We start from the raw sequence: 57,671 nt of genomic DNA, 5'->3' as shown, positions 1-57,671 counted from the left end.
AGCGGTTCCGCCGTGAAATAACTCGCATCCATCAATGGAGCCGTTTGCCATTGCTTAATTTGCTTCTGGCTTGCCGGCGTCTCATTCCCGAGCGCATCTCGGTCGAATGTCGCGTTCTCATCTGTCCACAGCTTCGGTAGCACAACTCTTCTGGATTCGAAAAACGGATATTTTCCGTTTACTTCAATAGCCCGCTCAATCGGAATAATTTTATCCGATGTCGAGTAATAGTCGATATTAATTTGATAGAGCCCATCTTGAGGCGCAGTTACATTCAAATCGATCGCATCTAAGTCATCTGTCCATGAAAACACCGGCTCATCGTAGCCGTTCGAATCCGAAGTCAGTGAAGCCTTGCCGTTCGGCGTTACAAATTGATTAGGATGAATAATGATATCCGTTGCCGCGTCTTTGATCCCTTTGGCCTGCCATGCTTTGAGCACGTCGCTGTAGGCATCCTCTACGACCTTCTTAACAGGGGAGTCTTCTTCCTCGTCGCCTGCCGTGTCCTTTACTTCGTCCTGCTTGCCGGCACCCGAAGAAATTTCGCTGCCGCCACCGCCAAATAAACCATCCAAAATATCGTCATTATCTTGTTTATCTTTGTCAGGCGCAGCAGCCTCATCAGCCTGCGCGATGGAACGACCATCGAAGGAAACAGGTACTGTTGTCGCCAGGAGCGAAACAAATATAATTGCAGCTAATAATGGTTTGAACTTCATGCTTTCACCCCAGTAGAACAATTTTTCCTCCCCTAAGAGGGGAGGAAAAATTGTGATTACTTGCTTTTATTTTGTTGCTTCGGTAATTTTAGCCATCGCGTTGTTGTAGTACTCCATCGATTTCTCTTGAAGCTCTGCAGCTACGTCTTCCGGTCTTGCTTCGCCTTTTTGGAACTTCTCGTTGTACTTGTCTTTCACTTTGGATGTGAAGTCCGCAAAGCCCGGTTGGTATTTGAAAGTTTCAAGCACGCCGGTTGGGATCGATTTAACGATATCTTTAACGCCCGGCGTTACGAAGTCTTGCGCCAACCATGCTTCCCATACAGTTGGATCGTTAACAAGCGGCATGGAAGCTAGAGGAGACTCGTCTTTAATACGTGCCAACCAGCCGTCTTTGGAATAAGTCATCCATTTCAGGAACTCAACAGCTTCTTTCTTATGTTTCGAGCTCTTCGTTACGCCTGCATAGTCCGTTACGAGTCCGGCTTTTTGTTGTTGACCGTCATAGCCCGGAACCGGAAGGATATCCCAGTTGAATTTCAAGTTTTGTTTGTACCAAGTCAAGCTCCAAGTTGCATCGAACACCATACCGACTTTACCGATGTTGAAGCCGCTGATGTCTTTGCCGTACCATTTGTCTTTTTGTTCTTTCTTATAGCTTTGAAGCGACGATTTGTCTTTCATACCGAAGTTCGTTGCCCAGTTAACGGCTTGCGCCCATGCCGGGTTCGTGTAGTTATACTGCGTGCCGTCCCATGTCGAAGCGCCCAGCGTATTATCGATGTTAGGGATCAATACGTCAGCCATGCCCGCTGCACCATCTATACCGAATTGCTGTTCGTTAAAATTCGTAAGCTTCTTGGAAATATCCTCGAGATCAGAAACGGTCCAGTTAGCGCTAGGAATTGGAATATTCGCTTTTGCAAACAAATCTTTGTTAATGTAGACGCCCCATGAGAAGAGTCCGTGCGGCAATGCAAATTGCTTGCCGTTATATTTACCTGTGTCGGCCAAGTTGCCGTAAATTTTATCAGGAGCAAAATCAGGATCTTGTTCCAGGTAAGGAGTCAAATCTTCAAGCCAGCCGCTGCCTACAGCGAGAGGCACGTTAAACAACCAAGTTACGTCGGGAAGTTTGTTAGCCGCTGCTGCAGCTGCCAATTTCTCATCCCAAGGCCAATCCATCGATTTATCGATTTGTACTTTAATGTTCGGGTGAGCGGCTTCGAATGCTTTGATACGTTTCATCTCAGCACCGTTGTCTGCTTTATCGCCCCAAGTTCCGTATGTGATCGTTACAACTTCATCCGTTGCGGCAGGCTCTTCCGCAGCCGGCTCTTCCGCTGGCTCCGTAGTCGTGTTTGTCGCCGTATTATTCGTCTCTGTTGTGTTGCCCGTATTTGTGTTCGTTGCTGTGTTGTTCGCAGTGTTGTTGCTGCTGCCGCAGCCGGCAAGTACAAACGATACAGCCAGTACCATTAGAAGCAACATGCTAATTGACTTTTTCATTCCAATTCTCCCCCAGCTCGTGAATGTAGATTTGGTGATTCTTAGTCGACTTCCCCATTAACACAATCAAGCTTGACTTGCTCCTTTACTGCCCGGTTAACCCTGGTTTCGCCTCCCTTCATGGAATATATAGCTTTCTTCATTCTCATTGTGAGTGCCCTTGAATCCACAGGATTGTCGAATGACCAGCTGTGTGGGAAGCAAGATGGAGTTCTCTTCCTTCTGCACATTGAACACGAGCTGTGTGGCAATCGCTCCCATTTCATATTTAGAATGGCCGATTGTCGTTAACGAAGGTCGAACGAACGGTCCAAAACTAATGTTGTCAAAGCCTACGACGGCAACATCCTCCGGCACTCGAACGCCGCCTTCGCGAAGCGCTCGCATAGCGCCGATCGCCATTTCATCATTCGCTGCGAAGATGGCATCCGGCAGCCGTTTGCATGCCATCATGACCTTCACCGTCTGATAGCCGCCAGCTTCCAAGTAACGCCCTTGCAGGCTGATCTTTGGCGGGACATGCAAGTTATGCTCCGTTAGTGCGCGCTTATAGCCGTCGTAACGTTTGGAATTGTCATATGCTGCGAGCGGCCCGCTGAGGAATTCAATTCTCCGGCGTCCCAATTTAATGAGATGCGTAACCGCATCATAAGCACCTTGTTCGTTCGTGATTAGCACGCTGTGTACGTAATCGCTCTTAAGCTCTCGGTCGAGTACGACGATCGGGAATGACTCAGCCGCTACCTGAAGAATTAAACTGTCCGGTATCGCTGTACCCATAATAATGGCGCCATCCACGAACTTTTCTCTCAGAAACCGATTGGCCGAGCTGTTCTCACCGCCATATGTACTGCAAACAATGAGATTGTAATCATGCGAAGCAACAACTTCCTGTACACCTTCGATGACTTGACTATAGAAAGGTCCGCCCAGATCATTCAGGAACAGTCCGATCGTTTCACTCTTGCGCTTCTTCAAATTTCGTGCCGCGCCGCTTGGCCGATAGCTTAACTCTTCTGCGGCTCGAATTACTTTCTTTCGCGTTTCCTCACTGATCTTCGGTGAGTTATTCAGTGCGTAAGAAACAGTTGATACGGCAACTCCGGCCATTTTCGCAACATCTTTGATCGTAGCAGCCATCATCAATTCCACCTCTGGTTCAGCCTGTTGAAACGTTTCGAAAGAATAAAGTAAAATTCCCCCATATGAAACGCTTACATTACTTATCAGCGCTCAGACTTAAATTCACAGTCATAGAGGGGATATTTATTTAAAGAACTACCCTTTTCACTCGTAGAAACGTTTCACAAACACATAATAGCACAGATTTTTGGAAGTGAAAAGGCTTTCAACAAATAAAATAGATCTTTTTTTTGTTAGAAATTTGTTAGTTCCTGGCTTGAATTCCCAAATGAATATCTAACAGCGTCGAAACGATTCGATAGAAAATGGAAAAACCCCCGAAATATCGGGGGTTTTCCGCAAGATGATTTAAATGACTTCGAATTGCCCTTCCAAACCTTCCGCGCTGCTTGGGCCGATCCAGAGCTTAAACTTCCCTGGCTCTACCACGAATTGATGCTCTTGATTAATAAAACCGAGCTCTTTCTTCGCCAGCTGGAACGAAACGGTCGTGCTTTCGCCGGCTTGCAGCGTAATTCTGCGGAAGCCCTTTAGCTCTTTCACAGGCCTTGTCACGCTTGCTGCCTCATCGCATATATACAGCTGTACGATTTCGACGCCTTCGCGAGTTCCCGTATTTTGCACCTTAGCAGATACGTTCAGCGTTTGGCCCAGCGGAAGCTCGGCTTGCTCGATCTGCAGCTCTTCATAGCTGAAGCTTGTATACGTAAGACCATGGCCGAACGGGTACAACGGTGTGATATCGGCATCGACATAACGTCTCATATGCGGTCTGCCTGTTTTCTTCGCGTTGTAGTAGATCGGCACTTGGCCTGCATGTCTTGGGAACGTGACAGGCAGCTTGCCGCTTGGGCTTGCTGCGCCAAACAAGATATCGGCAATAGCCGGGCCTGCTTGCACGCCGAGCTGCCAAGCTTCAACGATAGCCGGAATATTCGCATCCGCCCACTCCAGCGTAAGCGGACGTCCGTTTGCAAGAACTAAGACAACCGGAACGCCGGTCGCATGAATGGCTTCAAGCAGCTTCTGCTGGCTTGCCGGAATATCAAGCGATACGCGGCTGTTGTTCTCGCCGCTCATATCGGCATTCTCGCCAACTACGAGTATGGCGATATCACTGCTGAGCGCAACCGATACCGCTTGCTCGAGCTCTTCGGCCGTTCCATCAAGCACGCCTGAACCCCGCGCATACACTACTTCGGTTTGATGCTGATGGGCAAGTGCCCGAATGCCCGCCAATACGGTAGTGACATCTTCCGGTCTTCCTTGCCCGCGCCAGCAGCCCAGCTGTGCCTCGCGATCATCGGCAAACGGACCGATAACCGCCAGCTTGCGGACAGACGGCTTGAGCGGAAGCGTGTCGTTCTCGTTCTTAAGCAGCACGATCGATTGACGCGCCATTTCACGCGCGGTTTCCATATGCTCGGCATGCAGCATAAAAGTGCCTGCCAATTTATTGTCTACATAAGGATGCGTGAACAGGCCAAGCTGATGCTTCACGCGCAGAATACGGCGAACGGCATCATCAATCTCGCTCTCGTTAACCTCGCCTTTCTCAATCAACGCAGCCAGATGCTCATGATAGATGAGGGAGTGCATGTCCATGTGCATGCCTGCTTTGATCGCTTGCAAGCCGGCTTGCTCACGGGTTGCGGCATAGCCATGCTGAACAAGCTCATCTACGGATTCCCAGTCGCTGACGACGAAACCTTTAAAGCCCCACTCATCCTGCAGCACGTCCTTGAGCAACCAGCGGTTGCCGGAAGCCGGTACCCCGTTAATTTCATTGAATGCCGCCATAATCGTGCCTGCCCCGGCATCAAGTGCCGCTTGAAACGGCGGGAAGTACGTTTCGCGCATGCGCGTCTCCGACACGTCGACCGTGTTGTAGTCGCGGCCGCCTTCCGCAAGTCCGTATGCGGCAAAATGCTTCGGACAAGCCATTACATGCGGCCGGTCCGTCCAATCATTTCGCTGAATCCCTCTAACGCGAGCTCCGGCAACGGAAGAAGCCAGGTAGGTATCTTCCCCTGCCCCTTCCGCGATTCTTCCCCATCTTGCGTCGCGGGCGATATCCACCATCGGCGCAAGAATCCAGTTGATGCCGTCCGATGAAGCTTCCCGTGCCGCAATCGCTGCCGTTTCTTCCAGCAGCTCCGGATTCCAGCTGGAAACCTCAGCAAGCGGAATCGGGAAAGTCGACCGATAGCCGTGAATGACGTCATCCGCGAACAGCAGCGGAATACCCAGTCTGGACTCTTCAATCGCAATACGCTGCAGCTCATTGACCGTATCCGCTCCGCGAACGCCAAGAATGGAGCCTACCATGCCTTCTTCAATCAGCTCGCCATCGGACTCTTCGTCAAATGTACCCAGCTGCGTCAATTGGCCGATTTTCTCCTGCAGCGTCATCTGCGCAAGCAGCGACTCGATTGCGGCTTCCTTCTCCTCATCCAACAGGAATGGGGTTTTCTTTATGTTGCTATCCATAGTAAGCCGCCTTTCTATTCGAGTTCCGCGATGCAAGACTTCAGATAGGCGATCGACTTGGCAGTCGCTTCTGCGAGAGTACTCTTCGCGCCTGTGCCTTCCTCATGCACCAGCTCGAATGTCAGCCAGCCTTTATAATCGATGTCGGATGCCGCTTGCAGCAGCTCTTTCATGTCGATGTCACCAACAGTGAGATCCTCGCTGTAGATGCGTCCGTTCTGATTACGGAAGTGGAAGGCATAAATGCGATCCGAATACGTCCGAATCATGTCCACGGGGTTCAAACCTGCAACGTGCGCCCAGCCCGTATCTACGCAAAGACCTACTTCTTGGCTTGCGTACTCGATAACGGCACGCAGATCGCCTTCCGCGTTGTGTTTGTCCGAAGCATGGTTGTGCAAGCTGACTTTAAGACCCAGACCGCTGACAGCTGCCGCGATGCGGGACAAATTGTCGCCGATTTGCTTGAATTCTTCTTCCGTCTTCGCCTGCGGAGCATCCCAGCCGCCCTTCGGATCGGCATTAATGACGAGATCCGTTCCGCCTGCTTCCGCTACACGCTTAGCGACAGGTATAACCGTTTCTTCCATGTTCAACGTTTCGAACGGCTCATGCAGCTGCAAACCAACGTATGCACCGGAAATCGCTAAACCGAATTGTTTCGCCAGTGCTGCCAGCTCCGGAGTTGGATCCAGCTCAAGCGCATTCATGCCTGCTTCCGCGCAGTTGCGGAAAATTTCTTCCATGGACGGGTCTTTGCCATCCTTCCAATATTCACACTGGTAGCCATAAAGCCCCGTGGAGAAGCCTTTATTCGTAATCATGCTTATTTCCTCCTCAGTACAACTGCCTGTTGACTTGCAGCAGCATCATAGATCGATTGTAAACACAAGAAATTGAAGACAGCCTGTTCGTTCACTACCGCCGGCGACTGCTGTCCTTTCACTTTCTGATAGAAGAAGTGAATCGGATGGTCCATATAACCGATCTGACCTTCGTACGGAATCGTATTTTCGTTAGTTATAACTTCACCATTCTTGTCCGATTTAACCAGAACTTGGTCGGTCTCGAAGTACGGCGACCATTTGACTGCGCCTTTCGTGCCTTCGATTTCGACCGTGTAATACGGTTCGCCATGCGTACAGGAAGCGCGCTCGTATTGGACCCAGACCGATTTGCCGCTGGCTTGCTGGAATTTCAGCATAGCGCCTACGTGACCTTCGATGTCATACACGACATCCTTCGGATCAATGTCGGTTTCCGGCTTCGCTGTCCAAGCAGAAGCAACCTCAACGCTCACCGGCTGCAGCATATCATTCAGAAGCGTGAAATCGTAAGGACCCCAGTCCATGACGATGCCGCCTGCGGCTTTGGATTTATCCAAGAACCAGCGGCTCTCGGGTTGATGCTCAATACCGGGACGACCGCGTTGACCGCGGAATACGAACGAAATTTTGTACACATCGCCGAGCTCGCCCGAATTCAAAATGCGTTTCACTTCATCCGTCTTCGGTACCTGCAAGAATCGCACACTGCAGCAGCCGAGCATGCGGTTATTCGCTTTGGCGATTTCAAGCAGCGCTTCTGCTTCTTCGCGATTCATCACTAGCGGTTTCTCGCATAGCGTATGACGTCCGGACTCCAGCGCCATTCGCGACAACGGAAAATGGGTAAACGGAGGCGTGCCGACGATTACGATATCGTCTTCACGCGGCTCCTCGTTCAGCATTTCCTTAGCATCGGTAAACGTCGTAACTTGCGGGAAGCGCTCAGCGAAGCTCGCAAGCGCCGCTGGGTTCGGATCCGCAACTTTGATCTCAATGACTTCTTCGCCTTCGATCTTGTAAATCGCTTCGGCGTGGGTCCGGTTAATAACACCGGCCCCAATTAAATAGAATCGCATGATTGAGCGAGTCCCCTTCCTATTCCCAAGGCATTGCTACTGGTTGACCAATGCGGAAGTTACGGTATACTTCTTTTTCTTTCGCAGTCATCGCATCGTAGGTTTCGCGCGGAATTGGAGTATGCGTGCTGGAATTGTACCAATGACGGTTGAAGATCATAGCCAGGTTCGTACGACGATCGTCGGAACGGTTCGGCGTGCCGCGGTGCCACATACGGATATCGCGGATAACGATGGAGCCTGCAGGCATGAACACTTTCTCCGAAAGCATGCCTTCCGCTGCGCGAACGATGTGCAGGTTCGGGTTGATGCTGCCATCAAGCGTATCGTGGTTCGCATTGTCCGGATTCAGGTGTGTACCGCCCGGCCATATTTCAAGCGGACCGTTCACTTCGTTTACATCAACAAGCGGAATGTTCACGACAAGGCTGAACGCCGGAAGCGGAATTGTAAGCTCCGGGAACAACGGCATGATGTCGCAATGTACAGCTTGATAATCGGAACCCGGCATAGGTGTATCGGATGCAAAATACGAACAGTGGAAGCCTCTGCCGAGCACTTTCTCGATAACGCTCATTACAATCGGGTGAGCGATAACTTCGCTGTCATTGAATGGCGCCATGAAAGGCAGGAACATTTGTGCACGGTTGGTACCTGTGTTGTAACCGCGTTTGTCGATAAACTCGTCGAAGATCGGATCGAATGAGTCCCGGATTGTTTTGATTTTCTCGTCGCTAAGTACTTTCTCAAACAAAATATAGCCGTTAACTTTCACTTGCTCTGCTGCTGTCTCCAATGTTTCCGGGTTAAGCTGTCCAGTTGCCAATTCTTGCTCTGTCAATTTGATTCTCATATCCATCGTCTCCTTTAGATGTGTTGTATAAGATCAATGGCGGTTAGCCAACGATTCCAATCCGATAAGTACGGGGGCAAAAGCCGCGGAAGCCACATTATCCCTCGATTAGCATCGACATCCGGAACTGCAGATATGCGGCGCCAACAGAATAGAAGCTTCATTTCTCCGACGAAGCAGCCACTCTCACAACTTCATAACCTGTGAAAGTTGATAAGCTATCATGGACCGTCCCCTATCGGACCTACCATGACGCTGTCAGCTCCCTATGAATAATATACATGTTTTTGGCGACAAGTGAAACGTTTCGACAAATTAATTAAGACAGCCATAATTGACCGCAATTAGCGGGTGTGAGGAAGTCGGTTAGAGCGGCGATTATACTGGTCATTTCACCGATGAGCGGCTACCAACTCCTGAAAGCGTTATCTTACTTCACAAATCAGGATATTGGCAACTGCTGAAATGCAGCGAATGGAGGAGAAAAATGAAGGGTAACGAACCCTACAGCTCTTATTTAATGTAAAAACGCCCAAAAACCCTCGCATAGTGCCGCTGCGATTGGTTAGAGCATTTCATAATCCCCACACATTCTCATTCTGCATTCGCCATTCACCTTTCACGCAGTCAACCTTCCACGCTTCTCTTTCAGCATGTTTCGAAATTCTAATAAATCGTACAGGCCTTATTCGGCCGAAAATCGGGGCTTGGAGATTCTAACGAATCGTACAGGTCTTATTTGGGGAAAAGCACCTCCATTTCATTCAAAAACCCCTAAATAAGGCTTCTACGATTCGTTAGAATTTTTTCGGAGCTAATTCGGCACATATAAGGCTCGTACGATTCGTTAGAACGAATCCACCATGACCTCCTCCATCCACCGGACCTCCGGGAAACAACACAAAAAGACCATCCTCCACTCAGGATGGTCTTCGTCTCGAACTCGATTAGTAGAATTAGTTCTTTAGATCGCTGGCATGACGTTTCCGCCGCAAACGGGAATATAAGCACCGGTAATGAATCCGGCCAGATCGGAAGCCAGATAGGCGACAGTGTTGGCAATATCCTGATCTGTTCCTCTCCGCTTCAACGCAACGCTTTTCTCATAACCTTCACTGCGCTCTGTGCCATTCGCACGGTCGCGGTCGGAAATCGTCCACCCCGGAGCTACTTGGTTAACCGTAATCTGATGTCTGCCAATCTCCTTGGCCAGAATCCGATAAACGCCGTCCATCCCCCGTTTGCCTGCGACATAAGCGGATTGGGTTTCGAAGTTTTGCATCGCACATTCGGTGTTGATGCCGATGAACCGGCCAGCTTGTTTCTCAATCATGGCCGGCGCAAAAGCTTTGGCCAAGTATACGCTTTGCATCACGCAGGATTCAAACTGGCTGCGATAGTCCTCAGGCGCCTGTTCCAGAATCGATGTCCAGCTATATTGAATGACGGCATTCGCGACCACGATATCCACATGGCCCAGCTCTGCGTTCACTTGATCTCTCATGGCAACAATGGCATCCAAATTCGTAATGTCCGCTTGGACAATAGCAGCGCGTCTGCCGGTGGCGATGATTTCTTTCTGCAACTCCAGGGCTTGTCCCTCGTTACTGTTATAATGAATCGCAACATCCGCCCCACATGCGGCTAATGTGCGAACCATAACTCTGCCTAGTTCTCCGGTTGCCCCGGTTACGAGCGCAGTGCGCCCGGTCAGATCGATTCCAATCATGACTGTGCCTCCTCTTCTTCTTCCGGCAAGGTTGCGGCTGCTGCGTCAATCAAGCTGTCAAACAGATCATCATCCTGCTCGATGGCAGCTTCAACTGCATTGATTTGCTCCTCGGAGCCGGGTTCTTTCGCGAATAACAAGCTGTAATCCCATGTCGTACCGCGCAGACTGTTCAGCTGGAGCGTAATTTCGTAGGGATGTTTATGGCCTTCGACCTCGAATTGGACGCTTCCTTTGTACCCATTTTCCTTGTCGTGCGTCATCGCTGCGTGAATAATCGTAATGTTCATCGTTCGTTAACCTCCAAAATGGTGGACATGCTTCCGCCGGTGCGCACCTCAATTTCGCCTCTAATAATGCCTGCCGGTGGAATGACTTGCCTAAATTATACCATGCCTGCTGCAAAATGCGTAAAAACGGGCAGCATCAGCCGCCCGTTAGCATCAATAGCCTCTCTATTCGGTCCGTCCTGTCAGAAGCGGCTCAACTGATTCCCGTGACCAAGGCCCGTCATAGGTAGGCTCATTCGCATAACGAGACATCATAAGGGAGAGGCGAATCGCTGCACCGGGAAGCAATTCTACCTGCAGCCACTTGCTGTTAACCTGTATCGTTTGTCCCGCCTGACCTTCAGTATCCAGCACCGTGGCCGAAATAATGTCATGCTCCCCGAATGTGCCGCCTTGAATGACCACCGTATGCGACTCAAACATCGACGTATTCACCAGATGCAGCGTTGCAGAGTCGTCGCCTAGCTGCTCAACCAAGGCTGCCGTGTCTTGCGGTAGCCCCACTCGTTTGCGATCGCCATCGAAATAGCGGAATCTCCCGTGCTGGAAGCCGCCATGCGAAATATGCATCGGTCCGCCGAGCGTCAGCTGCACGAGACTTTCCATGTAGACCGGACACAGTTCCTGCCAGATATGAATACTGGAGAAATCATCATCGTTGTAGGAGGTTGACCACTGCGCCGGATCACCCATCGGAGAATCCATCCGGTCCAGCTGCTTCATGATCAGCTTGAAATTCGCATCAAGAATGCGATCCGGATAATCCGGCAGCTCACCGTTCATATAGCGGAACCAAGGCTCCGTATTGCTTATAAAATGTTTCGTATCCCGTCCGGTCAGCGCATCCTTGCCGGAAACATTCGGAATTACCACTTCGTCCCAGTTATAGCTCTTCGGAATGCGATTAATCCGCTCGAGATCCTCTGCAGCCATGGAAACCGTCCACAGATAGATCGGATACCGAACACTTGCTTCGCGGAAATCCGCCCAGCCCGCGTCAAAATGCTTATAAGGCACCACTGTTCGGCCATCCTCCGATTGCTTGCGAAGCGACCAGTTCAAATCGATCTGCCTGCGCGCTAAGCCGAGCTGCTCCATGTCACCTGTAAGCAGAACCGCGTTCATCGTCGCATTTGTGATCGGCTCAATAACCGTCATGAAACCGTGCGGCCAGCGATAGCCATAATAGCCGCCCCACCATTTTCCATCGTTATACTCCCCGATTTCATCATTCAAGCCTACGTTATCAGGGATTAATCCTCCGTTGCGTGCGGCGCGCTCAGACCAAGCCGCCAAGTAGTCCAATACCCATTGTTTATACTTGTCATCGGCTGTGTGCATGAACGCATTTGCGACAAGTCCCGTGGCATTTAAGTTCAGCGGTACGTCACCGCGGTTCATCCGTTCATTCATCATCGATAGCAGATGGGCGTAGATCGTATCGTCACTCCACTTGCATTTGCGCGATGCAAAATCCACACCAGGTATATCCTCATAAGGCGCTAAATAGTTATCCAAAATGCCTCGATGCGTAGACCAATCCTCTGCGGATGCGATGAAACGCGGTCCTTTGCTGCCATTGAGCGGAGATCGAATCAGCTTCTTCTCCTTGTCATAGTTCGGCGCTTCCGCGTCATCGCCGGTATACATGTTAGCGAATCGCACGGCTCGCTGCCGATCTTTCAAGAGCGCAGGCCCGGAGAGTCCCAGAAAATAAAAGTATAAATACCCTTCGCCGTGATGCATCCAATCATAATAAGCGTCAAACTCGCGATGAATTTGTCCATATTCCGTCCACTGGAAGGTGATGCCTTCCCAGATTCGGCGGGACGCTTCGTGCAGGAAATCGTCGCCTCCCAAAGCGTGAAGCAGGGCCAAATTCATGAAGCCCTCATAGGGATCGTCAGAGCCGTCCATCCCCGGCCAATCATTTCGCCAAATGAGCGTGCCGTCAGGCCTTGTATATTTCGCAATGAAACGTTTCGCGGATTCATTCAGGAGATCGAATAGTTGCCGTTGTTTCACAGCCCAGCCCGGTGCGGTACCGCGACTCGTTGACTTCAAACCGGTTTGCAGGGGAAGCGGAAGTTGAAGTGGACTCAAACTCACTTGAAACACATCCTTCTGATGAATTTATGTGATTCGTTCTAAAGCGCGGTTCGTTTCAATCCTTGGTGTTCCCTAACGTAAACCCGCCTTCTATCGGGATCAAGGCGCCGTTGACCCAGGATGACTCTTGGCTGACGAGAAATGCGACAGCGCTTGCAATTTGCTCCGGCTTGCCTACGCGGGGATCGTCATAACTCCGATCAGCCGCTTGCTTCGCTGCTTCGGGATCGCCTAGCTTCTGCTGCAGCCATTGCTCTAGGAGCGGAGTTGCGACGCCGGCCGGAAGCAACGCATTAAACCTTACCCCTTCCTTGCGCAGCTCGAAGGCAAGTCCGCGTGTCATATGGTTTAAAGCCGCCTTCATCGTGTCATAGACGAGATTGTCATGCGCATTGATTTCTCCGTTAATCGAGCTTACATTGACGACAGCGCCTTGCGTCTCGCGCAAATAAGGCAGCGCCGCCTGAATCAGAAAGAAACCTGCCTTCACGTTGACCGCAAATAACCGGTCCCAATCTTGATGGGTTACTTCAGCAAGCGGCTTGCTGCACACCAGCGCGGCATTATTCACTACGATATCAAGCCGTCCCCATTGTGAAATCGCAGCCTGCACGAGCTTGCCCGGCACCGATGGATCGCTTAGGTCTGCCTGCACGAACAACGCCTCTCCGCCTTGCCCTATAATCTCCGCCGCTACCTTCGATCCTCGTTCCGGATCCCTGCCTGTCACCAGCACTTTGGCTCCAAGCTCTGCCAGCTTATATGCCGTTGCTTCGCCGATCCCGCTGGTCGACCCGGTTATAATCGCTGTCTTATTATGTAAGCTCTTCATACCTGCGTTTCACCCTGCTTCTTCGGATACTAGATTTCCCCGCCACTGCGAATGATGACATTTAAGATATTTTGCCTGGAGTACGCCAGATGTTTCGTGATCGCTTCCTTCGCTGCTTGAAAGTCTCGCGCCCGCAGCGATTCGTAGATCGATAGATGCTGGCGAAAAGCAAGCAGCATCATCTCGTCCGTCACATGCGGCTCGCCTAGATTCAAGTAACGATAGTGCATCAGCGATTTGTAAATCTCCACATTTTTACGATTGCCGCTCATTCGGACAAGCTCCAAATGAAACATCAGATCGAAATTGGATTGCAATTCGATATTAATGCCCGGTCCCTCAGAAATAGAGGCTGCAGCATGCTCAACAAGCGCATCTAAGGCATCGAATTTGGAAGCAAGCAATTCTTCATCCATGACGCTCAGCTGATCAATGGTCCATAAATCGATCATGAGACGACTGTTCATAATGTCATTGACGTTATCCTCGAGGACGGGATTGACGAAGGTGCCTACCTTGGATACGGTGCGGACGAGCCCTTCCATCTCAAGCCGGTTCAGTGCATCGCGAATCGGAGTACGACTGACGCCAAGCTGTTTAGCCAGCTCAGGAATCAGCAGCTTCTCGTTTGCGCCAAAATGCCGGGCTAGTATTCGCTCCTTAAGCACTTGATAGGTTTGATCCCAAATATTACTGACAACCAATTTCTCTAACGGCTGCGGTGGAAGCTGACTTGAGGACACGATGCTAACCTCCTGCTTTTCTATATGCGAATTGTCATGTTGTATGTTGTATACAACAATATAGTAATGAAGCTGGATAATTCCGTCAATCCTTTTCTTGGCAATGCCAGCACCTTTCAGCAGATAAAGCCCGGGAAGCAGCATGCTGCCTCTCCGGGCTTTCACCATTGTGTGACCGTAACATAAGCGTACTATTCGCTCTCTATCATTTCCCCGGAAATATTCGACTTTTTCTTCCGCTTCAAGCTGTCGAATCAGTCGCTCTAAATGATCGCAATCGTCTTATGCTCTGCTGCACTCTCATAGACGGAGAAAGCCAGACGCAGTGTAATCAAGTTATCCTCGCCGCTGGTTTGGAACGGTTCGCCGTTCGATAAACATGCAATGAAATGCGATTGCAACCGGAAATGACTTTCTTCGTGATCGAGCGTTGTCTCGTCTTTCACGACTCGCTCCGAAGCTCCGTCTTTCGAAACAACGGTGATTTTGCCGTCAGTGTACATTTTCAAGCTGCCGTTGCTGCCGTCAATGACAAACTGTTCCAAGTGCACCGCCTTAACCTGCTCGCCAAGCGGACGGTCAAGCTTCTGCCTGGTCGCCCAGCTCATATCCATGAATCCGTAGAAGCCTTCATGTCCAAGCATGACAATGCCGCTGTCTTCCCCGATAATATGGTCGCTGACCCGCGTCAGCTCTGCCGTTAAGCGCTGCGGTGTCCCGAAGAGAAACCGCCAAGTATCAAACCAATGCACGCCCATTTCGTAGAAAAGCAGCTTGGGCATTGTACGGAAGAACGGCTGCGGCAGCTCCGCTTCCGGCTCCATGCGCGGGGTGTAATAATCCGTATGCATGTATCTTGCAACATGCAGCTTTCCTAATTCGCCGCTGTCGATGACTTCTTTTATCGTTTGGAACGGCTCCAGCCAGCGCCAATTCTCCGTAACCATGAGCCTGACGCCATTTCGCTTTGCGAGCGATACCATCTCTTCCGCTTCTTCCATTGTCGGTGCAAACGGCTTCTGGCACATGATATGCTTGCCCGCCTGCGCTGCTTTTCGAACGAAATCGACATGCGTTTCTGCGCCCGTTACGATATCAATAATGTCTACGTCGGCATGCGCAAGCAAATCGTCGATATGACTATACAATTGATCGGAAGAAATGTTGTATTTTGAAGCAGCCTTCATTAACTTCTCCGGAGAACGGTTGCAAAGTGCCGTTATTTGAACACCCGGAATTCGACTCCATGCCTGCAGATGCTTATCCGACCAGAAGCCGGTACCGATTAGACCAACCTTCCACATGCTTCTATCTCCCTCTCTGTCATGTTGAATTATTTCAGGGCAGGCTTCTCATCCAGATGCAGCATGAGGCGCAGCACTTCATCCAAAGATTCCTTCGTAAACACTTGCTTCCAATCCGGTTTGAAAATCTTATCGTAACCGTAATTGATCGCAATCTTCGCAGCATCGGAGAACGGATTCACATTATTGAAGGCGATGGCGAGCGGTATCTGGATATGACCCAGCATAAACGATCTGGCCGCAGCTTCCGGAACGCCCATGCGGATAACTTCATCCATCGCTTCTTTCATAATACAAGCTGCCGCTGCCGCGACGACTTCCGCCGCTGCAGGCTCCAGCAGCGCCATATGCTCGACTGTAATGCGGTGGCATTGCGTGACCGGCGCAAACATTCGAATGCAAATCTGCTCCGCAATATCGAAGTTTTCCTCGCTGCCTTGCTGAAGCGCTATGACAATATCCTGCTTCGCCGCAATGCCGCCGAACATATCTTTACGTGCTTCCGGCGAATCCTGCTCTTCAAACAATGCCGGGTGACATGGATGCGTAACGACAAACGTGCAATCATCGCGCAGTGCGACTTGCTTCGCATAGGCTGCTGCCGGATCGAGCAAGATGACCGTCGCACCCGGCTTTAGCTGCGATACGATCTTCTCGCTTAGCGGCCCGATTACGGCATCCGGCACGGCGAGGATAATGTAATCAGCTACGGCAAGCGCTTCGTCGTTAGGCGTAATGGACAATCCGCGCTGCGCGATGCGGGCAATACCATTCTCGGCTTGCTCGCACAATAGGAGTCGATAATCCGTTTGCTTCAAATTATCTGTGATCCGGCAGCCCATCTTACCTCCGGCACCAAGCACGGCAATTGTGATTTCATTGGGTTGGTTGCTCATTCATCCTGCTCCTTATTAATAGAATAAGTATTATTGAACCTAGCATAACTGATCGACATTCGACATTCAATACAAAATGTATACAATACATATATATTTATTGCCGTCCTCTAAAATAACTGGTATTCTAAGTTCACAAATGCTAGGGAGGAATTCTGTGTGAGACTTGGACTTAGCTCATTCACTGTAACTTGGTCGATCGGCATTCCCGGCTACGAGCGGCCGGCTGAACCGCTTACGCATGAAGGTCTGATTAAACTTACGCGAAGCTGCGGACTCGATCTGGTGCAAATCGCGGACAACTTGCCGCTCCATCCGCTTTCGTCAGATGAGCTCTTACAGTTGAAGCAAATCGCGGATGAGCAGAACGTCTCCATTGAGGTTGGCACACGGGGAACGGATCCCGCACTGCTGCTGACGTATTTGGATATCGCTCGGACACTGCAATCCCCTATTGTTCGCACGATTATTACAACTCCCGATCTTGCCGCCGCAGAACAACAGCTGCGAGAGGTACTTCCCGCCTTCGAGGAAGAGAACATTGCACTTGCCATCGAAAATCATGGCTTGCATACAACGCTACAACTGGTACAATTATTTGAGAGCTTGAACCATCCGCTTGTAGGCTGCTGCCTCGATACGGTGAATTCTTTTGGCGCGCTGGAGAGTCCGGATGTCGTTATCAAACGGTTAATTCCCTATCTGGTAAACCTGCATATTAAAGATTTTGATATTAAACGGGTTGACCATCAGCTCGGCTTTACGATCCTCGGCGCACCTGCCGGAGCAGGCCGGCTCGATTACGAGCTTCTGCGAGCATCGATTCGGGAACATGACAAAACGTCAGCCACCGCCATACTTGAGTTATGGACACCGTTCACGGAGTCTGTGGAGCGGACGGCTGCACTCGAACAAGCCTGGATGGAGCAATCGATCGCGTATTTGAAATCTATTCATTTTATAGAAGAAAAGGATACTGACTATGGCAACCGTAACGTTGAAAGAGAAAGCGTATGAGCAGCTTCGTGCCTACATTTTAGCAGGAACGATTAATTCCAACGACCAGCTGACGGAAAAATATTTGGTGGAGCTGCTCCAGATGAGCCGCACGCCGATCCGATCCGCTCTTGAGAAGCTGGCTGCCGAAGGCCTGCTTAACATTGCGCCTAATAAAGGGCTGAGTCTTCCCGAATTGTCACTGCAACGGGTCGCGGATTTCTTCGATTTCCGGATTGCGCTGGAAGGTCATATCGTGAAGAAGCTGGCAAATCGTAAGCTCCCACAGGATGAGATCGCTTGGTTCCGCGCTAATTTGCTGATTCAGGAGCAAACTGCCGCGCAGCATGACTATCTGGCATTCACGCATGCGGATTCCGAATTTCATCGTCGCCTGGCACTCGTATATGAGAACACCGAAATGGTGCAGATGATGGATAATTTGCAGGATCGGCTGTTCCAGATGGCACTCAAGGTGCTTCGCAAGGACTCGAACCGTATCGGGATGTCCTACCGCGATCATTTGGAAATTTTCGAGCTCATTCTCGAAGGCAACGCCGAGGAAGCGAGCCGTCGAATGGTCGAGCATTTGGCGTACGGAGCGCGGATATTAGTACTTTAATGAGTTGCTGAGAGGCTGTTTCTGTCATCGCTTCGATGACGGGGCAGCCTTTTTCTGTTGGATACTTTAGAAGAGCGGTACGAGTTACCGTTCTTTGGCGAAAATGGTCCGAATCGAGGTCATGAACGGTACTGGGTACCGCTCATTGGGGAGAAATGTTAGTTTTAGGCTTAAGAGAGGTACTGGATACCTCTCTTGGCGTTAATGTAGTTTCATCGTGGAATCTATTTATCGGCGGGAATTTACGGAAATGAGAGAATGTAGCTCATCCAGAGATCTACGTGATCCAAGCCAGGTTGAACGTTATCTTCATTGACGTTCAGCCTGACTTATTTATGTTGCTTACCACGGACACGCGCCAATACGGGCAGGCTGTATGGTTCATAACATAGACCAGCAGTATGTCGGAAGGAGGCATCGCGGCCATGTTCTGCTGGATCGGAAAAGTCATCATCGTGAAGAACAACGGCACTGTCCTGTTCGGCGATGCCAATATTTTACCGGAGTTCGGTGAGAATCCAGAAGCTGAGGAAGAAGTAGACGAAGATCTGGACGGAGAAGATGTCCTCGTCGATGAAGAAGTTACCGCAAACCGGCGGAAGTCGAAGAAAGGCAAAAAGACCGCTTCTGCCATTGGCAAGAAAAAATCCAAGAAACGTTGAAAGATGATCAGAAAAGAATTGCGATTTGCGGTTGATTCTCTGCAAGTCGCTTATCAATTGGTCCCTTGTCCCGCGATTTCCAGGCATGCCTAGCGTGTCCCACCTTCAAACAAGCGACCAATCAAATATAAAGCCAAGCGAATAGTTACGCTGTTCGGCTAGATCCTCATACACAGCAGCCGCTTCCTTCGGGGAAACGACTTCGTACAAGCCGTCTACCTTCACCTTTCCGGCTGCCAGCCACTGCAGTGCCCCTGCCAGATTCGTGAAAATTCCCGGCTCGACCGAACTTACGGCATGGGTCGGGATATCCCATTCCCAGCCGCTGCGCAGCACCACATAGTTGTAGAAAACATGCTGCAGCAGCTCATGCGCATACGTTTCGGTCTGCTTTCTCCATGGCACGCCGACCATTACGACCTCGCCGTTCTTGCCAACCATCCGGCAGCCGTCGAGTACCGCTTGCTCATGCCCCGAGCATTCCACGACAAGCGCGAATTTCCCCCTCTGAGCAGGATCATCCACCGGCGGCAGATTGGATACCATCGCACCGCTGCCTGCTCCTGCTCCTCGAGCAGCAGCTTCACGCTTCCACGCAACCGGATCGTAAGCCGTAACGGAATAACCACTCGCCGCGAATAGCTGCGCCGCCATATTGCCGACCAGACCCAGCCCGCTTACCATCACCCGCTGCGGCGGCCTCGCCTTTGTCGTCGATAACGTCGACATGCTGACGCTCATCATTCTCGCGAAGACTGCCGCTGCCGGGGACAAGCCCTCCGGAAGCAGCAGCGCTTCCGTCTCCCTTACGCGCTGCACAGAGCGATGCGGTCCCATGCAGAAAGCCAAGTCTCCGGGCTTGAAGGCTAGCACTTCACTGCCAACCTCTTGAACCCGGAAAACCGCGGCATAGCCCGGAATGTTCGTAAAATCAGCCCGTCCAAGATACAACGCGAGCTCGGTACCGGTACTGATTAGCGTAAACAACGTCTCACCTATGATTTCGTTCAACTGCAACAGCTCAGCCCCGCGATCCATCGCTTGAAGTTCGATTTGGCGAATGCCAGCCAGGACAAGTCCTGCATCCTTCCGATGCGTCATCCCAGCAACACCCCAATCGAATCCGCTGTTGCCCGAATATAGTCGGCGGCCAGTCGGTATTCGGAATCGCTGTCCAGATGCTCCAGCATGAGCGGCACGTCACGGTCCAGCTTCGCTAATTGACGCAGATATTGCGCATAATCAAGCTTGCCCTGCCCCGGACGCGTTTCGTCCAAATGAACCACCATCGACGATCCGAGCACGATATCCTTGGCATGGCAGCTGCGAATATACGGGCCAAGCTTGGTGAAACATTCCTCGATCAAAGCACCGTTGCGGTAAAACAGCTGCGGGCTTGTCACAATGTTGACGGGGTCCAAATGGACGGCGAAAGCTTCCCGATCAATCGCCTTAATGAGCTGCAAGTAGCTGTCGACGGTGTCCGGATACATCCACGGCATCATTTCCAGCGTATAATACGTACGCTCGGGTTTCACGTGATCAATGATGCCGCGGACCGTTTCTACAATCAGCTCGAAGGTGTCCGCTGTCAAATTCGCCGGATCATGACCATCCCACTGCTCGCCTAACGAACCGGCAATGTTGACGCAGCAGCGCGCCCCTGCCAGCTCTGCCGTCACGAGCTTCTTCTTGCAGTAGCGGATTGCCTGCTCCCGCACCTCCGGGTCTTGGCTTAGCGGGTTGCTCCACGCCCCCGCTTCTGCAATGACGATGTCCGCCTTAGCCGCAGCGCGTACATAATCCTCGATTCGTGCCGCATCATCCACATCCGGAAAATAAGCTGCCGTATAACCGCGTTCGACATGTGCGGCAATCCAGCGCTCCGGATCAAGCGTTTGCCTGGCCAATATCGGGCCTCCGAGCCTCATGAGGGATCAATCCTCTCTGTATTATTTTTCCTATTGCAAGTATTCCGTCAGTACAGCCCGAAATCCTGCCCCGAGCGCCGCCATTACCGGCAAAAAAACAGCAGAAACGGTCTACGATCACCCGCTCCTGCTGCCTTCTTACACTCTTCTACTTCGCGACATCAATCACGACCATTTGATGGCAGTCGATTCGATCTACGGTATACGTCAGCTTCCCGTCTTCCTGCACGAACGACAAGGCGGTTTGCTGCGGAGCCAAGTAGACGTTCTTAACCTCTTCCTGCAATTGCAAGGAAACCTTCGTAGCATGGACCGGTAAAATATCCTCAATAATTTCAATCCCATTGCCGCGTTTCACCGGTGTCGCATACAGCAAGTGGTTGATGTAACGGCCTTCTGCCGGCTGCTGCTGAAGCGTCACTATGCCTTGCGCCGGCAACGAGGTTTCGATCGTTTTGTTGCCGCCCAGCAATTTATTCAGGGCATAGAGCACCGTTTCGCGCAAGATCAAGCTGCCTTTCGTCCCGTAATCCTCGAAGACATTCCAAGCGATATAGATGCCGTCCGGCCCTTCCACCATGCCGGGTCCACCGTCGCGGCGCGAGCTTGGCGTATGCTGATGCGAGCAGAAGGTGAAGACGTCCCGGTTAAAATAAGGATCCTCCCGCCGACCAAGCGCTGCTCCGCCTGCTCCTTCTTCAAGTTCAATCCGCTGGCCTTTGCCATAGAATATAAATGCGGCCCGGCCGAGATCCTGCACCTCAAACGCCGGACGGAAATAATCCGGCTGAAAGCCGTTCTCGCCCAGCCATCGAGCGCCGAATTCAAGGCCGAACCCGCTCCCGTCTTCCTTCAAACCCGACCGTCCTGTTGCCAGCACCTTACCGCCATTATTCAGATAACGCTTAAGGCTGGCGGCTAACTGACTGCCCAGCAATACTTCGTCAGGCAAAATAATAACTTTGTAGCCGGAGAAATCCGCATCCCTATCGATAACGTCAAACAGTATTTTGCCTTCCAGCAGCATTCGCACCGCACCGGCATCGGAATGCCCGGTGAAATCCACTTGCCCCGTCGTCTTGTGAACCCCGACAGCCTCAAGAGAGAGCAGGGCAACATCGGCTACATTCACGGTATCCGTGCACCAGGCTTCCTTCTGCTCCACCTCGCGATAGGCGCGACCAATCAGCTCATAAGTCGCCTCATCCATGATGCCGTCCGGATGGAGCTGGTCGCCGATTGAGCAGCGAGCCCCATTCGCGATGCTAAGAGCGGTCTCGTAGCGCAGTGCGTTCGGATGCTTATAGCCGCCGAATTCCCCCCATGACGTATGGAACTTGCCGGTCATGCCCAGGTAAGGCATGCCAAGCGTCTGCGAATAACGCGCCGACAATGGGAAGTGATCATACCCCCAGCCGCCGGTAGGCAATGATTCCAGCTCCAGATGCGTGTTCAACTCGGCCAAGTCACGTCGGCCGCGGCGAATATGCCCGCCATTTTGGAAGATAGGCATGCCCGGCTTTAAGCCATGGATCAGCTCCTTCACCGTTTTCCCATAATGAGCGTAAGTGCGTTCGCCCAGCGCCAGCACATCTTCCGCATTGCGCGGGTCTTTGCCTTCGCGGCGCAGATCCGCCACGCAATATTGGCAGTAGCATTGGCGGACGCCAACGATATCAAGGAAGATCCCATCCGCATCATAGCCTCGAACAACCTCTTCGATCTGTTTCAGCAGCATCTCCAGGTAAGGCGTGTTCATGCAGAACTCATGATAACCCGGCTGCATGAAATGTTTGACCCAGCTCGTTCTCTCTTCCTGATCGCGGAACAGCCACTCCGGATGGCGCCTGGCCATCTTCTCATCCAGCCCCGCGGAAATATAGACAGGCGTCATGACGCCGATTTCATGCGCCGCTTCAATCATTGCGCCAAGCAAATCAAACCCCAATCCGGGATGGCGCTCATTGGCTTCGCTCGGGTGGTAAGCCCAGCCATGATGGCATTTGGAGAACACCGTAATGGAATCAACATGGCCTTTGCGCAGCATCTCTTGGAACTGCTCCTTGGAGAACTGACCGCCAATGCCCGGAATGGCCTCTGAGGTATGAAAATCAAGATGAACCTGTCTAAACCGCATGCGCTTCGCCCCTATCCTCGTAGTCAATCTTTCTTCACTATTACATAGACGTTGCACGGGAGGATAGAGATGGAATAGACTTGTTATAGCACAAAATCGACCTATTGGGAGAGAACCCTCCACGATGGAATGTTTACAGCTTCCGATCCCTCCGCTTCCGCAATTCGTAACCGTCGGCCATTCCATATGGCGACCGGGCAACCAGCATTTCAAGCGGAATTTTCCCATGTATGACATGCTGCTCGTTATCAAAGGTACCATCTATATGACGGAGGATGAGCGGCCTTATGCGGTTGGCGCAGGGGATCTGCTGCTTCTGGAGCCCGGCCATACCCATGTCGGTCATCGGCCCTGCGACGAAGATACCGAGATCTATTGGATTCATTTCTATCACCCGATGCCTGCCATCTCTCTGAGCAGCCACCAAATCTCCTGGTCCTCCATTCTTGAACCGGGTACAGATGCCGATTTCCTTCCGCGCAGACAATCGTTGTTTCTGCCGAAATGGGCGAATATCGATCCGAAGCCGCTGCTCCCTATCCTTCGCGAAATGCTGACGATTCAGCAGAAGCTGAATTTGGAGAATGCGGCGCGCCTGCATGGCTTGCTCGTTCGATTGCTGGAGCAGCTGCAGCAGCTAACGATAGAATCGACGAAGCCGTCGCGCTCGCTTACATTAAGCCGCCGGCTGGAGGAGTTCTTGCCTCGCTTCATTAAGGAGCCGTTTCACTCGGCTTTACTGGAAGCACAGTTTCATTTTAACGCCGAATACCTGTCTCGCTGTTTAAAGAAACATACGGGCAAAACAGCTGTCCAATACATTCGTTATTTGAAGATCGAAGAAGCCAAGCTGCTTCTCGCGGCAGGCGAGCTGCCCGTTCCCGTCATAGCAGAAGCCATCGGCGTTGAGGACTATAATTATTTCATCCGAATGTTCAGGGAAACGACCGGTCAGACGCCGGGAGATTACCGCAGTTCGCGACAAGGATTAAGCTGAGGGCAGGACATTTCGCTTGCGAAGGAGAATGTATGTAAGAGTGAGAATTTCAGTGAAATGAGGGATGATGGTGGAAGCGAATTTATTGCTCAATCTGCTGCCGGAACGGACGATGCAGTGGATGAACGAACCGAGTTATACGGAGCGCGGCGAGAACGGTGAACTAATCATTGAAGCTCCGGCGAATGCTGACTTTTATCAGGATCCGGCAGGCAAACACATCGTCAGCTCCGCACCATTCCTGTATAGGCCGGTTACCGGGTCTTTCGTACTGACTACCCGATTAAGCGCCTCCATGACGCACAAATATGACTCGGGCTGTCTGATGCTGATGGTAGACGACCGCAATTGGGCGAAGCTATGTTTCGAATATGACGGCGAATACCCCACCGTCGTGTCTGTTGTCACGAAAGATGGCAGCTCAGACGACTGCAATTCCGAGCGCGTCGATGTAGAGAAGCCGTATTTGCGCATAACGCGAGACGGTAATTGTATCTCCTTCCATTATTCAGCGGATGGCGAGCTGTGGCGGCAAATCCGATATTTCGGCATGAATCTCCCTTCCACTTGCTTAGCTGGCGTAGTCGCGCAATCGCCCCAAGGGACGGGCTGCCTCGTGAAGATAGATGAACTGACTTTAACCGCTTAGCCCCTTCCTAATCGACAGCTGCGATCCACTGACTCCGACCAGTTCTTCCATCCATACCGTCTGCGCCTATTGACTTGCCTATTCCGAAAATGAATCCCTGGAGTGAGCGAATTCATGAATGAGAAGATGAATGAAATCAATCGGTTCTTCGACATGTATCAGAAAGAAATTATACATAACTGGATCAAGCGGCTGGAGCAGAATTATCCGAATCAGTATGACACCACTCAACTTCAAGAACAAGGCGAACGCTACATCATTCTAATATCGGATATCCAGATCCCAATTGAGGAGCATCCCATATTTGCCGAGTATAAAGACTGGTGCGACCTGCTGTTCAATAAAGGGATCCCCATTGATCATATTTTGAAAAGCTCGTTATTTTTCCGGGAAGCGTTTCTCGAGAAAATAGCTGTCATTGAGGTCGAAGTTTCTCAGCTTGCCGCTATTATTTCAACCATCATCACCAGAATCGATGCCTTCCAAGCGACAATTTACACTTACTTCTTCGATCATGCCCGCGGCAAAATGGAGCTGCAGGATAAATTGATCGAGGATATTCATGCGGATAAGCTCAACTTAATCGGCAAAATGGCGTCCAGCATGGCACACGAGATTCGCAATCCTCTGACATCCATCAAAGGTTTTCTCGTCTTAATTCGTAAGTCTCTGCCGCTGGATTCGCTTGGCAGCATCGAGAAATATCTGGACATCATTGACAATGAATTCCGTAATATCGAAATGCAAGTCACCGGATTTCTCAGTTTCTCCCGCAAGCCGATCGCGGATGAGCAGCGCATCCTCATGCCGCTGCATGAGGTCATTGAGAAAACGCTCCTCCTCGTCAACCCGCTGCTGTTGAATGAGAATATCGAGCTTTCCTTGCGGCTGCAGGATGATCTGCAGGTGGAGGTTCAGAACCTTGCCATTATTCAGGTGTTCTCGAATCTGCTGAATAATGCCATTGACGCGCTGCGCGAAACGGACATCCATCATCGCAAAATTACGGTGCTTACCTTCGCTGACGGAGCCCATATCTACATTCGTTTCATCAATACCGGGCCGGAAATTCCGGCAGACATTCAATCGACCTTATTCGATCCGTTCGTCACGAGCAAATCGGACGGTACCGGCCTTGGACTCGCAATTTGCAAGCAAATCGTGGAACGCAATAACGGCACCATCACGTTCGAAACGAACCGCAAGGAAACCACGTTTACGCTGCGGTTTCCGGCACTTGCCGATTAGCTCCCGGTCAGCAAGAAGCCTCCTGCACGCAACCGAAGAGGTTCGCTCAGGAGGCTTTATTATTAATCAGGTTGAGATTTCCGCTTCAAGTTGTGGATGGTCTCCATTCCGATTTCAGCAAACCATAGACCAGATGATCGTGATACTCCCCCTTGTTATACTCCGCTTCTCTGATGATTCCTTCTTGCGCAAATCCAAGCCGCTGCGGGATGGCTTTACTCCTCGCATTATCCACTCTTACTCGAATTTCGATCCGGTTCAGCTCTAATTCCTGAAAGATATACGCAATCATCTTCCTGCAAGCCTCCGTCATGAATCCCTTTCCTTGATGCTCCGCACTCAGCCAATAGCCGATCGACGTCTTTCTGTGTTTCCAGTTAATATCATGGACGCTAATATTCCCTATGTAACGATTCTGATAGAAAATACCGCAGGAGACGCCGTTGTTGCCGGTGAATCTCTTCAGCTCATATTCAATATAGAGCTTCACTTCATCCACGCTTGCCGTCGTAAGCGCCCAAGGCAAGAACTCTCCGAGATACTCTCGATTCTTCTTAATCGCGGCATAGATGTCATCGGCATGATTGATCTGCAAGATTTGCAATTTCAAGTCCGCGTTTATCGGGTAACTGAACAAAGACTCACGCTCCTTCGAAATCGAGATGCGGTAGAACTTATCTTCAATTAGTATATCAGGAACCGGAAAATGAGGGATAACAAAAAAAGATCGAAATGTCCAAACCGACACTTCGATCTCTCGCAGGCTACTGGCTGTTGGTAACAGCGTTGCCTGTGTAATCGCACTCGATATCCAATTCCCGCGCTTCAGCGAAGGACCTTTGCTCGCCGCTCGGCAGCGTGAGCGTAACCGGAATGCCGGCCGGTCCATTCACTTGAATGGTGAAGCGGCTGCCTTCCAGCTGCCAGCCTACTTCAACAAGGCCGTGAGGCGTTGATGCGCTTCCTTTCGCCCAGTTGAGCGGACCGACGACCGGTGCAATACCGATCTGGGCAAATCCGGGTGCCAGCGGTTTGATGCCGAGAATTTCGGCAGGAAATTCATAGAGCGGCAAGGCGCCCCAGGCGTGGCAATCACTGCGCTCAGAAACCGGGTCTTCCACCCAAGCCGTCAGGTGCAGATCGACCTGTCTGCGCCATGAATCCCACAGCTCGAACGTTTGCTCATACTTGCCCGTCATCGCCAGTGCACGGAACAGATAGTACGACATAGCCGTCGAGATTTGTGCCAGATCAGCTCCATCTCCGTCCCCATCCAGCATCCGTGCCGTCAGCGACTTCGCTTCATTCCCTTTTACCGTTCCAGTGAGAACGGCCCACACCTGCGCATGCTGGCTGTAGGCTTCAACCGCCGGCCCGTCGCGGAACAGCTGACGCGATTCCGACCAGCAATGAAGACGAACAGCTTCGAGAACGGATGCTGCCCGCTCGCGGTATTCCGCACCGGTCTCGTTTCGCCCGGTCCACTCATTCATCTCCGCCGCTTTGACCAGCGCATCCGCATACATGAGATTGTAGACCGTTAGCGGCCCGCGGCGTGCCGCATGCGGAGCGCCGGCATTGTCCTTCCATGCCATCGTCCAATCCACGAACGACCAATACGCGGTCGGCATTTGCCCAACAAGTCCGCTCTCCTCGCGGCGATTCTCGAACCAGCCGAGCACCGCATCCATCGTCGGACGATACGCTTTCACAAGGGAAGCATCGCCATAATGTTTGTAGTGATCGTATACCATCATGAGCCAGAACAAGGCAAAGCCCGGAATGACCTGTCTGTCGACGGATGGATAGCGGCTTTGCAGGATGCCGCTTGGCAGCAAGGAGCTGTGGAAGTCGCGAATCGTCTTGCGGCCGAGCTTGTCATCCCCGCTTACGGAATAGGTAAACAACGCTTGCAGCCGGCTGTCCAATTCATACTGCATTTGCTCATAGAACGGGGTGTCTTCATACGTTTCATGCATACAGCCGCGCAGCGTATTTAAGCTGATTTCCCATAACGGCGCGAATGTAGGATCCGATCCGTCAAACGCCGCCAATTCCTCCAGCGGATATCCGCTTTGACGATAATCGATTCCTGCCAGCGTGACGGGTTCATCTGCAGCTTGAAGCGTCAGACGGATAAACCGAAACCCTCTGCGGTGGATAGGCTCGTACGCTTCACTTTCAGCCGTACTCGAATCGCCGACTCCGGCAAGAGAATAGTAATCCTCGAAGCCATACAGCGACTTGCCTTCTTTATCATCACGAACCCCTTTATGGCGAGTTCCGTCCCCCTCCGGCGGAAGCTCATAGGATTCTGCATAAAGCACGGAAGCTTGCGCACCTCTGCCTCCATAGAACTGAACGCGCGGATATCCGCTGGTCATCCGTGAAGCATCCAGCTCTACAATCAGCTTCTCTCCCGGAGCCAGTACCACGCCGAACAACTGCTCCGGCGAGACGCCTTCGCTCCATGTCCGCTCCCCACACGAAGCCTGCATAACGCGGGTGAAAGAACGTGCGGTCTCTCGCATGAACGGAATCGACCGTTCGGTTAACTGCCAACGCGTCAATTGGCCATACATCCCGTCCATAATCTCGCTGACGACAACGGCATTCGTCCATTTGCTATCATCATAATCGACATTCGTGAAACCGATCGGAAGGTCGCTGCCCTTCACGCGTTCTCCGCCGCCGATAAACAATGTAAACGTTTCCCTTTCAAACGTGAACGCACCGGCTCCAAGACGCATGGCCTGCCAGCGTGTATCCGTGCTGACATCCTCCAAGACGTTGCCCGCTCCATCCGCCAATTGACCATCCAGCAGGAAAGCGCCCATATCCGACCGCCATACGGAGGCAGGTCCGGTTCTCCCCGCATAATAAATCACTTGAGCCGCCCAAACATTCTCCCCTTCAAGGAGCTTGTCCGTCACGTCGATCACTTCATAGTAATGGGTATTCATGTCCCCTTTAAGCGGACCGCTTACAAGCGATTCTCCGTTTAGCCAGAGCCGATAACGGCTGTCTGCAGATACGCGCACAGTCAAACGGACATCCGACTTATCCGAAACGTGAAAGCTGCGGCGAAAATAAGCCAGCTGCGGCTCTCTCTCACCTGCAGCCTGCTCGAGACCGTTCCGATTCGGCCAAATCCATTTTGCCTGCCAATTAAGGTTCTCTTCCATGCTTGGTTTCCAACTCCTTCTCATCGCTCAAGTTCGCCAATCTTCTAAGTGAGTTGCCATCAGGCTGTCATCTTTCATTATAAAGAAATTCGCGGATTCCATCAGCAACAATCTCTCTACATCAAGTTCACGAATAAATTAGCCGGATTAGCCAATAAATGGATAGATAGATGTGACTCTCGTACCTATTATTCGTGTATACTCATTCACACGCTGCAGAATCCAATGGTATAATAATCATTAAATATTACGAAATTGTTAACCTTCTTTTATTCGTTTATCTAAAATTCGTACTCGACCGGGAGGATAACATGTCAGCTACAATCAAGGATGTAGCGAAGATGGCGGGCGTTGCCGTTTCGACCGTCTCCTACGCACTGAACAACTCGCCTAAGATCAGTGAAGAGACGCGCCGTAAAGTCGTTCGAGCCGCGGAGGCGCTGAATTTCCGTCCAAGCGGGGCTGCCCGCAATTTGAAGAAACGCAAGAGTGAGACGATCGGACTGTTCCTGAACGATCTTGGCGGTCCTTTCTATAGCCAAGTCATTGAAGGCGTCCAAGAAATTGTAGCCTCGCATGATTACAATTTGATCGTCTGCAGTACCTATGGCGGCGAGAATAGCTCTGCTCATCGTTTCTTAAGAGAGAAGTTCGTAGATGGCGCTATCATCATGGGAACAGCCATCAGCGACAGCCTCATTCTTCAAGTGGCTTCGGACTCCTTCCCTATTGTCGTTCTCGATCGAGAGCTTAGAGGCGATTATGTACATAACGTCCTTATCACCAATGAACAAGGCGGTTATGATGCAGTCGCTCATCTCATTAAGCTGGGGCGGCGCAATATTGAATTTCTGAGCGGACCGTCGGCAGCCTTCGATAACACGCAGCGGTACGAGGGCTACAAACGCGCTCTGCTAGAACACGACCTGCCCGTCCCTAAGCGCATTGCGATGCACGGACGATTCCTCGAAGCCGGCGGCTATCAAGCGGTCAAGCTTCTCATTGCAAGCAAACGGCTGCCGGACGCTATATTCGCAGCGAATGACGAGATGGCAATCGGCGCCATCCGCGCTCTGCACGAAGCCGGCCTGCGCGTGCCTGAGGATATTGCCATCGTCGGCTTCGACAACATTAACCTGGCCCCGCTAATCAGGCCGGCTTTGTCGACGATCGGCCATTCCAAATTTGAGGTTGGCGCCATTGCCACCCAGCTCGTCTTTAATGCACGCAAGGAAGAGGACGTCATCATCCTTCCTACGCAGCTCATTGCCAGGCAGTCCTGCGGGTTCTCCGGCGGCGTAAGCGAACAGGATCATGACAACTTAGTCGCTTCCATTCTTCATGTCGGGGGACGAACGAAACATTAACCTCGATTTCGCGTGATTCAACGTACGGAATTGCTAGGTATGGGACCTGATAGTTAAAGCATTCAAATGCGAATGAAGCCCGCGGAATCCGCGGGCTTCATTCGTAAAATACTTTTGACAATTGAAATCGGCTCCCTCACCATCTGTTCTGCTTATTACCAAACACGAACCCAGCTAATTTTGGATGTACATATAAAACAGACAGCAAGCAGACAGAACGCGCAGCCGTTAACCAGCCGCATGAGTCCGATATGAAAGCCTCCCCATTGCACAATCGCGAATAGCGCCGAGATTGCGAATCCGATGGCAAGGCCCAATACCCGCGAACTGACCATTTTATGCTTAAATCCGTCAGGGAGTCCTTGCAGCTGAACCTCGGCTTTCTCGGAAGACACGCCAAGATTCACCACCGCAAAGCCAAAGCCCGCGCAGGACACCGCAAAGGTGATGACGGATGAGTCGCTGCCGCTCCAAGATAATAGACAAACCGACGCGAACATGCACAGCAACAATCCTATAGGGATGGAAGACCAAGCTGATCGAGCGAGCATATTATCCGGAATGTAGGCTCCAACACATAGCATGATGCCGGTAATGAGATTCAAACCTATCGAAATCGGAGATAGGTTAAAACCCTCCGATAGCGCATACCCGGCAGAAACAAATTGTACCGTACAGAAGAAATGGGAGGCGAAAAGTGCGAATAGAAGCCGGCGATACCGCGGACCATGCTTATTATTAATAGCTGAATGCAGTCGTATAGGCTTCATCTGAGCATCCTCCGTTTATCTTCGAAGATTCCAACCGTCAGCGCCATATTTATCTATCGCAAGCTGGTTGGCCAATTCCGTTTCGAACTCCGTTAAGGTGCCGTTGATGAGTTCGGTTTCCAGCCCTTGAGCAAATCCGATGCGAAAAGCTTCTTCCACATCCGAAATCATTAGCGGAAGTTCTCCTTTCCGGCGCAAACAGGTATTTATCGCAACTGCTTTGCGCTCGAATACTTTTTTCATCCGCCTTTTTTCCGTCTCGTCGTCGAAACGCAAAATACCGTATAACAGATCCGCATCCAGTTCAATCAGGATGGAGCCGTGCTGGAGGATGACTCCTTTGGTTCGCATTTGAGCGCTTCCCGCGATTTTCTTGCCTTCAACGACAAGCTCATACTTGGAAGGAGCATCGAAACAGGCAGCCGACATCAGCTTTCCTCTCGAAGCACTGCACGTGGATTGATTCGCCAATACATCGGCCTCCATGTCTTCCATACCCGACATGTTCGCGGCTATACCTAACTTACGAAAGCCAAACAGGAGTCCCATACTGAGAACGCGATAGGCTTCAGCTACGCTGCTCGGAATGCCGGGATAATTCTCGGAGACGATGAGGCTATAGGTGAGCTCTTGATCGTGAAGCACCGCGCGTCCGCCGGTTGCCCGCCGGACGAAGCCGAGGCCATGCTTGTGCAGTGCGTCAAAGTCGACCTCTTCGGCAGCCTTCTGGAAACAGCCAATGGACAATGTCGCAGGACTCCAGCCGTAGAATCGAACGGTTGGCGGAACAAGTCCCCGTTCATGGGCAACGACGATCGCTTCATCGATGGCCATGTTCTCTGCCGGCGTCCGATTCCCCGTGTGTACGAACCTCCACATCGCCGTCACATCCCCAGAGCCAGGTTGTCGGCCTCGAGCATGGCTTCGCCGATAATTTCGGAGAGCGTCGGGTGCGGATGAATCATTCGGCCGATACGCATCGAGCTTGCCTTCAACAGCTGCGCAAGCGATGCTTCGCCGATGAAGTCCGTCACATGCGGCCCGATCATGTGAACGCCAAGGACATCTCCGGTCTTCTCATCCGCAACAACTTTAACGAAGCCGTCAGAGTCACCTAATACCAGCGCTTTGCCAATCGCCTTGAACGAAAACTTGCCTATTTTGACCGAATGCCCGCTTTCAACCGCAGCCTGCTCAGATAGTCCGACACTGGCAAGCTCGGGACGGCTGTATATGCATTTCGGAACGGAAACAGCCTCTGGCGAATGAGCGTCAAGTCCGCAGATGCTCTCTGCCGCCACTACCCCTTCATGACTAGCAACATGAGCGAGCTGCAGACCGCCGACGACATCGCCGATTGCATAGACATGGGGATCGTTCGTCCGCATTGATCGGTCTACCGCGATGACCCCCTGCTCGATCCGCGCCGCCGTTCGTTCGAGTCCGAAACCTTCAATATTCGCCGCTCGTCCAACAGAAACAAGCATACGATCTGCCATCAGCGTCTCGATCTTGCTACCCCGTGAGACCTGCAAGATCACGCCTCCATCATCAGCCAAAACGCTGTCTGGAAGCAGCATTGCGCTTGTCAACGTTTTGATCTTGCGTTTCGTGAACAGACGCGCCAGTTCGCGGGATAAGTCCTCATCTTCCGTTGGCACGATCCGCTCTGCCGCTTCGACGATTGTTACTTGCGCGCCGAAATCGTTCAACATCGAAGCCCATTCAACGCCAATGACGCCCCCTCCGACGATTACGACAGAATCCGGGACGGATTCCATGGCAAGCGCTTCATCACTGCTCATAATCCGCTCGTTTACCGGCAACCCGGGGATACGACGGGGACGTGATCCCGTAGCCACGATGAGATTACGATAGCCGATGCTTATTGGTGTATCCCTTTCCGCAACGCCGCTGCTCTTTACTTCAATAACGCCATTGCGATCACTTGTACTTGCAGTATTCGCAATCATACCCATGCCTTCATAGACATCGATCTTATTCTTCTTCATCAGGAAGCGTACGCCGCTCTCGAGCCGCTCAACGATAGCATCCTTGCGGGCAAGCACATGACTGTAATCAAGTTCAATCCCGTGAACGCGGATTCCGAAGCTTGAGCTGCGCTTCATGGTCTCGTAGAGCTCCGCGCTGCGCAGCAGCGTTTTGCTGGGAATGCATCCCTTATGCAGACAAGTGCCGCCCAGCTTCTCTTTCTCGACCAACGCAATGCGTTTGCCCAACTGGGCAGCTCGGATGGCGGCTACGTAACCGCCTGGGCCGCCGCCCAAAATAACGATATCATAGTCGTTCATAGTAACACTCCCCCTACAGCACTGGCTGCCTTCGCGCGCTCGACTTGCTCGCGGGCGTGATAGGAACTTCGGACGAGCGGTCCCGCCTCGACATGGGCGAAACCAAGCGCTAGTCCCGCCTGCTTGAGTACTTCGAATTCCGTTGGATGATAATAGCGAACGACATCCATATGCTTGGAAGTAGGCTGCAAATACTGCCCAATCGTCAGAATATCGCATCCGGCTTCTCGCAAATCACGCATGGCTTCGATAAGCTCTTCCTTCTCCTCCCCCAGCCCGACCATCAAGCCGGATTTCGTCGTCTGACTCGGACGGAGTTCCTTGGCCATGCGGAGCACGGACAGCGAACGGACATATTTGGCCTTTGCACGCACTTTGTCCGAAAGCCGGCTCACCGTCTCGAGATTGTGGTTCAGCACATCCGGCTTCGCCTCCAGCACGACAGCGAGCCGATTCGCGTCACCGCCGAAATCCGGGATTAGCACCTCGATGCTCGTTAGCGGGTTTTCCAAGCGCACAGCCGCAATGGTCGCAGCAAACATCGTTGCACCGTGATCATTCAGATCGTCACGGGCGACGGAAGTGATGACGACATGCGCAAGTCCCATCTCGTTGACGGATTGCGCCACATGCCGGGGCTCCTCCAGATCGAGCTCTGTCGGCTGGCCCGAGTTCACGGCGCAGAACCGACAGGCGCGCGTGCACATTTTCCCCAAAATCATGAATGTTGCCGTACGCTGACTCCAACACTCGAATATATTCGGGCATTTCGCCTCCTCGCACACCGTATGCAGCTGGCGGCCGCGCATCATCGATTTGATCTCTTGGTATCCGTTTCCTGTATGAAGCGATATTTTGAGCCACTCCGGCTTGCGTACCCTAGGCTTCGGCATCTTGCGCACCTCCTTATTTGGATGCAACGAACGCCCCGTATCGCTCAGCGCTCCAGAGCGCGGCCACCACTTCCGCCGCTTCGCCTTCCACCTCGACCTCGATAATCCAGCCTTCTCCATACGGGTCTTCGTTCACTTTTTGCGGTTCGTCCAGCAATTCCTCGTTCACTTTCACGACCGTTCCGCTAACAGGGCTGAACAGATCGGATACGGTTTTTACCGACTCGATCGTACCCATCGGCTCGTTCGCCTCAAGCGTTACCCCCACTTCCGGGAATTCCACGAACACAATGTCGCCTAACTGACATTGCGCAAAGTCGGAAATCCCAATCCGAATGATGGCTCCCCGCGCCTCAGCCCATTCATGCTCCTCTGTATAGCCCAATCCTGCTCTCACTTCACTCATGTTCAACTTCCTTTCCTTTATAGGGTAGGTAACTGCGGTTGTCCGACTCTGCCACCCAACTTCTGCAAAACCGGCAGCGTCTAGGCGCTATTGAGGACCATTGCTGCATATACTTTGAAAGAAGGATTTAGCTCCTCGCCGAAGCATACGGCCTTATCCGCGATGATATGCATAAGCGGTTCTTCTTGACTACCGGGAAATACCGAATTTATTCGTCCTGGATCCTCCTGTCATGCCGGGGAAGCAATAAAAAAGACAGAGAACCGGCTATGCGCCAAGTTCTCTGTCCCGGGTACCTGAGAGTTTAAACGGTTCAAGACCCGCTCTTACCCCTTTGGTGGCTATTCGCTCTCTCCAGAGTTGCGTCGAATGGCGGTACGTTTACCTGAGAGATTAATCTTCAGCCGGCCGGCCGTCGACTTGCTCCTTCGGTGCCTCCGGAGCGGTTCGCTCCTTCAGTCTCTCCCTGCCATCGTCATCCGCTTATTCGGTTGTTGATGGGTTTAGCTTAAAACAGAATGATTATTTATGTCAACATATCTAACAAAATATTAACATCATATTTATTTTATTGACACAACCTGTAATTTACATGTAAGAATAGACTATACCAACTAAATAAGCGGATGATGATAAAGGGAGAGATCGCCAACAAGCAAGATTTCGGCGGCGCCGAAGGAGTAAACCTTACATAGGTGAATCTCTCAGGCAAAAGGACCTTTATCGGACGCACCTCTGGAGAGCATCCCGTTCGCGGGATCACCCACGGGGAAACTTATGTTCCATCTTTTCATCCGGACATAGGGTAACTCTCAGGTACAAAGGACAGAGCAAAAAGGAAACGCAGTCAGCTTCGGCTGAGAATGCGCTGCCTTTTTGTTGCTGTCCTTCTTTGCGTTACGATCACGAATTCGAGGAGGAGAGTTAAGAATGGCCGATTTGAAAAGAACCCCCTTGTACCCGCTCTATGCCGCTCATCCGGAGGTCCGCTGCATCGATTTCGGCGGATGGGAGCTGCCCGTCCAGTTCTCTGGCATCCAGAAAGAACACGACGCCGTTCGGCAGCGCGCCGGTCTGTTCGATGTCTCCCATATGGGAGAATTCAAGGTGACCGGCCTATTCGCAGAGCGCTTCCTGCAGCTGTTGACGACCAATGACGTCGCGAAGCTCGCCGACGGCCAAGCACAATACTCACTGATGTGTTATTCGGATGGAGGCGTCGTCGACGACTTGCTTGTCTATCGAATCACGGCCGATCAGTTCATGGTCGTCGTGAACGCTTCGAACATCGATAAGGATTACGAATGGATGCGCAGTCATTTAATCGGGGACGTCCTGCTCGAGAATATCTCTGATAAGCTGGCCCTGCTCGCCTTGCAGGGACCATCAGCCGCTGCCGTCATGGCTGCCGCCGGCGCCGGTACGGACGTCCTCGAACTCCCTCCTTTCCGGTTCGCGCCAAGCACCTCACTCGCGGGAGTGGATGCGTTAGTTTCGCGAACCGGCTACACGGGCGAGGATGGCTTCGAAATCTATGTTCAGGCAGACCGAGCCGGCGACGTCTGGAAAAGGCTGCTCACAGCCGGCGAACCGCTCGGCTTAATCCCTTCCGGACTCGGCGCTCGTGACACCTTGCGCTTTGAGGCGCGATTGCCGCTATACGGTCAAGAGCTCTCGAACACCATCACACCTCTGGAAGCCGGAGTCGGCTTCTTCGTCAAGCTCGACAAAGAGGTCTTTATCGGCCGAGAAGCGCTGGTCAAGCAGAAGGAAGATGGGCTGTCACGCAAGCTTGTCGGCATCGAGCTGATTGACCGCGGCATCCCCCGCTCGCATTACCCTGTCTATGCAAACGGCACATTAATCGGAACCGTCACGACAGGCACACAATCGCCGACGCTGAAGCGTAACCTCGGTCTCGCTTTGATCGATGCGAACTATGCCGCTCTCGGCACCGAACTGACCGTTGAAATTCGCGGTAAACAGTTAAAGGCCAAAGTCATAAAGACCCCATTTTATAAAAGACTTCCCAAGGAGTGAAATTCATGGCTAATTTGCACCGCTACATCCCCATAACCGATCAAGACCAAGCCGATATGCTCGCAACGATCGGCGCGGCATCGATCGAAGAGCTGTTCCGAGACATTCCGGAATCCATCCGTTACCGCGGTACGATGCCGATGTCCTCCGCGCTTGACGAATTCTCCCTGCTTGAGCATATGAAGGAGCTTGCCGGACGCAACGCCGACACCGACCGTTACAAAAGCTTTCTTGGTGCGGGAATCTATGATCACCACTTGCCTGTCGTTATCAATCACATGATCTCTCGCTCTGAATTCTATACGGCTTATACGCCTTACCAGCCGGAGATCAGCCAAGGCGAGCTTCAAGCCATCTTCGAGTTCCAATCGTACATTTGCGAGCTGACTGGCATGGCTGTCGCAAACGCGAGTATGTATGACGGCGTTACCGCTTTAGCCGAAGCAGGCGCCTTGGCCGCGGGAGCGACGAAACGAAACCGGATCGTCATCTCGCGTACCGTCCATCCGGAAGCCCGTGAGATGGTCCGCACGATGGCTCGCGGCCTAAACCTGGATATCGTCGAAGTAGGCTTCTCGAACGGCGTTACAGATCTGAACGCCCTACAGGCAGCCGTAGACACCAAGACCGCTGCCGTGCTCGTGCAATCGCCGAATTTCTTCGGCGCAATCGAGGATCTAGCCGCCATCGAGCCTATCATTCACCATGTTAAAGGACTGCTTGTTGTCAGCAGCAATCCCATGTCGCTCGGTTTGCTGGAGACACCGGGTAAGCTCGGAGGCGACATTGTCGTCGGCGATGCGCAGCCGCTTGGCATCTCGCAATCGCTCGGAGGACCGACCTGCGGGTTCTTCGCCGTCACTGAGCCGCTGATGCGGCGAATGCCGGGCAGGATTGTCGGCCAGACCACGGATATCGACGGAAAGCGCGGCTTTGTTCTGACGCTGCAAGCTCGGGAGCAGCATATAAGGCGGGAGAAAGCGACTTCCAACATCTGCTCGAATCAAGCATTGCTTGCTCTATGTGCTTCGATCTACTTGTCGACGATGGGCAAAGAAGGCTTGCGCGAGGCCGCTAACTTGAATTTACAGAAAGCCCATTACGCAGCCGATCTGTTTACAAAGCGCGGCTTCGAACTCCCCTTCTCCGCTCCGTTCTTTAATGAATTTGTCGTGAAGCTGCCGACCAACGTTTCCGTAAAGGAAGCGAATCTGAAGCTGCTTGCCGCCGGCTTCCTCGGTGGCTGCGACCTTGAGTTTACCTACCCGGAGCTGCAAGGACATATGTTAATTGCCGTGACGGAGAAGCGTACGCGCGCGGAAATCGATAATTTTGTCACGAGACTGGAGGAAATGGCATGACTACACATTTAAATGAGGGTGATTCTACCATTGTTCTACAGAACGATAAGAGGAATATGTCTTTGAAACCGGCCAAATCGCTGATATTCGAGCTCAGCAAACCAGGGCGCGTCGCTTATTCCCTCCCGCCTTGCGATGTACCCGAATCGGATCCTTCTGCCTTCATTCCTGCCGAAATGCTAAGACAAACGCCTGCACAGCTTCCCGAGGTATACGAAGTCGACGTAATCCGTCACTACACCGAGCTGTCACGTCGCAATTTCGGCGTCGATAACGGCTTCTACCCGCTCGGCTCTTGTACGATGAAGTATAATCCGAAAATCAACGAAGACACCGCTCGTTTCGCGGGCTTCGCCAAGATTCACCCCTATCAGCCGGAAGAGAGCATCCAAGGCGCACTCGAGCTGATGTATGTGCTTCAGAACGACCTGGCTGCACTGACCGGCATGGATCAGGTTACGCTTCAGCCGGCTGCAGGCGCCCATGGCGAATGGACCGGGCTGATGATGATTCGCGCTTACCATGAAAGCCGCGGCGATGTACGCACCAAAGTGATCGTTCCGGACTCCTCGCACGGAACAAATCCTGCCAGTGCTACCGTCGCAGGCTTCGAAACCATCACCATCAAATCGAATGAGCACGGCATGGTTGACCTAGGCGCGCTGCGCTCGGCTGTCGGCAAGGATACCGCAGCGCTCATGCTCACAAATCCGAGTACCCTCGGCCTGTTCGAGGAACAGATAGTTGAGATCGCAGCTATTATCCATGAGGCCGGAGGCCTGCTCTATTACGACGGAGCGAATTCGAATGCGATCATGGGCATCACGAGACCCGGCGACATGGGGTTTGACGTTGTCCACCTTAATTTGCACAAGACGATGAGCACGCCGCACGGCGGCGGCGGCCCGGGAGCCGGTCCTGTCGGCGTGAAGAGCACGCTCATACCGTTTCTGCCCAAACCTCTTGCCGCCAGACGCGATGACGGCACCTATTTCTTTGACTACGACCGTCCTGAGTCAATCGGCCGGGTCAAAGCGTTCTACGGCAACTTCGGCATTCTTGTACGGGCATATACGTATATTCGGACCTATGGACCGGAAGGACTGCGCCGCGTCTCGGAATGTGCGGTTCTAAATGCCAACTACATGATGCACCGGCTCGCTCCTCATTTCGAGCTTCCCTACCCCGGCGTCTGTAAGCATGAGTTCGTGATGTCGGGTCGCGGCTTGAAGGAGTACGGCGTCCGCACGTTAGACGTAGCCAAGCGGCTGCTCGACTTCGGTTACCATCCGCCAACCATCTATTTTCCGCTCAACGTCGAGGAATGTATCATGATCGAACCGACCGAAACAGAAAGTAAAGAGACACTTGACGGGTTTATTGATACCATGATCCAAATTGCCGAAGAAGCGCGCACGAATCCAGCCATTATACTAGGGGCACCTTATGGTACCGTCGTACGCCGACTGGACGAGACGACAGCCGCCCGCAAACCGGTCCTCAACTGTGCGTGCAGCTAATCGGTCGCTCATAGGACAAATCCGATGCATGTAAGGCTAAGGCAATAACGAAAAAAAAGCTTAATCCGATCTCCTCTGCGAGATTGGATTAAGCTTTTTTTTCTATTTCAAGTTGGTTTTTGTCGATCCTTCTCGACGCGCGCCGATAGTGAAGACTGAACGATAACGAATGAGTAAATATACAAGCAGAGCGGCTTGCGGAATGACCGTTTCAAGTGTCGGGTAGATGCCCAGCACATTCACGGAGATGCTTCTTGGCAGCGAATGAGCCGGTACCCAGGCGGCCACTTGAAGCGAATGAAGGCTTTCGCCGATGAAACGAAACACCAGCAAGTAGATGAATGCCGAGGCCGTCAGGAAGAACGGACGAAGCGGCAGCTTCACGCTGTACTTGATCATCGATACGGCCAGAATCCCAAGCAGCACCAGCGCCGCCGCGATCCCGAGCAGCATCTGCATCGGATCAATCGACGGGGCCATGCCGACATAGAATATAGCCGTTTCTGCGCCTTCGCGGAAGATGGAGAGCCCCGATACGACAAACAAGGACCATAAGCTGCCCCGTGCCAAGGCTCCTCCGACCTGCTTATCAATGAAGGCATTCCAAGCGAGAATGTTGGACTTCTTATGGAGCCAATTTCCCACCAGCAGCATGAAGAGTACGGCCGCCAGCCCGCTTAAGCCTTCAATCTTCTCGCGCATGTTGCCTGACATCGCCTGCGAAACCGCATAGGTCAGCACAACCGCCATAATGGCGCTCAGCAGCAGCCCGGTGCCTGCACCGCCCCAGATCCATTTGCGCTTATCCGCATGCCCGGCTTTGTTCAAATAGGAGATGAGTGCCGCCAGAACCAGAATCGCCTCAAACCCTTCTCGGAGCAAAATCGCGCCTGCATCAAAAGCGTTATAGCTCGCATCCTCCAGCATTGGTGCCAACTGTTCCTTCATTTCCGCTATCGTTGTACTTGCTATATCCGTCTCAGGCGGATCGGATAACAGATAACCCGCGGCTTCCGTCATGCGATTCTCGATATCGCGATATACCGTGGCCGAACGCAGCTGAACTTCTCCTTCTACGCTTGGCCACATGCGAATGAAGGTTTGCATCTGACCGTTCGCTTCTGCAGCATGACCCGCATTCGCATCAGCCTCCGCTTGATTCAGCACCTCGAATGCATCTGCAAGCGTTAGACCGGTATCTGCTGCTGCATGAGCAATCTTACCGGATGCATAATCCTTAACCTGTTGCAGCAAGGCAGCGGTTTCCGACTCGGCTTGAGCTGCACGCGGAGGATCCGTGCGAAGGGCGATTCGGATCATGCTCATACTCGTCTCAAGCGAGGCGTATACCGTGGCATTATCGCCCCGAATCGGCTGCTCAATCTTCTTCCAGCCGCTGTCGATCTGTCTGTAATCCGCATTCGCTGCAGACCAAGACGCGTCCTTGATATGCGCACCCAGCTGTTCCAGCAGCGGAATCAGCGTCGCCGCTGCATCAGGTCCGGACATCTGCGTCTTGCTGCTGGCCGCCTTCGAGTAAGCATTGACCGCTTTCGCGGCGGCTGCCAATGCTTTCTTCGCCGCAGCGGGATCGCGCTTCGCTTCAGCTACCGCTTTAACGGCGTGAGCAAGCGCGGAATTCACATTCGCAGTCAAGTCCGAATCCTTGGCTTGGACATCCTCCCACAGCCGGCTCGCCTCCGTTAACGATTGCTGCGCATCCGTAAACTTCTCTTGCCCGATATCGACAAGGGCATCGCCGATCAGAGGAAGGATTCGCTCCATGGACGATTGCTCTCCTGCCGCCAATACTACACTGCCCACAGGCAGCCATAACATCAGCGCTATAAACACAATGGGGAGCAATCTTGCTCCCCGTCTGATCCATTGCTTCGATGTATGCCATTTATCCGTCATGTATCTATTCCCCTTCTTGCTCACAGCAGCGTATCCCCAATGTAGCCGCCTTTGCGGACACCCGGAAAACAAGCGAATACCGCGCTGCCATGATGAAGAATGTATTCGTTCAGCTTGTCGGTCGCAAGCCGCTGCTGCATGGGGATAAACTGTTTGGCAATGCTGCGTTGATAGCTGATGAACAGAAGCCCCGCATCCAATTGACCGGTCGCGTTGTCAAGCCCGCTGGAATACGAATACGAGCGTCGCAAGATTTGAATGGAGCTGTCTCCTCTTGCCAGGCGCACATGGGAATCCATGGGAATGAACGGATTTCCCTTCCCATCCTTAGCTGCAAGATCGACCTTATCCTTCTCGTTCTGACTGCCAATCGGTGCTCCGCTGTGCCGATGGCGGCCAAAGGTATCTTCTTGATCCTTAAGCGTAGAGCGATCCCACACTTCAACGCGAATCCGAATCCGTCTGACAACCATATAGCTTCCCCCAGCCATCCAAGTCGCGCCATCGCCTGCCCCAGCCCAAACGACTTCGTTCATCACCTGCGCATCGTGAATATCGGGATTGGCGGTGCCATCCTTAAAGCCCATGAGATTTCGCGGCGTCGCGCCGGACGGATCCGACTGCCCGGTACGCTGAAAGCCCTCTTGCGTCCAGCGAAGCACGGCTTTCCCTCGCGCTATGCGAGCCAGGTTGCGAATGGCATGGAATGCAACCTGCAGATCATCGGCACACACTTGCACGCCGATATCTCCACCTGTCCATTCCTCCCGCAGCGCATCTCCGTTAAATAGCGGCAGCTCAGCGAAGTTCGCCGGTCGTTTCGCTGCAAGTCCGAATCGTTCATCGAAGAAACTCGGTCCTACCCCGAACGTAATCGTCGTCCGAGAAGCATGCAATCCGGCAGCTTCTCCGGTATCGGTAGGCGGAACATTCTCGTTTTCATGAACCGGCTCTCCGATTAACTGTCCGCGGGTTATCGCATCGGAAGCTTCCGTCCACTTCTTGAACAGCTCGCGTACAGCCCCAATATCCGTCGTCCGCAGATCGAATGCGGCAAAACAAACAAAATTTTGAGAAGGTGTCGCGATTCCTGCTTGATTCGGACCGTAGAACGCAACCCTATCATCTTCAGCCGATGAGGTCTCGTTGCCGAGCAGGCGCCCGCTTGCTTCCAGCAGCCCGCCTGTTCCAAGGCCGCCAAGCAGAAGTCCCGCTCCGCCGATACCGGCCATCTTGAGCAGATCGCGCCGACTGACCGGTTTTTTCCAAACCCCGCTTTGTCCTTCTTCGGGAAGCCCTTTCTTCTTCTCCAGGTCCTTCATGGTTCATTACGCCCCCAAAATAGTGCCCATCTGTGAAAGCGGCTCTGCAAGTGCATCAATCGATTGACTCAGCGATTTGGTATCCGTATCCTTCAATTCCGTGAACAACACAAAGCCATCGCCTGATTTGTACTTATCCAGAAGACCTTCCAGCTCCGTGAAACGTTCACCGATTTGCTTCTCGAGATCGGCATCTTTCTCCGCAAGCGCAGGCTTCAGCAGCTCATAAATTTTCTTCGCGCCTTCAACGTTGGCAACAAAGTCATAGAGGTCCGTACGGGAATAACGTTCTTCTTCCCCTGTTACCTTTGAAGAGGAAACTTCGTTAAGCAGCTCTACGGCCCCGGTCACAAGCATCGTGCTGTCTACTTCGACGGTTTCCATTAACGCGCGAAGCGCTTTAACATCGCTTAGAAGTCGATCCGCGTACTCCGTCATCCCATCGGTGGTGTTATCGACCCACAGTGCCTTCTCAATGCGATGGAATCCGCGCCAGTCCGCATCTGCCACATCGCCTTCACGTGCATCGATGTTCGGATCGAAGTCGCCCAGCGATTCCGCGATGGGTTCAATGCGCTCATAATACATGCGCGTCGGAGCGTAGATCTTCTTCGCCGTATCGATATCGCCGGACTTCACGGCATTGACGAACTTCTCCGTCTCCACGATGAATTGGTCGCATTGCTCGATGCCGTAAGCCTGATATTGGGCTTGCGCCTCCGTTAGATCAGCTGTTCCTTCCGCATTCGCCGCAGCTGCATTCGTTGCGTTGGACGCATTAGTCGATTTGTCGTCATTCTTCCCGCAGCCGGACAATACAATTGCCGCTGCCGTTAATAAAACCGCGCTTCTATACCAAACTTTCATCGTTACATCCTCCTAGTAATGATAATCAATCTCATTATAAGCCTGTAGGAGCTGAATCGTAAATCTCTCTTGTGTACGATTGGTGAATAAATTTTTTCCACCTTGCCAAAACAGACAAAAAAAGATGATCTCTCCGATTGGAGAGATCATCCTTCCACTCACTTAATAATGCCTGTTCCTTTAATATGGACTTCGAACTCCGGCCTTATCTTCACTTCCTTGTAAGTTTTCTTCCAGTCCATGGTTTTCCAAAGCTTGGAATGATGGGCTTTAAGCCTTCTTCCGATACCGAGCGCATCGCAATTCGCCTGCTGCAATTTACTTATTACACCTTTGGCATGTTTGTTTAGATGTTCGGTAATTTCCTGCGTCACCTGTTCACGATCTACCTCCTGTCCCAGGTTGCTCGGATAACTGCTAATCACACCGTAGAGGTCTACCTTCACCACAAACTCGATCTCAGACGACGTAGGATTGACAGACAAATGGGTATCCCGCTTCATTTTTCGCGTTTGATAGGTAAGCAAGCTCTGCTCTAACGGAATATCCAAAAAAGCAAATTTATCCAGCTTGCCGAGCATGAGCAATAACAATGTACTATCTTCATTCATCAAGGTCTGACCGGAATATTTATCACCATCGAATAGACCGACACTGTCAATGACCAAGGCTTTATTTTCAATTTTATGAATGATCGGCAGCACCATATCTTCGCCCGGGTCGAACATTTGACTCCAGATCGAATACAGCGTTTGATTCGGAATAACCGTCGTGCGCTCAGCCCCATTAATCAATTGTTTAATGCCAAATGCGATGGGACTGTTATCAAGTTTTTTGAAAGATAATACTTCGGAGCCTTGCCCCCTGCTTATTAGAATATTCGAATTCAGATATCCCTTCGGATTACGATACAAGTACTCCAAAGGAGCCTTGATCCCCTGTTTGGCGAGTTCTTCCCCAAGAATGACAACATGCGTCTTCGTGGCTTCGATGGTGCCGGGAAGCATACTATCTATTTTCACGCCGGTATTGGCAGTTGACGCCCCTGTTGCTTGCATCTCTTGATCCTTTACTTCGAATTGGCCGCCGCCTTTACTATCGAGCTGGATTGTTCTTACGGTCACCACCATGTGATTGTCTTTGTCCATGTCCATGCTAATTCCGTTTACCATTTTCTTAGAGGATAAATATTGGCTGTCCCAGCAGCCTGAGAGCACCGTTATGCATAACAAAATCCAAACCGCAAGAAGCCATTTTCTTCTCATACTGACCCGACCTTTTCATGGGTTTTAACAAGGAAGGATGAGAGCCAGAGCAATACCGGCACCGCTGCAATCATGATCAAATAGCCATATTCCAGCCATTTACTGAAGGGACGCATATTCTCGATTGTCGTTATAAACCAGGCTGTAATGAAGACAATCCCCCCACTGAACCATACCAGCTTTCGATAGGAGCCGCGTTTGGTCGTTAGACTTTTTCCGGCAACACATAAATAAGAAACGATGGTAGCGGTCATCGGAATGATCCAAATGGTTAGGAAGATCAGGTCTAATCGATCAAACAGCTGAAAGGACAAGCCTTTAAATAAAAACAATACCGGTTCATTCACCTGCTCTAACGCCTTTGGACTCAATCCCATCAAGCAGATAAGGACAAAGTACGTATAAAACAAGGTCACAAAGCCATTGGCGGCCGAAATGACGGACAACATGCCCTTCCGGTTTCCTTGAACTTGGGAGTAGAAATACAGCGTTACCTCAAACCCGAGCATGGAGAAGAACGTTTTCTCGCTTCCGCTGAGAATTGGCATCATGCCTGATTGACCGACGGGTAAAATGTTCGAAATGTGCATAACACTATTAAAGTTTAAAAAGCTGATCAGAATCAACACAACAAACAGTATGGAAGAGAAGACAAAAAACCGGGCGATGACGCGCAAATTATCCAGTGCCAAATAGACGCTCGTTCCAACGATAAGCAGAAGCAGCACCCAGCCGGGCGTCAATGGCAGCATCCAAATATTGATCAGCTCTGCGTAAAGTGAACAGGCATACGCTGCAATGAGCACGAAGAAAGCATAATAAACGACGTTGATTGCCTTTCCTAGATATCGTCCAAGCAGGTGAATCGTTATTTCACTTAACGTGTCGTTCGGATATTTCTTCAACAGATGCCAATACACGAACAGCACCAGCTGAATGACAGCCCCTGCAAGCAGAACCGAAATCCATGAATCTCCACCCGCTATGCTCTGAGTATCAGAAGGCAGGGATAATAAGCCTATACCAATTTGCGTTTTGATGATCATAAAAAACAATTGGGTTCTGCTTATTGTCATTTTCACGGCCGCTTCCACCTCCCGAATATCGACTGTTTAATGGGGCTGCCTTCCGTTTTTTGCGTGCTTTTATTAACCATCCAGAGCGGTAGTCTAAGAAAAACATCTTTAAAATTGTCTTGGCCTTGAAACGGACCAAACGGCGTGAAATACGGAATGCCCAGTGTCTCGATTTTGCAAAGGTGAATAAAAATCAGCATCAGCATGATGGAGATGCCGAAAAAACCGAATAAGGAGGCGGCCAGCATCATCGGAAACCCCAAAATACGTAGGCTTGTTCCAAATTCGTTTATCGGCGTTACGAATGACGCGATCGCCGTTAACCCAATAATGACAATCATCGTATGCGATACCAATTGGGCTTCCACCACAGCCGTTCCGATGACTAACCCGCCTACAATACCGATCGTTTGGGAAATAGGTGTGGGCAGCCTAATTGCGGCCTCTTTCAACAGCTCCAGTATGATTTGCATCACAAGTGCTTCCAGAATAGGAGGTAAAGGAACGTAGGTTAACGACACCTTGACTGAATACAGAATCCCGATTGGGAGCACTTCAGAATGGTAAGTCACGGTCGCGATGTAGATCGCCGGCAAGCAAATCGCCAGAACGAAACTAATTAACCGAATGAACCGATAAAAGGAGCCGATGATCCACCGGCTGTTGTAATCATCCGGCGACTGGTAGAACGAGAAGAATGTAATCGGCAGGACCAGAACGCTTGGACTGCCGTCGACGATGATCGTAATTTTGCCTTCCATCAGGTAGGAAACCGCCCGATCCGGTCTCTCGGTCTGCAGCGTTTGCGGAAACGGAGACATCGGGTGCTCTTCGAGCATTTCATCGATGTTTCCGGCGGAATACAAATATTCCAGATCGATCACGGTGAGCCTTCTCTCGCATTCCTCAACGACTTTAGGATCTGCAAAACCATCCATATAAATCATGGCGACTTTGGTATTTGTGACGCTGCCTAACGTATAATATTTCACTTTTAATTTGGGGTTTTTCATTCGATTGCGAAGCAAGAATAGATTTGTACTAAGGCTTTCAATAAAACCATCATGGGCGCCTTTAATGATTTGTTCGTCTCTCGGCTCTTGTATGGCTCGGTCTTGCGACTTTGCTACAGGGATCAAGATGGCTGTCGAGTCGCTTTCCGTTAGAACAACGCAATGACCTTCAAGCATATATTTTCCGATTTGGATCAGATCGGATGACTTTTTGATTTCGACTGCAGTTAACTTCTGCTCGATATCATCGGAGCCGGGTTCCAGCAATGGATCGATGACAAGCGTTTGAATGGAAGCCGACTGAACCAGTGACTCCAGATAGATCAAAGCGCAGGTTGGATCTGAACAGGTGAGCTTCTGCAGCTTCAGATCTTCCGTTTGAGCGAAATAGTTCTGAATCTGTGCAATCTTCTTATCGAGATCTCCGGATTCCATTTCAACGGGTTGTGGTTTTACGGATTTACTGATTGTTTTCTTGAAGCGAAACATGCCGTCACCACCTGCCGATAGTTAATTCTTTCCTTATTGTTCGCAGGCAGGCTTATAATTATGAAAACTCGGCCGCAACGCAAAAAAAGCCGGTTCGATCGGCGCTCTGATCGAACCGGCTTTTCCCTTCTAATTTGCTTTTCTCAGCAACACGCGTTCAATCCGCTTATCGGGCACAAACCAGAGTATCGCTACCAGCGCGAAGAAGAAGCAAGATACCCATGCGTTAAGATAGGCCGTCACGATGGCTAACAGGTAGATCAACGGCGAAATCTTGCCTTTGAAATCTCGCCCGATCGCCGCCAAAATCGCAGAGTCGGACGGATGCTGGCCCAGAATCGCGCGCTGCAATAACCAATATGAAATAGAGGCAAGCAGCAGCACGATGCCATACAGCGCTGTAGGCGTGGGAGCAAAGTGGCTCTCTCCGATCCAAGCCGTAGAGAAAGGCACGAGCGATAACCAGAATAGCAATAGCATATTAAGCCACATCAGCTTGCCGTTCATCGTATGAACGGCGTGAAGAAGATGATGATGATTATTCCAGTAAATTCCCACGTAGATAAAGCTGAACAAATAACTGAGCAGCTTCGGCGCCAGACTCACCAGCGAATGCCACTCGTGTCCCTCCGGCACTTTCAATTCAAGCACCATGATCGTAATAATAATGGCTAGTACGCCGTCGCTGAACGCTTCCATTCGATTTGCTTTCAAACTGCTCCCCCTCTCTATGTAAAGACGTTGCCCTTGTTGATTCGACAGATGCGATCGAAAACCTCTTAAATGCAAGCGACAAAAAACAACCGTAAAGGTTGCCTCTGCTCATCTCGCACTCTTCAACTTGCAATCCGCAAAATCTAACGAACCGTAGAGGCCTTATTGGGCCGAATTTCGGGGCAAATAAGCGCTGTACGGTTCGTTAGCGCATTCGCGGATGCCAACAAGCACGGATGGCAGCGATCTGCCAGAACATAAGAAAGATCGCCAACCACCTGTCCGCACAGGCAGGTTAAGGCGATCTTGTTGTTTGAAGAGCGAAGACCACTTTGTAACATCCCGCGGCAACCGTGGACGGTTGCCCACTTTTGCACCTTTAGGCTATTGTATTTTTCTTTATATCCCAGCCGCCTGTGATCGGAGTTCGAATGCCTTTAGCATCCGTGATCCAGTAGGTCCACTTAATTTTGTTATAATTCAGAACCACTGTTTCTTCTGTATCATCGAAGGAATAACTGCTAATGACCACATCTTCGAGCTCAAGCATTAGGTACGGGGTTTGATTCCCACCTACACCTTGGCTCGTATAAACAAGCTTGCCTTTCGGAATATGTACGCCTTTCATGGCATTCAACATGATCGGTACGGAAGCGGCATCGACGGATTTGGTGATCGTGAGCGCGGACAGACTCACTTTACCAGCGCCTGCACCGCTGCCTGCTGCAAAAGAGCCCTGATTTTCTATGGAGAAAGATGCACCTTCAACTACACTCCATTTCTCATACCCTTTCATGGTCGATTCGCCGGAAATCCCATCCAGCTGCAGCAATATGCTTCCGTTACTCGGTGCTGCCGCGCTTGCAGGCACAATGCTGAGCGTAGCTAACCATAAACAAGCAATTAAGACGGACGATAACAGCTTCTTCAAGAGTAATCACTCCTCCTTCGTTATAGATACATTATGTATCAAAAAGGGCAGTATGACAATAACTGTTCGCCGCAAACCTGCATCAACTCTTGAAAACAACAAATCGAAAAAACCCGCCTACACACATGTCGGCGGGCAATACCACTATTACTTGTATAGCTTATCCAGTGCTGCACGCTGCGGCGGTTTAATATTGATTTTGGCACGAATGTCGATCGCCTTCGCTTCCGCATCTTCCATTCCGGCTGCTTGCGCAAGCTCGATCAGCGTACCGACTGCTACGACACCTGTTCGGCCGCCGCCGCCGGCGCAATGGAAAGCTACTTTCTTGCCGCTCTTGTACGCACCGACAACTTCATCGATTGCTTTCTTAAATAAGAGATGGTCATCGGCCTTATTGTCTCCAAGGGGAATTTGAATCCACTCCACTTCCGCACCCTCATAGGCACAGCCCGTAGCCTCGGCACGCAAGTCGATGACGACATCAACCTCTTCGTTCTTGATCATATCCTCTACATCCGCGGCTCCGCCCATGAAGATCCGATCTTCGATTAAAGCTTGATAGTTATTCTTTGACATGTATCATGGCTCCTTCTCGATTCATTTTGAGTTTCAAACGTTCCCGAAGTATTCGATCACGAACTGACGAAATCGCTGCGCCGCAAGAGACAAGTAGTGTCTTCTTGACCAGGCCAACCCGGTTGTTACCGTGCAGTCCGGATCCGTGATTCGCAGCCGATGGGGCATCAAATGTTCTCTCTTCTTCCAGGCCATCTCCGGAGCAAACATGATTCCAAGCCTTCTTCTAAGCAGCAATACGACCGCGTCCGGTTCATCTACTTCAAGCATCGTATTTGGCGTAAATCCGGCTCGCTCACAGATGCTGTCCGTCAAGCTCCGAAACCAGTAGCCTGAACGCAAACCAATAAACGTCTCATCCTTCAGTTCGATCAGCGAAACGCTGTCTCTCCCGACCAACCGATGGTTGTCAGGAACGACGACATAGAATTGCTCCGTTCTCAGCGGCGCCCACTCCATGTCTGCTCCCTCAACAGGCGCAGTCGTGATGCACAGATCCATCTCGCCGTCCTCCAGCATGCGCTTCATCACCGCAGTCGGCTCAAGCAATTGCCTGAAATGAACGTTCGGATACAAGCTGAGAAAAGCGCCAAGCAGCTCGGGAAGAACGCTCGTGAGCGAGGCTCCGAGCGTAATGCTTCCCCGATTCAAGCCTGCCATATCCCGAACTTCCCGTTTCCCTTCCTCCAGTTCGCTAAAAACCCGCTCAACCCGCTCCAGAAATACTTTGCCAAACGGATTCAACCGAATGCTGCGCCCTTGTCTGTCGAACAACGGCACGCCGACATGCTTCTCCAGCCTTGCAATCGTTTTACTAAGGGAGGGCTGGGCGATATTCAGCTCCTCCGCAGCCTTGGTGATATGTTCCAACCTGGCAACAGTCTGAAAATATTGCAATTGAAGCAGCTCCATCTCGCATTCCACCTGTATATAGACTGATAGCTATGATCTCATAGTTTAATATGTATTATACATTATGAATTCATATTTCTATAATAGGGTTCGAAGATCAAACAACCTCTACAGGGAGATGACCCTTTTATGAAAGCAGCAGTGCTCGAAGCCTTCAACGAACCATTGGTAGTCAAACAAGTCTCAGATCCTATACTTGCGCCTGATGGCGTCATTCTTAAATTAGAAGCGACCGGCATTTGCCGAAGCGACTTGCATGGCTGGCACGGAGGACTCGGCGCAATCAAGACCTTCCCGCATATTCTCGGTCACGAAATGAGCGGTATCGTCCAAGAGGTCGGCAAAGATATCCGTAATTTCAAGAAAGGCGACCGCGTTATCGTGCCTTTCAATCAAGGAGACGGCGTCTGCCCGCATTGCCAATCCGGCCACCACAACCTTTGCGATAATTTGAAAATGGTCGGATTCCATATCGACGGCGGGTTCGCGGAATATATTCATATTCCAAACGCCGATCTAAACCTTCTTCATCTGCCGGAAGGCATTGATTTCCTAACGGCAAGTGCGATGGGCTGCCGCTTCATGACGGCTTTCCACGGTGTAGTATCCAGAGGCAATGTGCGTCCCGGCGAGTGGGTCGCGGTATACGGTTCCGGAGGCGTTGGACTGTCTGCCATCCAAATCGCAACTGCTGCCGGCGCTAACGTCATCGCAGTCGATATCGCGGAGGATAAGCTCGATTTTGCCAAACAAATGGGTGCTGTCGCAGCCGTAAACAGCAAGGAAACGAATGCACCGCAAGCGATCATGGAACTAACCAAAGGCGGAGCCAACCTGTCCATCGATGCGCTTGGCATCCAAGATACGGTCGTGAACTCCGTGATGAGCCTCGCCAAACGGGGTCGTCATTTGCAGCTTGGCGTAAGCAGCAATCCACAAGGCGGCATGACGCCTGTTCCGGTTAACCTCATGCTGCTGAAAGAGCTCACATTGGTTGGCTCCGCCGGTATGCCGGTTCCGGAATATCGCGAAATGCTCCAGATGGTGGAGCAAGGCAAATTGGCGCCGGGCAAATTGGTCACCAAGCAAATCGCACTTGACGATATCAACGCAGCGTTCGAAGAAATGAATAATTATGCCGGAGTTGGTGTAACCGTCATTACCAAATTTTAAGTAAGGGGGCACTCCATCACATGTCCGATAATTATAACAAACAGTATATCAACGGAGTTTGGCGCGACGGTTCAAGCGAGAAGGTCTATGACAGCGTTAATCCTTATAATAATGAAATCGTCGCTCGCATCAAGCTCGCCAGTCGCGATGACATCGACGAAGCGTATCAGGCTGCCAAACTGGCGCAGAAAGAATGGGCGAAATCCTCTGCTGAAACACGGAAATCGGTTCTTCGGAATGCGACCCAGCTGCTTCAGCAGCGAAAAGACGAGATTATCGCCATTATGGTGAAAGAATCGGGCAGCTCAGTCACGAAAGCGATTGGCGAATTCATGGCTTCTGTTGGCTCGATCATGGCGGCTGTTGGCTATGTCGATTCCATGTTCGCGCCTCATGTTTTCCCATCCCCCATTCCGGGAAAGGAAAACCATGTGTACCGTTTCCCGGTTGGCGTCATTGGAACTATTAATGCGTTTAACTTCCCGCTCTACATGGCGATGCGCGTTGTCGCACCGGCGATTGCTGCAGGAGATGCCGTCGTCTTGAAGCCGGATTCGCAAACCTATATTACAGGCGGACCTATCGTCGCTGAAATTTTCGAACAAGCCGGTCTGCCCAAAGGTGTGTTGAACGTTGTTGGGTACGATATTGGCGAAGTCGGCGATTACATGATCGAGCATCCTGTACCTCGGATTATTTCCTTTACGGGTTCAACCGCTGTCGGCCGCCACATAGGCGAGCTATGCGGCAAGCATTTAAAACGCGCATCGCTGGAGCTTGGCGGCAACAATCCGTTCGTTGTGCTTGAGGATGCGGACTTGGATCAAGCCGTCGATGCCGCTGTATTCAGCAAGCTGTTGAATGCCGGGCAGGTTTGCGTTTGTACGAATCGATTCCTCGTACACCGCAAACACTATGATGAATTTGTCGCACGTATCGCAGCAAGATTGGAACAGGTTCCTTATGGCAATCCGTCCGATCCGCAAGTGATCGTCGGGCCGCTTATCAACGAGAAACAAATCGAGAAGGTGCTCGGGCTCGCTGAAATGGCCAAGCAAGAAGGGGCTCGTCTCGTCCTGGAAGGTCAACGAATCGGCAACGTCGTTACGCCGTTCGTGTTCGCCGATGTCGATCGGAAGTCGACATTAGCAAGAACGGAAATCTTCGGCCCGATCGCTACGATCATTCCGTTCGATACGGAAGAAGAAGCACTGACTTGGGCTAACGATACCGAGTATGGATTATCAAGCGCTGTATTTACGAGCAATATCGAGAACGGCATCGCCTTCGCACGCGCCATCGAAAGCGGCATGACGCATGTGAACGACACAACGATCAACATGGACATGGATGCGCCGTTCGGCGGAGAGAAATCATCCGGCATCGGCCACTACGGCGGCGAGCTTGGCTTCGAAGAGTTCACGACGAGCAAGTGGGTTTCGGTTCAGAAGGAACCACGTATGTTCCCGTTCTAAACTTAAAATGCGGCACAAGGGTTTTCCCCAAGTGCCGCATTTTTGTTTCTGTCAGAGAGAAATCCAAGAGCCAAGATCCGTGATGTGATGCGGGAATGATTGGCCCAGCTCGGTGAAGATCAAGCTGTAATCCGCATGACGGCCGCGCCGAATCGCCTGCAGTACGATTTTGTTCCTTCCCTGACGCAGCTTCGCCTCAGAGTGATGCCGATTCTCCGCGGTCCACCAATCATGATGATCCGTCTCGCTTATTAATTGATCGTTAATCCATAGCCGATAGGCTTCGGTATGCCCGAATATAATGTTGACCTCGCGATCCTCCGGCAGCTCGATCTCCCGCTCCGCGTATACGACGCAAGGCCCTTGGAAGCCGATCAGATCCGAAACCGAGAACAAATCCTCGGTCACATTCACGAGCCGGTAATCCTGCGGATCGACCAGACGCCTATAATCTTTGGTCGCATCGGCCTTCGTATTGAGATGAAATTGCCGCGTCAAATCCGCGATTTCGTCCCTTGTGCCTTTGAATGCGCCGTAATACCACTCGCCAAGCTCCGTGCGAGGAAGCTCAATATGATTTTCCCAGAACGGTCCGAATACTTTCCACACCTGCGCTCCGTTCAGTCCGAAGACAAAGCTTGCCCCGCCGAATTCGGCAGTCAGCAAGTTTTTCTCCGAGAGGTAGCTGACCTGCTCCGGTACACTTACCGTGAGCGTAACCGATTTGAATTCCCCCGGCTGCAGAACGATGTGCTGCGAAATCCAATCACTCCGCCAGCCATGAGGCAAATCGACTGTCAATTGATCCACAGCGACAAACTCCGTCTCGTTCGACAGTCCGATGGCGATCGTCTTGCTCTCCGACCATCCAACAACGGGTATCCCCTGATAATCAACGGAAAGCACAATGGAAGGCTGCGGTTTGTTCGCGGGAATGGAACCAAGCTCGGACGGCTGTCCCGTAATCTCGATCGCCCCATTAAGCTCTCTCATGATAGTCAACCCCGCTACGCAAGTATCCTCGGCCAAGTCCGACAGTTGATTGGAGCGGCGAGTGACTTTCACGTCCAGCTTGTAGCTGGTGTCGTAGAAGGAATGCTTCTCGATTAAGCGGTCTGCCCCATAGATAATTCCGAGAAGAGCGCCTGCTGTCGCGCAGCTGCAATCCGTATCGAAGCCGCAATTCAGCGCGATCATCGTCGTCTCCAGGAAATCCCCTTTGCCGTAAAACAAACATACCAATGTGAATCCAATATTCTGATAAAGGTTCGTACAGTCCGGGTGTCCGTAATCGCGAATAATCCGAGAGCGAACCTGCTGCCAGGTCAAATCCTGCGAGGACCATGCCATCGTGTCCTCCACAAGCCGGCGAATTCTCGTTCCCTCAGGCAAATAGACCATGCCGTCTCGCAGCAGCTTCATGAGATCATCTTCGACGAAAGCCATCGCTTCCACTGCCGCCAGATACTGCTCTGCATAGATGGAATCGCCCTCATGGTCCAGCATGCCGTCGCGTCCCGCAAATTCTGCCGCCAGCTCGGGATTGCCCGGCGCAACGCAGGCCCATATCTCGGAGCGAATGGGACAGCCCATACCATTAATGTAATAGCGATTATTGAATGCACCCGATACAGGCGGATAAATACCTCGGTTATAATTTTTCTTGAACCAGGCATACTCTCCCGGCACGAACGGGTACCGCTCGTAGAACGCGTCAGCCAAATCCATCGAAGTGAAGTAGACGCCTTTCTGCTCCAGCACATGCAGCCATAACACCTGAAGATCCAAGTCGTCGTTCGGCAGCATTTCCTTTATGGCCCGCGGGTCATATTCGTAATCGAAGAGTTCCTTCCTGCCTTCGAAGGGAGCGCCAATCGTACCGGCAATACTCTTGCCCAGCCATGCGCCGTACACTTTATCCAAATAGTTCTCATAGGTCAACCGGTATTTAGCCATCATCGCTCTCCCTCTTATCCTTGATTTAGCCGCTCCTGAACCTTAATCGTGACCAGCTCCCCGGCTTGCATCGCAATGCCTGCTGCTGCTGCGTCATCTGCCTTTTCCTTCAAACGCTCATCCAGAAAGGCGGGGCAGACGTCCAAATCCCCGGCGAGGAGCTCACCTTTTACTAGCAGATGTCCTGACTGTCCCGGATTCCATAGACGGGCTATCCAACCATCGCCGTCCTCAGCTTGTTTCAAACAGCTCATGAATGGATTGCTGTCCGATGTCGACTGGAGCGAAATAAGGGAGCCCTGCGATGGCCAATTCCCATCATGCTGCAACGAGGCTTCCACTACTAGCGATGTGCGAAAATCCGAAGCTTTTCCCAAACATTGTCCTTGCCGCCAATCCCCTTCATGAGGAATTAACGCATATTCGAACCGATGCGACCCTTGACACTGTCCGCCCGGAGCCGGATAGTTGGCGCCGGCTGCTTGCCCGATGCTGCCTGCCGACCTGACCAAGGTAAGCTGCACGGAGGTCCCTCTATCGCCGCTGCCGCGAAAAGCTTCATAAGCCGGAAGACCTTTTGTCGAAAGGCACAGTCCTTCACGCCCATCCGAAACATCAATAAATTCCTGAAACGGCTCATCTCTCCATTCCCCGCCGCATTCTCGCACGCGCCGGTCCACCACATGAAAATGATCATAGGCAGCTACCGTTCCCGTATGCAGTCCCGTATCGAACACGACGCGCAGCATGTGGTCCTTGCAGGTATTATCGATTTCGAGGGCTAGGTCCAGCCTCTCCACATTCGCATAAAGCGTGGCCGTCATCGTGATCGGAAGGCTGGCTACTGCCGATGAGCGTTTCCCGTCTTGAATCGTTTTGGGCAGCTCCCAAGTCAATTCGGCCTTGTAGACAATGCGATCTTCAAAATGTTCCTGCAGCCGCCACCCGGTTCCTGTCCCGGTTCCAGCGCTGCATGCTCTGGAATCGCGTTCATCATACTCCGCAAATTCATGATGGTCGTACAAATCTCCCGTTTCTTCCCGATCGAGCAAATAGTTAAGCTGCCGATACTCCTTCCCCGTACGCTTATAGAGAAGGTCAAACGTCCCATCCTCATGGAAACGAACTCGAATCGCATCGTTTTCCATGCCATTCTCGCATACAGAAACTACCGGACGAGCTGCTAATGCTAATGCTTCCACAGATGCTGCTTCCTTGTTCGTCGAACCGGGCTTGATCCAATAGCACCGGTATCCCATTGCCGGAACACTTTCCGCGACAAAATCAATCTCCAATACCGTAAACACCTGATTGGTTGAGCGAGTATCCTCGCTCGTCTTCGAAATCAATACCGCCAGCATGTCGGCGGTCATATATTCGCTTTCCAAGTCTTTATTTTTATCCACGACATGGCGTATTCTCGCAGGAATGGTCTGACCCTTCTCGTCGACAAGCGTATAGACATCATGCTTGAATCGCTTCGGAACGCGCACATGACGCTTCACCGGCCCCGTATGCAGGCGACCAAGCGGATTCACCACTACAATTGCAATCGCAGTTTCTTCTTGAGAAGCCGTGTTTATGGCAGTAAGCAATTGATGAAGCCCGTCCTTGATCAGATAGGCGCCCGTGTGCTCGATTTCCTCGAAGCGATTTCGCATATCCTTGTGAACCTGATCCAGGCTGCAGCCGCAGATCGAATCATGCGGATGATTGGCAAGCAGCAGCTTCCATAGGTTCTGAATGAGCCCCTTCGGATAGGCAACGCCGCTCGCAATTGAAGCCATGACCCATAAGGGCTCTACTAATCGCTGCAATAGAATTTCGCTGGCATCGTTCTGCTGCTTCAAGCCCATATGAGAGGATAACGTCCCTACCAAATCCATCGGAAGGTCGTCGGATCCCCTCATCTCTCCGGCATAAGTGGACAATCGAACTGCTGCTGCCGAAACTGCAGCAAGATAATCTTCGGGCATTGCGTACCGAATCTCATAATCCTCTTGATGCTGATTGATATAATCAACAATCCCGGGTAATGAAGGCCGGGGTTCCATATGGTCAATGCCAACGGACATGTACAGATTGGATGTCGCGGCTTTATCGAGCTGCTTCTGCGCTTCATCAAGGAAGCTGCCAAGCGTCGACTGCGCGTCGGGCTCAAGCGACGAAGGCTGGCTGATGTCGCTCCAAATATCCGGATAGCTCAGGAATACCCCATGGCTATACCCGTGGTTGGCCGCCAAAACCTTCGAACCCGCAGGACCCTCCCACCAGAATTCATACTCGGCAAGTTCTTTATCCCAGCTGGGCCGCCCGCGTCCAAACGTAGCATATTGAATGCCGAAACCATTCAATATCATCGG

At 51.6% G+C, this 57,671-nt stretch carries 48 protein-coding genes, 1 pseudogene and 2 riboswitches (2 of these 51 running past the window's edge); of the genes and pseudogenes, 12 read left to right on the top strand and 37 right to left on the bottom strand.

Annotated features, from left to right (window positions below; genetic code table 11):
* The 14 genes from BM412_RS03395 to BM412_RS03330 all read right to left on the bottom strand — a co-directional run.
* Positions 1 to 722, bottom strand: partial view of an extracellular solute-binding protein gene (locus BM412_RS03395; protein ID WP_143111555.1) — the 5' portion only. It extends 2,404 nt beyond the left edge of the window; only the first 722 of its 3,126 coding nucleotides appear in the window; the start codon lies at positions 720 to 722; its stop codon lies off the left edge, out of view.
* Positions 723 to 788: 66 nt separating this feature from the next.
* The gene (locus BM412_RS03390; protein WP_091213971.1) at positions 789 to 2,231 is read right to left on the bottom strand and encodes an extracellular solute-binding protein; all 1,443 of its coding nucleotides are present in this window, start codon (positions 2,229 to 2,231) and stop codon (positions 789 to 791) included.
* Between the two features lie 96 nt (positions 2,232 to 2,327).
* Entirely contained in the window at positions 2,328 to 3,371 is a 1,044-nt protein-coding gene (locus tag BM412_RS03385; protein WP_091213967.1) for a LacI family DNA-binding transcriptional regulator, read from the bottom strand.
* Between the two features lie 351 nt (positions 3,372 to 3,722).
* A complete protein-coding gene (gene bglX, locus BM412_RS03380) occupies positions 3,723 to 5,864 on the bottom strand; it encodes a beta-glucosidase BglX (RefSeq protein WP_091213964.1) in 2,142 nt (713 codons plus the stop codon).
* Positions 5,865 to 5,878: 14 nt separating this feature from the next.
* Positions 5,879 to 6,688, bottom strand: coding sequence for a sugar phosphate isomerase/epimerase family protein (locus BM412_RS03375; RefSeq protein ID WP_091213962.1), 810 nt, complete (start codon positions 6,686 to 6,688; stop codon positions 5,879 to 5,881).
* Positions 6,689 to 6,690: 2 nt separating this feature from the next.
* Positions 6,691 to 7,767, bottom strand: coding sequence for a Gfo/Idh/MocA family protein (locus tag BM412_RS03370; RefSeq protein WP_091213959.1), 1,077 nt, complete (start codon positions 7,765 to 7,767; stop codon positions 6,691 to 6,693).
* Between the two features lie 19 nt (positions 7,768 to 7,786).
* Positions 7,787 to 8,620: a phytanoyl-CoA dioxygenase family protein gene (locus BM412_RS03365; RefSeq protein WP_177245639.1), complete on the bottom strand. Its 834-nt coding sequence runs from the start codon at positions 8,618 to 8,620 to the stop codon at positions 7,787 to 7,789.
* Positions 8,621 to 9,584: 964 nt separating this feature from the next.
* Entirely contained in the window at positions 9,585 to 10,349 is a 765-nt protein-coding gene (locus BM412_RS03360) for an SDR family NAD(P)-dependent oxidoreductase (RefSeq protein WP_371264706.1), read from the bottom strand.
* Positions 10,346 to 10,639 carry a hypothetical protein gene (locus BM412_RS03355; RefSeq protein ID WP_091213954.1) on the bottom strand — a complete coding sequence of 98 codons (294 nt, stop codon included), beginning with the start codon at positions 10,637 to 10,639 and terminating at the stop codon, positions 10,346 to 10,348. Before BM412_RS03355 ends, BM412_RS03360 begins: the two co-directional genes overlap by 4 nt.
* A 165-nt stretch (positions 10,640 to 10,804) precedes the next feature.
* Complete coding sequence (locus BM412_RS03350) at positions 10,805 to 12,748, bottom strand: DUF8034 domain-containing protein (RefSeq protein ID WP_091213951.1); 1,944 nt, start codon at positions 12,746 to 12,748, stop codon at positions 10,805 to 10,807.
* Positions 12,749 to 12,803: 55 nt separating this feature from the next.
* Complete coding sequence (locus tag BM412_RS03345) at positions 12,804 to 13,580, bottom strand: SDR family NAD(P)-dependent oxidoreductase (RefSeq protein ID WP_091213949.1); 777 nt, start codon at positions 13,578 to 13,580, stop codon at positions 12,804 to 12,806.
* Between the two features lie 29 nt (positions 13,581 to 13,609).
* Complete coding sequence (locus BM412_RS03340; RefSeq protein WP_091213946.1) at positions 13,610 to 14,491, bottom strand: GntR family transcriptional regulator; 882 nt, start codon at positions 14,489 to 14,491, stop codon at positions 13,610 to 13,612.
* Between the two features lie 95 nt (positions 14,492 to 14,586).
* Entirely contained in the window at positions 14,587 to 15,627 is a 1,041-nt protein-coding gene (locus BM412_RS03335) for a Gfo/Idh/MocA family protein (protein WP_091213944.1), read from the bottom strand.
* A 29-nt stretch (positions 15,628 to 15,656) separates the two neighbouring features.
* A complete protein-coding gene (locus tag BM412_RS03330; protein WP_091213941.1) occupies positions 15,657 to 16,523 on the bottom strand; it encodes a phosphogluconate dehydrogenase C-terminal domain-containing protein in 867 nt (288 codons plus the stop codon).
* Between the two features lie 159 nt (positions 16,524 to 16,682).
* On the opposite strand from BM412_RS03330, the gene BM412_RS03325 reads away from it, so the two are divergent.
* The 3 genes from BM412_RS03325 (at position 16,683) to BM412_RS03315 (ending at position 18,803) form a co-directional block, all read left to right on the top strand.
* Positions 16,683 to 17,540 (top strand): sugar phosphate isomerase/epimerase family protein, encoded by an 858-nt coding sequence (locus BM412_RS03325; RefSeq protein ID WP_091213939.1) that lies wholly within the window; start codon positions 16,683 to 16,685, stop codon positions 17,538 to 17,540.
* The gene (locus BM412_RS03320) at positions 17,506 to 18,141 is read left to right on the top strand and encodes a GntR family transcriptional regulator (RefSeq protein ID WP_091213936.1); all 636 of its coding nucleotides are present in this window, start codon (positions 17,506 to 17,508) and stop codon (positions 18,139 to 18,141) included. Before BM412_RS03325 ends, BM412_RS03320 begins: the two co-directional genes overlap by 35 nt.
* A 425-nt stretch (positions 18,142 to 18,566) precedes the next feature.
* Positions 18,567 to 18,803: a hypothetical protein gene (locus tag BM412_RS03315; RefSeq protein ID WP_091213912.1), complete on the top strand. Its 237-nt coding sequence runs from the start codon at positions 18,567 to 18,569 to the stop codon at positions 18,801 to 18,803.
* 105 nt (positions 18,804 to 18,908) lie between these two features.
* On the opposite strand, the gene BM412_RS03310 is transcribed toward BM412_RS03315, so the two are convergent.
* The 3 genes from BM412_RS03310 to BM412_RS03300 form a co-directional block, all read right to left on the bottom strand.
* Positions 18,909 to 19,904 (bottom strand): zinc-dependent alcohol dehydrogenase, encoded by a 996-nt coding sequence (locus BM412_RS03310; protein ID WP_091213909.1) that lies wholly within the window; start codon positions 19,902 to 19,904, stop codon positions 18,909 to 18,911.
* Positions 19,901 to 20,713 (bottom strand): sugar phosphate isomerase/epimerase family protein, encoded by an 813-nt coding sequence (locus tag BM412_RS03305; protein WP_256256096.1) that lies wholly within the window; start codon positions 20,711 to 20,713, stop codon positions 19,901 to 19,903. The genes BM412_RS03310 and BM412_RS03305 overlap by 4 nt, the downstream gene beginning before the upstream one ends.
* Positions 20,714 to 20,882: 169 nt before the next feature.
* Positions 20,883 to 22,871 carry a beta-galactosidase trimerization domain-containing protein gene (locus tag BM412_RS03300; RefSeq protein WP_091213904.1) on the bottom strand — a complete coding sequence of 663 codons (1,989 nt, stop codon included), beginning with the start codon at positions 22,869 to 22,871 and terminating at the stop codon, positions 20,883 to 20,885.
* Positions 22,872 to 22,995: 124 nt separating this feature from the next.
* Here BM412_RS03300 and BM412_RS03295 point away from each other — a divergent pair, with 124 nt between their 5' ends.
* The 3 genes from BM412_RS03295 (at position 22,996) to BM412_RS03285 (ending at position 25,765) form a co-directional block, all read left to right on the top strand.
* Entirely contained in the window at positions 22,996 to 23,868 is an 873-nt protein-coding gene (locus BM412_RS03295; protein WP_091213901.1) for a helix-turn-helix domain-containing protein, read from the top strand.
* 112 nt (positions 23,869 to 23,980) lie between these two features.
* On the top strand, positions 23,981 to 24,517 hold the full coding sequence (locus BM412_RS03290) for a DUF1349 domain-containing protein (RefSeq protein WP_091220134.1): 537 nt from the start codon (positions 23,981 to 23,983) through the stop codon (positions 24,515 to 24,517).
* Positions 24,518 to 24,631: 114 nt separating this feature from the next.
* Entirely contained in the window at positions 24,632 to 25,765 is a 1,134-nt protein-coding gene (locus BM412_RS03285; protein WP_091213899.1) for a sensor histidine kinase, read from the top strand.
* An 85-nt stretch (positions 25,766 to 25,850) separates the two neighbouring features.
* On the opposite strand, the gene BM412_RS03280 is transcribed toward BM412_RS03285, so the two are convergent.
* Positions 25,851 to 26,402, bottom strand: coding sequence for a GNAT family N-acetyltransferase (locus tag BM412_RS03280; RefSeq protein ID WP_177245638.1), 552 nt, complete (start codon positions 26,400 to 26,402; stop codon positions 25,851 to 25,853).
* A gap of 127 nt (positions 26,403 to 26,529) precedes the next feature.
* A complete protein-coding gene (locus BM412_RS03275) occupies positions 26,530 to 28,950 on the bottom strand; it encodes an alpha-L-rhamnosidase-related protein (protein ID WP_177245637.1) in 2,421 nt (806 codons plus the stop codon).
* A gap of 311 nt (positions 28,951 to 29,261) precedes the next feature.
* Between BM412_RS03275 and BM412_RS03270 the strand changes: the two genes are divergently transcribed.
* Positions 29,262 to 30,317 (top strand): LacI family DNA-binding transcriptional regulator, encoded by a 1,056-nt coding sequence (locus BM412_RS03270; protein ID WP_091213892.1) that lies wholly within the window; start codon positions 29,262 to 29,264, stop codon positions 30,315 to 30,317.
* Between the two features lie 155 nt (positions 30,318 to 30,472).
* On the opposite strand, the gene BM412_RS03265 is transcribed toward BM412_RS03270, so the two are convergent.
* The 6 genes and pseudogenes from BM412_RS03265 to BM412_RS32435 form a co-directional block, all read right to left on the bottom strand.
* On the bottom strand, positions 30,473 to 31,087 hold the full coding sequence (locus BM412_RS03265; RefSeq protein WP_091213889.1) for a hypothetical protein: 615 nt from the start codon (positions 31,085 to 31,087) through the stop codon (positions 30,473 to 30,475).
* A gap of 15 nt (positions 31,088 to 31,102) precedes the next feature.
* Positions 31,103 to 31,966: a lipoate--protein ligase family protein gene (locus tag BM412_RS03260; protein ID WP_091213887.1), complete on the bottom strand. Its 864-nt coding sequence runs from the start codon at positions 31,964 to 31,966 to the stop codon at positions 31,103 to 31,105.
* Positions 31,967 to 31,971: 5 nt separating this feature from the next.
* Positions 31,972 to 33,399, bottom strand: coding sequence for a dihydrolipoyl dehydrogenase (lpdA, locus tag BM412_RS03255; RefSeq protein ID WP_091213884.1), 1,428 nt, complete (start codon positions 33,397 to 33,399; stop codon positions 31,972 to 31,974).
* Positions 33,396 to 34,301: a lipoyl synthase gene (lipA, locus tag BM412_RS03250; RefSeq protein WP_256256345.1), complete on the bottom strand. Its 906-nt coding sequence runs from the start codon at positions 34,299 to 34,301 to the stop codon at positions 33,396 to 33,398. Before lipA ends, lpdA begins: the two co-directional genes overlap by 4 nt.
* Positions 34,302 to 34,305: 4 nt before the next feature.
* Entirely contained in the window at positions 34,306 to 34,698 is a 393-nt protein-coding gene (gene gcvH / locus BM412_RS03245) for a glycine cleavage system protein GcvH (RefSeq protein ID WP_091213877.1), read from the bottom strand.
* A gap of 83 nt (positions 34,699 to 34,781) precedes the next feature.
* Positions 34,782 to 34,904, bottom strand: a pseudogene (locus BM412_RS32435) (hypothetical protein); the annotation flags it as partial.
* Between the two features lie 157 nt (positions 34,905 to 35,061).
* Positions 35,062 to 35,177, bottom strand: a riboswitch (glycine riboswitch).
* Between the two features lie 147 nt (positions 35,178 to 35,324).
* Positions 35,325 to 35,428, top strand: a riboswitch (glycine riboswitch).
* Positions 35,429 to 35,628: 200 nt separating this feature from the next.
* Between BM412_RS32435 and gcvT the strand changes: the two are divergent.
* From gcvT to gcvPB, 3 genes are read left to right on the top strand one after another with little or no spacing between them, the layout of a single operon-like run.
* Positions 35,629 to 36,738, top strand: coding sequence for a glycine cleavage system aminomethyltransferase GcvT (gene gcvT / locus BM412_RS03235; protein WP_091213872.1), 1,110 nt, complete (start codon positions 35,629 to 35,631; stop codon positions 36,736 to 36,738).
* 5 nt (positions 36,739 to 36,743) lie between these two features.
* Positions 36,744 to 38,099, top strand: coding sequence for an aminomethyl-transferring glycine dehydrogenase subunit GcvPA (gene gcvPA, locus BM412_RS03230; RefSeq protein WP_091213870.1), 1,356 nt, complete (start codon positions 36,744 to 36,746; stop codon positions 38,097 to 38,099).
* Positions 38,100 to 38,155: 56 nt separating this feature from the next.
* Positions 38,156 to 39,619: an aminomethyl-transferring glycine dehydrogenase subunit GcvPB gene (gene gcvPB, locus BM412_RS03225; protein ID WP_177245870.1), complete on the top strand. Its 1,464-nt coding sequence runs from the start codon at positions 38,156 to 38,158 to the stop codon at positions 39,617 to 39,619.
* Positions 39,620 to 39,721: 102 nt separating this feature from the next.
* Here the strand turns inward: gcvPB and BM412_RS03220 are convergent, their stop codons facing one another.
* From BM412_RS03220 to BM412_RS03175, 10 genes are all read right to left on the bottom strand, one after another.
* Complete coding sequence (locus BM412_RS03220) at positions 39,722 to 41,536, bottom strand: FTR1 family iron permease (protein ID WP_091213868.1); 1,815 nt, start codon at positions 41,534 to 41,536, stop codon at positions 39,722 to 39,724.
* 20 nt (positions 41,537 to 41,556) lie between these two features.
* Positions 41,557 to 42,858: an iron uptake transporter deferrochelatase/peroxidase subunit gene (gene efeB / locus BM412_RS03215; RefSeq protein ID WP_091213866.1), complete on the bottom strand. Its 1,302-nt coding sequence runs from the start codon at positions 42,856 to 42,858 to the stop codon at positions 41,557 to 41,559.
* A 6-nt stretch (positions 42,859 to 42,864) separates the two neighbouring features.
* The gene (gene efeO, locus BM412_RS03210) at positions 42,865 to 43,725 is read right to left on the bottom strand and encodes an iron uptake system protein EfeO (RefSeq protein WP_091213865.1); all 861 of its coding nucleotides are present in this window, start codon (positions 43,723 to 43,725) and stop codon (positions 42,865 to 42,867) included.
* 158 nt (positions 43,726 to 43,883) lie between these two features.
* The gene (locus BM412_RS03205) at positions 43,884 to 44,990 is read right to left on the bottom strand and encodes a Ger(x)C family spore germination protein (RefSeq protein ID WP_091213862.1); all 1,107 of its coding nucleotides are present in this window, start codon (positions 44,988 to 44,990) and stop codon (positions 43,884 to 43,886) included.
* Positions 44,987 to 46,066: a GerAB/ArcD/ProY family transporter gene (locus BM412_RS03200; RefSeq protein ID WP_256256344.1), complete on the bottom strand. Its 1,080-nt coding sequence runs from the start codon at positions 46,064 to 46,066 to the stop codon at positions 44,987 to 44,989. Before BM412_RS03200 ends, BM412_RS03205 begins: the two co-directional genes overlap by 4 nt.
* Positions 46,067 to 46,068: 2 nt before the next feature.
* Entirely contained in the window at positions 46,069 to 47,568 is a 1,500-nt protein-coding gene (locus BM412_RS03195) for a spore germination protein (protein WP_091213856.1), read from the bottom strand.
* Between the two features lie 129 nt (positions 47,569 to 47,697).
* Entirely contained in the window at positions 47,698 to 48,282 is a 585-nt protein-coding gene (locus BM412_RS03190; protein ID WP_091213854.1) for a TMEM175 family protein, read from the bottom strand.
* A gap of 379 nt (positions 48,283 to 48,661) precedes the next feature.
* Positions 48,662 to 49,213, bottom strand: coding sequence for an Hcp family type VI secretion system effector (locus BM412_RS03185; RefSeq protein ID WP_091213851.1), 552 nt, complete (start codon positions 49,211 to 49,213; stop codon positions 48,662 to 48,664).
* A gap of 147 nt (positions 49,214 to 49,360) precedes the next feature.
* On the bottom strand, positions 49,361 to 49,792 hold the full coding sequence (locus BM412_RS03180) for a protein-tyrosine phosphatase family protein (protein ID WP_091213848.1): 432 nt from the start codon (positions 49,790 to 49,792) through the stop codon (positions 49,361 to 49,363).
* A 33-nt stretch (positions 49,793 to 49,825) separates the two neighbouring features.
* A complete protein-coding gene (locus BM412_RS03175; RefSeq protein WP_091213846.1) occupies positions 49,826 to 50,704 on the bottom strand; it encodes a LysR family transcriptional regulator in 879 nt (292 codons plus the stop codon).
* Positions 50,705 to 50,833: 129 nt separating this feature from the next.
* On the opposite strand from BM412_RS03175, the gene BM412_RS03170 reads away from it, so the two are divergent.
* Both BM412_RS03170 and BM412_RS03165 read left to right on the top strand, forming a co-directional pair.
* On the top strand, positions 50,834 to 51,877 hold the full coding sequence (locus tag BM412_RS03170) for a zinc-dependent alcohol dehydrogenase family protein (protein ID WP_091213843.1): 1,044 nt from the start codon (positions 50,834 to 50,836) through the stop codon (positions 51,875 to 51,877).
* Positions 51,878 to 51,897: 20 nt separating this feature from the next.
* The gene (locus BM412_RS03165) at positions 51,898 to 53,352 is read left to right on the top strand and encodes an aldehyde dehydrogenase family protein (RefSeq protein WP_091213840.1); all 1,455 of its coding nucleotides are present in this window, start codon (positions 51,898 to 51,900) and stop codon (positions 53,350 to 53,352) included.
* Between the two features lie 51 nt (positions 53,353 to 53,403).
* On the opposite strand, the gene BM412_RS03160 is transcribed toward BM412_RS03165, so the two are convergent.
* Both BM412_RS03160 and BM412_RS03155 read right to left on the bottom strand, forming a co-directional pair.
* Positions 53,404 to 55,311: an ADP-ribosylglycohydrolase family protein gene (locus tag BM412_RS03160; RefSeq protein WP_091213838.1), complete on the bottom strand. Its 1,908-nt coding sequence runs from the start codon at positions 55,309 to 55,311 to the stop codon at positions 53,404 to 53,406.
* An 11-nt stretch (positions 55,312 to 55,322) separates the two neighbouring features.
* Positions 55,323 to 57,671: the 3' portion of an alpha-mannosidase gene (locus BM412_RS03155; RefSeq protein WP_091213835.1), read on the bottom strand. The gene runs 399 nt beyond the window's last position; the window shows 2,349 of its 2,748 coding nt (coding positions 400-2,748); its start codon lies off the right edge, out of view — the gene reads right to left on this strand; it ends in the stop codon at positions 55,323 to 55,325.

The organism is Paenibacillus sp. BC26 (assembly GCF_900116125.1).
GTDB classification, from domain to species: Bacteria; Bacillota; Bacilli; order Paenibacillales; family Paenibacillaceae; genus Paenibacillus_Z; species Paenibacillus_Z lignilyticus.
Note: the sequence above shows the minus strand (reverse complement) of the source record. Positions and strands in the feature narration are given on the sequence as shown.

Excerpts from the sequence above, each read along its gene's own strand:
- BM412_RS03390 (WP_091213971.1), bottom strand. The coding sequence starts at position 2,231 with ATGAAAAAGTCAATTAGCATGTTGCTTCTAATGGTACTGGCTGTATCG.
- BM412_RS03385 (WP_091213967.1), bottom strand. The coding sequence starts at position 3,371 with ATGGCTGCTACGATCAAAGATGTTGCGAAAATGGCCGGAGTTGCCGTA.
- bglX (WP_091213964.1), bottom strand. The coding sequence starts at position 5,864 with ATGGATAGCAACATAAAGAAAACCCCATTCCTGTTGGATGAGGAGAAG.
- BM412_RS03375 (WP_091213962.1), bottom strand. The coding sequence starts at position 6,688 with ATGATTACGAATAAAGGCTTCTCCACGGGGCTTTATGGCTACCAGTGT.
- BM412_RS03370 (WP_091213959.1), bottom strand. The coding sequence starts at position 7,767 with ATGCGATTCTATTTAATTGGGGCCGGTGTTATTAACCGGACCCACGCC.
- BM412_RS03365 (WP_177245639.1), bottom strand. The coding sequence starts at position 8,620 with ATGAGAATCAAATTGACAGAGCAAGAATTGGCAACTGGACAGCTTAAC.
- BM412_RS03360 (WP_371264706.1), bottom strand. The coding sequence starts at position 10,349 with ATGATTGGAATCGATCTGACCGGGCGCACTGCGCTCGTAACCGGGGCA.
- BM412_RS03355 (WP_091213954.1), bottom strand. The coding sequence starts at position 10,639 with ATGAACATTACGATTATTCACGCAGCGATGACGCACGACAAGGAAAAT.
- BM412_RS03345 (WP_091213949.1), bottom strand. The coding sequence starts at position 13,580 with ATGAAGAGCTTACATAATAAGACAGCGATTATAACCGGGTCGACCAGC.
- BM412_RS03340 (WP_091213946.1), bottom strand. The coding sequence starts at position 14,491 with ATGGTGAAAGCCCGGAGAGGCAGCATGCTGCTTCCCGGGCTTTATCTG.
- BM412_RS03335 (WP_091213944.1), bottom strand. The coding sequence starts at position 15,627 with ATGTGGAAGGTTGGTCTAATCGGTACCGGCTTCTGGTCGGATAAGCAT.
- BM412_RS03330 (WP_091213941.1), bottom strand. The coding sequence starts at position 16,523 with ATGAGCAACCAACCCAATGAAATCACAATTGCCGTGCTTGGTGCCGGA.
- BM412_RS03320 (WP_091213936.1), top strand. The coding sequence starts at position 17,506 with ATGGCAACCGTAACGTTGAAAGAGAAAGCGTATGAGCAGCTTCGTGCC.
- BM412_RS03315 (WP_091213912.1), top strand. The coding sequence starts at position 18,567 with ATGTTCTGCTGGATCGGAAAAGTCATCATCGTGAAGAACAACGGCACT.
- BM412_RS03310 (WP_091213909.1), bottom strand. The coding sequence starts at position 19,904 with ATGACGCATCGGAAGGATGCAGGACTTGTCCTGGCTGGCATTCGCCAA.
- BM412_RS03300 (WP_091213904.1), bottom strand. The coding sequence starts at position 22,871 with ATGCGGTTTAGACAGGTTCATCTTGATTTTCATACCTCAGAGGCCATT.
- BM412_RS03295 (WP_091213901.1), top strand. The coding sequence starts at position 22,996 with ATGGAATGTTTACAGCTTCCGATCCCTCCGCTTCCGCAATTCGTAACC.
- BM412_RS03290 (WP_091220134.1), top strand. The coding sequence starts at position 23,981 with ATGCAGTGGATGAACGAACCGAGTTATACGGAGCGCGGCGAGAACGGT.
- BM412_RS03285 (WP_091213899.1), top strand. The coding sequence starts at position 24,632 with ATGAATGAGAAGATGAATGAAATCAATCGGTTCTTCGACATGTATCAG.
- BM412_RS03275 (WP_177245637.1), bottom strand. The coding sequence starts at position 28,950 with ATGGAAGAGAACCTTAATTGGCAGGCAAAATGGATTTGGCCGAATCGG.
- BM412_RS03270 (WP_091213892.1), top strand. The coding sequence starts at position 29,262 with ATGTCAGCTACAATCAAGGATGTAGCGAAGATGGCGGGCGTTGCCGTT.
- BM412_RS03265 (WP_091213889.1), bottom strand. The coding sequence starts at position 31,087 with ATGAAGCCTATACGACTGCATTCAGCTATTAATAATAAGCATGGTCCG.
- BM412_RS03260 (WP_091213887.1), bottom strand. The coding sequence starts at position 31,966 with ATGTGGAGGTTCGTACACACGGGGAATCGGACGCCGGCAGAGAACATG.
- lpdA (WP_091213884.1), bottom strand. The coding sequence starts at position 33,399 with ATGAACGACTATGATATCGTTATTTTGGGCGGCGGCCCAGGCGGTTAC.
- gcvH (WP_091213877.1), bottom strand. The coding sequence starts at position 34,698 with ATGAGTGAAGTGAGAGCAGGATTGGGCTATACAGAGGAGCATGAATGG.
- gcvT (WP_091213872.1), top strand. The coding sequence starts at position 35,629 with ATGGCCGATTTGAAAAGAACCCCCTTGTACCCGCTCTATGCCGCTCAT.
- gcvPA (WP_091213870.1), top strand. The coding sequence starts at position 36,744 with ATGGCTAATTTGCACCGCTACATCCCCATAACCGATCAAGACCAAGCC.
- gcvPB (WP_177245870.1), top strand. The coding sequence starts at position 38,156 with ATGTCTTTGAAACCGGCCAAATCGCTGATATTCGAGCTCAGCAAACCA.
- BM412_RS03220 (WP_091213868.1), bottom strand. The coding sequence starts at position 41,536 with ATGACGGATAAATGGCATACATCGAAGCAATGGATCAGACGGGGAGCA.
- efeB (WP_091213866.1), bottom strand. The coding sequence starts at position 42,858 with ATGAAGGACCTGGAGAAGAAGAAAGGGCTTCCCGAAGAAGGACAAAGC.
- efeO (WP_091213865.1), bottom strand. The coding sequence starts at position 43,725 with ATGAAAGTTTGGTATAGAAGCGCGGTTTTATTAACGGCAGCGGCAATT.
- BM412_RS03205 (WP_091213862.1), bottom strand. The coding sequence starts at position 44,990 with ATGAGAAGAAAATGGCTTCTTGCGGTTTGGATTTTGTTATGCATAACG.
- BM412_RS03200 (WP_256256344.1), bottom strand. The coding sequence starts at position 46,066 with ATGACAATAAGCAGAACCCAATTGTTTTTTATGATCATCAAAACGCAA.
- BM412_RS03195 (WP_091213856.1), bottom strand. The coding sequence starts at position 47,568 with ATGTTTCGCTTCAAGAAAACAATCAGTAAATCCGTAAAACCACAACCC.
- BM412_RS03180 (WP_091213848.1), bottom strand. The coding sequence starts at position 49,792 with ATGTCAAAGAATAACTATCAAGCTTTAATCGAAGATCGGATCTTCATG.
- BM412_RS03175 (WP_091213846.1), bottom strand. The coding sequence starts at position 50,704 with ATGGAGCTGCTTCAATTGCAATATTTTCAGACTGTTGCCAGGTTGGAA.
- BM412_RS03170 (WP_091213843.1), top strand. The coding sequence starts at position 50,834 with ATGAAAGCAGCAGTGCTCGAAGCCTTCAACGAACCATTGGTAGTCAAA.
- BM412_RS03165 (WP_091213840.1), top strand. The coding sequence starts at position 51,898 with ATGTCCGATAATTATAACAAACAGTATATCAACGGAGTTTGGCGCGAC.
- BM412_RS03160 (WP_091213838.1), bottom strand. The coding sequence starts at position 55,311 with ATGATGGCTAAATACCGGTTGACCTATGAGAACTATTTGGATAAAGTG.